This window comes from Streptomyces sp. NPDC058289, assembly GCF_042880975.1.
Lineage (GTDB): Bacteria > Actinomycetota > Actinomycetes > Streptomycetales > Streptomycetaceae > Streptomyces > Streptomyces stoeckheimensis.
This window is the reverse complement of record NZ_JBHVYI010000049.1, coordinates 1-56,527: the sequence shown is the minus strand read 5'-3', so window position 1 is coordinate 56,527 and position 56,527 is coordinate 1. Positions and strand designations below refer to the sequence as shown.

Below are 56,527 nucleotides of genomic sequence, written 5' to 3'. Positions count from 1 at the left end.
GCATGACCACGACGCCGACGATGTCCAGGCGGGAGAAGCCCACGAAGGGGCGGACCCAGATGGTGCGGGTCAGGTCGCCGCGCGAGGGGTCGACCTTGATCACCTCGCCGATCGGGACGCCGGGCACGAAGGGCTTGTTGCCGCGCGAGCCGAAGGTGACGAGCCGGTCGCCGGTGTTGATCTTGGCCTTGCCGTTGAGCATCTGCACGGAGAGCTCCCGGTCGCCCTGGCCGGTGGCGAAGCCGAGTTCGCCGGTCTTCTCCAAGCGGGTTCCGACGGTGAAGTCGGGGTCGTTGGCGAGGACCACGGTGGCGGTGTCGGGGCCGACGGTGGCGACGCGGCCGACGAGTCCGTCCCCGTTGAGGACGGTCATGTCGCGCTCGATGCCGTCCTTGCTGCCCGCGTCGATGGTCACGGTCCAGGAGAAGCCCTGGGCCGCTCCTATGGCGATGACCTCGGCGCCCTTGATGCCGTACTGGCCCGCGCCCGCCCGCTTGAGCATCTCGTCGAGCTCGCGGATCCGGCTGCGGGTCTGGTCGTCGCTGCCCAGCTTGGCCTTGAGCGCCGCGTTCTCGCGCTCCAGCGTCGCGATGCGGTTGTGCCGCTCGCCGGAGTCCCGTACCGCCCCTATGGCGTTGGCGACCGGGTCGACCCCTTTCGCCACGCCCTTCTCGACCGGCCCGAAGACCGCTGCGGCGGCCTGTCGGGCACCGTCGACCGGAGACTCCTCACCCGTTCTGATGTCCACCGTGATCAAAGCGAACGCGATGGCGATCAGAAGCACCAGGAGCAGCCGGCTCTCTCGTGTGTCCCTCACGTGCGGCGGCCGTGCCTTCCTCATAGATACCCGTGCGGCTGGGTCGTCTCTTTCGGATCTTGCCGGGCGTCGGCCGGGCAATACGCGAAAGAGACGGCCTGAGCCGCTCCGATGGAGCCGGGGCTCGCACCGGACCTTGCCTGTATATCAACGATCCGCCGCACGGGCCCGGTAGCACCCGTACGGCGGATCATTTGTGTTCCACCGCCACGCGGCGGGCCGGATCAGCGCCGCGGCTGGGCGTCCAGGACCTGCTGGAGCGCCTCGAACTCCTCCACGCACTTGCCGGATCCGAGCGCGACGGAGTCGAGCGGATCCTCGGCGATGTGGATCGGCATGCCCGTCTCGCGGCGCAGCCGCTCGTCGAGGCCGCGCAGCAGGGCGCCGCCTCCGGTCAGGACGATGCCGCGGTCCATGATGTCGCCGGAGAGCTCCGGCGGGCACTTGTCGAGGGTGGTCTTGACGGCGTCGACGATGGCGTTGACCGGCTCCTCGATCGCCTTGCGCACCTCGGCGGCCGAGATCACCACGGTCTTGGGCAGGCCCGAGACCAGGTCGCGGCCGCGGATCTCGGTGTGCTCGTCCTTGTCGAGGTCGTAGGCCGACCCGATGGTGATCTTGATCTGCTCGGCGGTGCGCTCACCGAGAAGGAGCGAGTACTCCTTCTTGATGTGCTGGATGATCGCGTTGTCGAGCTCGTCGCCGGCCACCCGGATGGACTGTGCCGTGACGATTCCGCCGAGGGAGATGACGGCCACCTCGGTGGTGCCGCCACCGATGTCCACGACCATGTTGCCGGTGGCCTCGTGGACGGGCAGGCCCGCGCCGATGGCGGCGGCCATCGGCTCTTCGATGATGTGCACCTGGCGGGCACCGGCCTGCGTGGACGCCTCGATGACGGCGCGGCGCTCCACTCCCGTGATGCCGGAGGGCACGCAGACCACCACGCGCGGGCGGGCCAGGTAACGGCGCTTGTGGATCTTGAGGATGAAGTACCGGAGCATCCGCTCGGTGATCTCGAAGTCGGCGATGACGCCGTCCTTGAGGGGCCGCACGGCGACGATGTTGCCGGGCGTGCGCCCGATCATCTTCTTGGCTTCGGAGCCGACCGCCAGGATGCCACCGGTGTTCGTGTTGATGGCGACCACGGACGGCTCGTTCAGGACGATTCCCCGGCCCCTCACGTACACCAGCGTGTTGGCGGTCCCGAGGTCGATCGCCATGTCACGGCCGATGAACGACATGTTGTTCCCCTTGTTCCCCATGAGGAGCGTCTGGCCTTCCAGTTGATAGCGGCTGCTGTCAGGTCGGCGAGGTGGGTGTGTGGGTGGAGGCCCCATCGTAGTGCCGCAAGTACGGCCACCGCGCGACGGGACTCCGGCAAGCCCGCCGGAACGGATACCCGCCCCCTTAGTGGTGACGTCGTGTCCTGTCCATGCGTTCCCGAATGTGCCCGGTAATACCGGAGGGCGACCGAAATTACTTCGGTCGCCCCAGGTCATGAGCGCTATTCGGCTGATGTTGCGTCAGAAAAGAGTGATCACAGCGCCGGGAAGAACAGCTTCAGCTCCCGCTCCGCGGACTCCTCGGAGTCCGAGGCGTGGATCAGGTTCTCCCGGGTGACGGTACCGAAGTCACCCCGGATGGAGCCGGGCGCGGCGGCAATCGGGTCAGTGGGTCCGGCCAACTGGCGGACACCCTCGATCACGCGCTCCCCTTCGACGACCAGGGCCACGACCGGGCCGCTGGCCATGAAGCCCATGAGGGGCTCGTAGAAGACCTTGCCCTTGTGCTCGCCGTAGTGCGCTTCCAGGGTCTCCTGGTCCAGCGTGCGCAGCTCCAGCGCGGGAATGGTCCAGCCGGCCTTCCGCTCGATGCGGCCGACGATCTCGCCGATCAGGCCGCGACGGACGGCGTCGGGCTTGAGGAGGACGAGCGTGCGCTGGGTCATATGGGTAACTCCTTGCGGCATACGGGTGCGGTCCGACGAGGCTACAGGGGCCCGGGCCCCCGCCGTACGGGGCCTTCCCGGGCCCCGCTCCGGCGCCTCGGCGGCTACGCCTCGGTCGGGGCGGCGGCCTGGGCTTCCGCCTGGGCGGCCCAGCGGGCCTTGATCACGTCGATGCGGCGGCCGTAGTGGATCGAGCACCACCACAGACCGGCGAACACCACGCCCAGGATGAACATCATCGGGACGACGAACCCGCTCAGCACGAGCCCGATCTGCAGGGCCCAGCCGATCTGGACGGCCCCGGGGCGCGAGAGCATCCCGCACAGCAGGACCGACACCAGCATCGAGATCCCGCAGACCGTCCAGACCGTGGCCTGGCTCAGATCGCCCTTCATCGCGACCAGCCCGGCGAAGCCGATCACGAAGAACTCGGCGATCAGCGTCGAAGCACACAGCGTGCGCATCCCTCAGCCCCTCTTCAGCAGCAGGCGGGCCTCGCCCACCGTGATGACGGACCCGGTCACCAGGACCCCGGCCCCTCCGTACTCCGCCTCTTCCTCCGCCAGCGTGATCGCCGCCTCCAGGGCGTCGTCCAGCCGCGGCTCCACCTGCACCCGGTCGGCGCCGAAGACCTCGACCGCGACGGCCGCCAGGTCGTCGGCGGAGCTCGCCCGGTGACTGGTGTTCTCCGTGATCACGACCTCGGCGAAGATCGGCTCGAAGGCTTCGAGGATCCCGCGCGCGTCCTTGCCCTCGCTCGCGCCCACGACCCCGACCAGCCGACTGAAGCCGAAGGCCTCGGTCACCGCCTCCGCCGTGACCCGCGCCCCGGCCGGGTTGTGCGCCGCGTCCAGGACCACCGTCGGGCTGCGCCGCACGACCTCCATGCGGCCGGGCGAGGTCACCGAGGCGAAGGCCTTCCGCACGGTCTCCACGTCCAGCGCCCGCGCGTGGTCGGCGCCGATCCCGAAGAAGGCCTCGACCGCCGCCAGCGCCACCGCCGCGTTGTGCGCCATGTGGGCGCCGTGCAGCGGCAGGAAGATCCCGTCGTACTCGCCGCCCAGCCCGCGCAGCGTCAGCTGCTGCCCGCCCACCGCGACCTCGCGGGTGACGACGCCGAACTCCATGCCCTCGCGGGCCACGGTCGCGTCGACCTCCACGGCCTTCTTCAGCAGCACCTGCGCCGCGTCCACCGGCTGCTGCGCCAGGATCACGGTGGCGCCCTTCTTGATGACGCCGCCCTTCTCCTGCGCGATCTCGCCGGTGGTGGAGCCGAGCCGGTCCGTGTGGTCCAGGCTGATCGGGGTGACCACGGCGACCGCGCCGTCGATCACGTTGGTGGCGTCCCAGGTGCCGCCCATGCCCACCTCGACCACGGCCGCGTCCACGGGAGCGTCCGCGAAGGCCGCGTAGGCCATGCCGGTGAGGACCTCGAAGAACGACAGCCGGATCTCCTCGGCCGCGTCCACCATGTCCACGTACGGCTTGATGTCGTGGTACGTCTCGACGAACCGCTCGGCGGTGATCGGCGCCCCGTCCAGGCTGATCCGTTCGGTGACCGACTGCACGTGCGGGCTGGTGTAGCGGCCCGTGCGCAGCTCGAAGGCGTTCAGCAGTGCCTCGATCATGCGGGAGGTGCTCGTCTTGCCGTTGGTGCCGGTGACGTGGATGGAGGGGTACGCGCGCTGCGGCTCGCCCAGGACGTCCATCAGCGCGGCGATCCGCGTGACGGACGGCTCCAGCTTGGTCTCGCCCCAGCGGCCGGCCAGCTCCTGCTCCACCTCCCGCAGCGCCTCGGCCACCTCGGGGTCGGCGGGCTCTTCGGGTACCGGGTCGCCCTGGGGCGGACCGGCCTGCGTACGCAGGGTGCGGCTGCCCGCCTCGATCACCGCCAGGTCGGGGTCGCGGTCGGACTCTTCCGCCACGATCTGGTCGAACGCGTCGAAGCTGTCATCGTGGCTCTCGGGCTGCTGCTCACTCACGGGACCCAGTCTACGGACGAGGACCCGGGGGACTTTCGGCCCGGTCGGATCGGGACCTTCGACGGCGAGGGCGACCGGATCGTTATGCAAGCCTTGCGGACAGGAGATTGGGGAGCAAATGCCGCAGGCCAGCACGAACAAGACAGGTTCCAGCCGCGACATAGGGATAGATCTGGGAACCGCCAACACCCTCGTCTACGCACGGGGGCACGGCATCGTCCTCAATGAGCCGTCCGTGGTGGCCGTCAAGGCGGGCACCACCACCGCACTGGCCGTGGGTGCCGAGGCCAAGGAGACCATCGGCCGCACACCCGGCTCCATCACCGCGATCCGCCCCCTCAAGGACGGTGTGATCTGCGACTACGAGGCCGCCGAGGAGATGATCCGGCACTTCGTCCGCAAGGCCGTCCCCGGCCGCCGGGTCCGCACCCGCATGGTGATCTGCGTACCGTCCGGGGTCACCCCGGTGGAACGGCGGGCCATCATCCACGCCTCCACCCGGGCCGGCGCCAGAACCGTGCACCTGATCGAGGAACCCATGGCCGCCGCGATCGGCGCCGGGCTCCCGGTGTCCGAACCGCGCGGCTCGATGGTCGTCGACATCGGCGGCGGCACCTCCGAGGTCGCGGTCATCTCGCTGGGCGGCATCGTCACCTCCCAGTCGCTGCGGGTCGGCGGCGACCGGCTGGACGCCGCGATCACCGACTGGGTCCGCAAGGAGCACTCGCTGCTCATCGGCGACCGCACCGCCGAGGACGCCAAGATCGCCATCGGCTCGGCGTGGCCGGTGCCGGACCGGCCGGAGCTGGAGACCGCCACCTTCACGGTGCGGGGCCGCGAGAAGGTGGGCGGCATGCCCCAGACGCTGCAGCTCGACGCGCGCGACGTACGGGCCGCGCTCGACGAGCCGATCGAAGCGATCATCGCGGCGGTCCGCACCACCCTGGAGGAGTGCCCGCCCGAGCTGTCCGGGGACGTCATGGAGCACGGCATCGTCCTGACCGGCGGCGGCGCGCTGCTCCCCGGCCTGGACCTGCGGATGGCCTCCTCGACGGGGATCCCCGTCTTCGTCGCGGACGACCCGCTGGACTGCGTGGCCCTGGGCTCTGGGCGCTGCGTGGAGGACATGGACGCGCTCAGCAGCCTGCTGGCGCCGGCGAGGGCCTAGGCAAGATCCGGAAGAGACGGCCTGGGCCGGACGGGCAAAGGTCGGCGGGCTCAGCCCTTCGGGAGCGTCGCGAGGACCTCGTACGCGTCCTGCGTGCGCGTCGCCGTCAGGGTTCCGCCCAGGCTGCGCACGCGCTCGGACATGCTCGCCGTGCCCGAGCCCGCCGAGACGGGGGCCCTGGTCGGATTGCGCTGCGCCAGCCCGTTGCGGACGGCGATCGTCAGCTGCAGCCCGTCCGCCGCGATGGACACCTCGATGGTCTCGCCGCGCGCGTGCTTGGCGGCGTTGGTCAGGCATTCCTGCACCACCCGGTAGACCGCCGCCTGGCGCAGCGGCGACAGCCCGTGCACGGCCGGATCCAGGGCCAGCCGTACGGGGGAACCCGCGCGCCCGCTCTCCTCCGCGAGCGCCGCCAGCCCTTCCACGCCCGGGGTGGCCGCCCGCTCCCCGCGCTGCACGATGATCTCGTTGAGCACCAGGTGGGCCCGGCGGGCGGTGTCGGCGAGCTCCTCGAAGTCCTTCGCGTACGCCGTCTCGCGCGAGCGCATCGACAGCACCTCGGAGCGCACCGTCAGCAGGGTCAGCTCGCGCCCGACGAAGTCGTGGACGTCGCGGGCGACGGAGGTCCGCTCCTGCTGGACGGCCTGCAGCACGGCGGACTCGGCGCGCCGGGTGTCGAGTTCGCGCACGAGGTCGTGGCGGTAGGCGGCGATGCCCACGGCCGAGGCGAGGACCCCGATGGGCACGACGAGGCTGAGGAAGGAGCTGAGGGTCTCGGCCCGGGCCAGCGGCCAGCCCGGCACGCAGCAGAACAGGCACAGCGCGAAGGCGACGTAGCCCAAGGTGGCGAGGACACCGGCCCGGCGCCCGCGGAAGCGGCCCACCGAGTACAGCGCGAACTGGATCAGGGTCAGCTCGTGCAGCCAGCCGATGAAGAGCAGCGCGGCGAGGTACGAGACCCAGGGCATCCGGCGCCGCACCAGCAGCGTGGAGCAGCCGACGGTCAGGACGACCGCCGCGGCGGGCCCGCTCAGGGAGTTGTCGGCGGCCGCCAGGCCCGGCAGGTCGAGCGCCATCAGGCCCAGACAGCTGAGAGCCGCGAGCACGTCCATCGCGCGCGGCGACCCGGCCCAGCCCTGCGCGAGCCGGCGGCCGAAGGCCAGGAGCCGGTGGGGCGCCGAGAGGGCGGGCTTGACGTGCATGCCCTCCATCATCCGTGTTCGGCACCCTCGGATCCGGGCCACCCGGACCCGAGAACGCGTGATTTAGGGCACTTCGGACATGCCGGAGGTCCTTCCGCCCGGAGGCCTTCCGCTCTATCCGCGGCCGCCGGCACGCTCGTAGCGTCGGGAGAATGACCACCCAAAGGGGAACGACCACCCATCGGGGAACGACCGCCCCTCGGGGCACCGCCCTGCTCCTGCTGATCGGCGGCCTCGTCGGCACCCTGGCCTCCGGCGTGCTCACCTACGACCGCATCCGCACCCTGGAGGACCCGCTCTTCACCCCGGGCTGCAACGTCGACGCGGTGCTGAGCTGCGGCGACGTGATGACCACCTGGCAGGGCAACCTCCTCGGCTTCCCCAACATGCTGCTCGGCCTCGCCGGCTTCGGGGCCCTCGCCGGACTGGGCACGGCCCTGGTCGCCGGGGCGCTGCTCCCCCGGTGGCTGTGGCGCGGGCTGTGGGCCGGGACCGCGGCCGGGTTCGCCTTCACGGTGTGGCTGATCAGCCAGTGCCTGTACGTGATCGGGGCACTGTGCCCGTGGTGCATGGTCGTCTGGGCGGTGATGATCCCGCTGTTCTGGTACGTCACCCGCCACCTGGCCCCGGCCGGCTCCCGGCTGCGGGCGATCCCCCACTGGCTGGTGCCGCTGGCCGCGTACGGCGTGGTCGCGGCGCTCGTCCTGACGAGGTTCGGCGCACAGCTGCTGTGATGCCGGGCCCCTCACGGGGAAGGGATAGCCCGAAGGCCCCCACGTCGACCGACGGCGTGGGGGCCTTCGCTTGCGTCCTACGGGCGCCGTCAGGCGGCGGGCAGCGTCTCCAGCTGGGCCTGCAGCCGGGCGATGTCCGCCTCGGCCTTGGACAGGCGGCCCTTGATCTTGTCCACGACGTTGTCGGGGGCCTTGGCGATGAACGCCTCGTTCCCGAGCTTCGCCTCGGCCTGCTGCTTCTCCTTCTCGGCGGCGGCCAGGTCCTTGCTCAGCCGCTTGCGCTCCGCCGGGATGTCGATGGTGCCCGACAGGTCGAGCGCGACGGTGGCGCCGGCGACCGGCAGGGTCGCGGTGGCGCTGAAGGCGTCGCCCTCCGGCTGGAGGCGCAGCACCTGGCGGATGGCGGCCTCGTGGGCGGCCAGCGTGGTGGCGGACAGGTCCAGGCGGGCCGGGACCTTCTGCTTGTCGTCGAGGCCCTGCTCCTTGCGGAACCGACGGACCTCGCGGACGAGGGTCTGGATGCCCTCGATCTCGGCCTCGGCAGCCGCATCGCGGAAGCCGCTGTCCTTGGGCCAGTCGGCGATCACGAGGGACTCGCCGCCGGTCAGCGTGGTCCACAGGGTCTCGGTGACGAAGGGGACCACCGGGTGCAGCAGGCGCAGCATGACGTCGAGGACCTCACCGAGGACCCGCGCGGAGGCCTTGGCCGGCTCGCCGCCCGCGAAGAAGGTCGTCTTCGACAGCTCGACGTACCAGTCGAAGACCTCGTCCCACGCGAAGTGGTAGAGCGCCTCGCTGAGCTTCGAGAACTGGTAGTCCTCGTAGAAGGCGTCGGCCTGCGCGACCGTCTCGTTCAGCCGGGACAGGATCCAGCGGTCGGTCGCCGACATCTCCTCGACCGACGGCAGGTCGCCCTCGATCGTGGCGCCGTTCATCATCGCGAAGCGGGTGGCGTTCCAGATCTTGTTGGCGAACTTGCTGGAGGCCTGGACCCAGTCCTCGCCGATCGGGACGTCGACACCCGGGTTGGCGCCGCGCGCCAGGGTGAAGCGGACCGCGTCGGAGCCGTACTTGTCCATCCAGTCCAGCGGGTTGACCGCGTTGCCGAAGGACTTCGACATCTTCTTGCCGCGCTCGTCACGGACCATGCCGTGCAGGGCGATGGTGTGGAACGGCGGGGTGCCGTCCATCGCGTACAGGCCGAACATCATCATCCGGGCGACCCAGAAGAAGAGGATGTCGTAGCCGGTGACCAGGACGGCGTTCGGGTAGAACTTCGCCAGGCTGTCGGTCTGCTGCGGCCAGCCGAGCGTGGAGAACGGCCACAGGCCGGAGGAGAACCAGGTGTCCAGGACGTCCGTGTCCTGGGTCCAGCCCTCGCCGCTCGGCGGCTGCTCGTCGGGGCCGACGCAGACGATCTCGCCGTTCGGGCCGTACCAGACGGGGATGCGGTGGCCCCACCACAGCTGGCGCGAGATGCACCAGTCGTGGAGGTTGTCGACCCAGTCGAAGTAGCGCTTCTCCATCTCCTGCGGGTGGATCTTGACCTGACCGTCGCGGACCGCGTCACCGGCGGCCTTGGCGAGCGGGCCGACCTTGACCCACCACTGGAGCGACAGGCGCGGCTCGATGGTGGTCTTGCAGCGCGAGCAGTGGCCGACGGAGTGCGTGTACGGACGCTTCTCCGCGACGATCCGGCCCTCGGCGCGCAGCGCGGCGACGATGGCGGAACGGGCCTCGAGCCGGTCCAGACCCAGGAAGGGGCCGTGGACGGTGATGACGGCGTGCTCGTCCATGACGGCGAGGTTGGGCAGGCCGTGGCGCTGACCGATCTCGAAGTCGTTCGGGTCGTGCGCCGGGGTCACCTTGACGGCGCCGGTGCCGAACTCGGGGTCGACGTGCTCGTCGGCGACGACCGGGATGCGGCGGCCGGTGAGCGGCAGCTCGATCTCGGTGCCGACCAGGTGCTTGTAGCGCTCGTCCTCGGGGTGGACGGCGACGGCCGTGTCACCCAGCATCGTCTCGGCGCGGGTCGTCGCGACGACGATGGAGGCGTCGCCCTCGCCGTAACGGATGGAGACGAGCTCGCCCTCGTCGTCCTGGTACTCGACCTCGATGTCGGAGATCGCGGTGAGGCAGCGGGGGCACCAGTTGATGATGCGCTCGGCGCGGTAGATCAGCTCGTCGTCGTAGAGCTTCTTGAAGATGGTCTGGACGGCCTCGGACAGGCCCTCGTCCATGGTGAAGCGCTCGCGCGACCAGTCGACGCCGTCGCCGAGCCGGCGCATCTGGCCGGAGATCTGGCCGCCGGACTCGCCCTTCCACTGCCAGACGCGCTCGACGAAGTCCTCGCGGCCCAGGTCGTGGCGGGACTTGCCCTCCTTGGCGAGCTCGCGCTCGACGACGTTCTGGGTGGCGATGCCCGCGTGGTCCATGCCGGGCTGCCACAGGGTCTCGTAGCCCTGCATGCGCTTGCGGCGGGTGATGGCGTCGATCAGCGTGTGCTCGAAGGCGTGCCCCAGGTGGAGGCTTCCGGTGACGTTCGGCGGCGGGATGACGATGGCGAAGGGAGGCTTGTCGCTCTTCTCGTCCGCCTCGAAGTACCCACGCTCTACCCAGCGCTCGTAGAGCTTCCCCTCTACATCGGCCGGCGCGTACGAAGTCGGCAGTTCGGAGTAGGGGCTGCTGGGTGTCTGCGTGTTCTCGGTCACGGGGCACAGTTTAGAGCGGTAACAGTCCAGTCATGAAACCGGCTTTCCCAGGACCCGGCGCCCTGAGCGCCTTCGGCTTCCGCCAGGATGTGTGGGACGCATAAACAACCTCATGGGGGGACGCGGGATGAGCTACAACCAGCCGGGACCGTACGGAGGCCAGCAGCCGCAGCAGCCGGGGCCCTACGGACAGCAGCCGCAGCAGCCGGGCCCGTACGGGCAGCAGCCGGGGCCCTACGGACAGCAGCCCGGGTACGGGTACCCGCAGCAGGCCCCCCAGGGAGTTCCGCAGCAGGGCTACCCGCAGCAGCAGCCCGGCTTCCCCCAGCAGCAGGCCCCGTACGGCGGCTACCAGCAGCAGCCTCCGTACGGCGGCGGCATGCCCCCGCAGCAGCCTCCGAAGAAGTCGAAGGCCGGCGTGATCATCGCCGTCGTCCTGGCGGTGGCCGTGATCGGCGGCGGTGCGTTCTATTTCCTGGGCTCGGGCGCCGGCAGCGGTGAGGTTTCGGCCTCCACCAAGGGCTACAAGATCGTCCCGCCGGCGGCGGTGAACGACTTCAAGAAGCCCGCCAAGGCCAGCCCCGAGAAGAAGATGGACGACAAGGAGAAGAAGGAACTCGAGGCGATCGGGATCAAGAACCCGGTCAAGGTCACCCAGGACTACGAGATCTCCGACAAGGCCAAGCCGCTGGAGAGCAAGCAGCTCAGCTTCTCGTCGTTCTCCGGCGAGATCGCGGACCCCGCGCAGACCCTCGACGCCTCGTTCGCGATGTTCAAGGCCTCCAGCACGGAGGAGAAGGACAAGGACGCCGACATCCAGTTCGTCGGGTCCCCCGAGACCTTCAAGCCGGCCGGGTTCAGCGGCGCGCTGATGAAGTGCCAGGAGATGAAGATCGTCTCCAAGAAGCCCTCCAGCAACCCGCTGGAGCCCAAGGAAATCACCTTCCCGGTGTGCATCTGGACCGACTACAGCACCATGGGCCTGACCACGACCATCGACATCGCCAAGATGATGACCGGCGGCAAGGGCTACACCCTGGCCCAGACCGCCGAGCTGGACGCCAAGCTCTACAACACGGCGCGCGTCAAGAACTAGCCGCCCGCGCCCACCACATGAGGAAGGGCGCCCCCGGTCCGGGGGCGCCCTTCCTCATGTCTGCTGCGTGCTACCGGTGCTACGCCGACTTCTCGTGCGGGCCCTGGTCCTTCGGGACGATCCGCGGGACCAGCGTCGGGTTGACGTTGGAGCGGACCACGTCCGAGGTGATGACCACGCGGGCCACGTCCTTGCGGGACGGGACCTCGTACATGACCGACATCAGGACCTCTTCCATGATGGCGCGCAGGCCGCGCGCGCCGGTCTGGCGGAGGATCGCCTGGTCGGCGATGGCCTCGAGGGCCTCGCGCTCGAAGTCCAGCTCGACGCCGTCGAGTTCGAACAGCCGCTGGTACTGCTTCACCAGGGCGTTGCGCGGCTCGATGAGGATCTGGAGCAGGGCCTCGCGGTCCAGGTTGTGCACCGAGGTGATGACGGGCAGACGGCCGATGAACTCGGGGATCATCCCGAACTTCACCAGGTCCTCCGGCATGACCTCCTGGAACTGGTTGCTCGCCTCGATCTCGCGCTTCGAGCGGATGGTCGCCCCGAAGCCGATGCCCTTGGCGCCGGCGCGGGATTCGATGATCCGCTCCAGGCCGGAGAAGGCGCCGCCCACGATGAACAGCACGTTCGTCGTGTCGATCTGGATGAATTCCTGGTGCGGGTGCTTGCGGCCGCCCTGCGGCGGTACGGAAGCGGTGGTGCCTTCCAGGATCTTCAGGAGGGCCTGCTGCACGCCCTCGCCGCTCACGTCGCGCGTGATCGACGGGTTCTCGCTCTTGCGGGCGACCTTGTCGATCTCGTCGATGTAGATGATCCCGGTTTCGGCCTTCTTGACGTCGTAGTCGGCCGCCTGGATCAGCTTGAGCAGGATGTTCTCGACGTCCTCGCCGACGTACCCGGCCTCCGTGAGCGCCGTCGCGTCCGCGATGGCGAACGGAACGTTGAGCATCCGCGCGAGCGTCTGGGCCAGCAGCGTCTTGCCCGAGCCCGTGGGGCCGAGCAGGAGGATGTTGGACTTCGCGAGCTCGATCGCGTCGTCACGGCCCGTCCCGCCGCCGTTCTCGCCGGCCTGGACGCGCTTGTAGTGGTTGTACACCGCGACGGAGAGCGCCTTCTTCGCCGGCTCCTGGCCGACGACGTAGCTCTCCAGGAACTCGTAGATCTCACGGGGCTTGGGAAGTTCTTCCCAGCGAACCTCGGAGGTCTCCGCGAGTTCCTCTTCGATGATCTCGTTGCAGAGGTCGATGCACTCGTCGCAGATGTACACACCGGGTCCCGCGATGAGCTTCTTCACCTGCTTCTGGCTCTTTCCGCAGAACGAGCACTTGAGCAGGTCGCCGCCGTCACCGATGCGTGCCACGAGGTGCTTCCCCTTCGCCTGGGAGACGCCTGGTTCAGCGCTCCTGGTGCCTCATATCCGACGGTACCTTGCCGGGGGCCCCGTGCGGGGCCCCCTTGACGTGGTTCACATCGCCCAATCCGGCGAGGTGCCCGCGCCAACTGGCGGCAAGGATCAGTTCGAAGTCTTGCGGGTCGCGACGACCTGGTCGATCAGGCCGTACGCCAGCGCGTCCTGGGCCGTGAGGATCTTGTCGCGCTCGATGTCGTCGCGGATCTTCTCGATCGGCGTCGAGGAGTGCGTGGCCAGCATGTTCTCCAGCTGGTCGCGCATGCGCAGGATCTCGTTGGCCGCGATCTCCAGGTCGGAGAGCTGCTCACGGCCGGTGCCGCCCGAGGGCTGGTGGATCAGCACGCGGGCGTTCGGCAGCGCCATGCGCTTGCCGGGCGCGCCGGCGGCGAGCAGGACCGCGGCGGCGGAGGCCGCCTGGCCCATGCAGACCGTCGAGATGTCCGGCTTCACGAACTGCATCGTGTCGTAGATCGCCGTCAGCGCGGTGAAGGAGCCGCCGGGGCTGTTGATGTACAGGTAGATGTCGCGGTCCGGGTCCATCGACTCCAGGCACAGGAGCTGCGCCATGACGTCGTTGGCGGAGGCGTCGTCGATCTGCACGCCGAGGAAGATGATGCGCTCCTCGAAGAGCTTCGCGTACGGGTCGTACTCGCGGACGCCCTGCGAAGTGCGCTCGACGAAGCGCGGGATGACGTAGCGGTTGTCCACCGGTGCGCCGGTGTAGAGGCCGCTCGCGGGAGAAAGGTTGTTCATGTGCATCTGAGTGTTCACCGTCCTGGTGGCGTTCTGCGGGCTGAGGCTTGCCTGGTGCGGGCGGGCGTACGGGTCCCCGTACGGGATCCCGTACGCCGGGGCCGGGATCAGGCCCCGGTGCCGCCGCCGCCCGGAACCAGCGACGCGGCGGAGATGATCTCGTCGATGAGGCCGTAGGCCTTGGCCTCTTCCGCCGTGTACCAGCGGTCGCGGTCGCCGTCGCGGATGATCGTCTCCACGGTCTGGCCGGAGTGGTGCGCGGTGATCTCAGCCATGCGCTGCTTCGTGCGCAGCAGGTACTGGGCCTGGATCTTGATGTCCGAGGCGGTGCCGCCGATGCCGGCGGAGCCCTGGTGCATCAGGATGTCGGTGTTCGGGAGCGCGAAGCGCTTGCCCGGGGTGCCGCCGGTGAGCAGGAACTGGCCCATGGAGGCCGCCATGCCCATGCCGATGGTGACCACGTCGTTCGGGATGTACTGCATGGTGTCGTAGACGGCCATGCCGGCCGTCACCGAGCCACCGGGGCTGTTGATGTACAGGTAGATGTCCTTCTCCGGCTCGGCGGCCAGGAGCAGGAGCTGCGCAGTGATCTTGTTGGCGATGTCATCGTCGACCTGCTGGCCGAGGAAGATGATGCGCTCGCCGAGCAGCCGGTTGTAGACATGGTCGCCGAGGCCGCCACCGATGGACGGCTCACCCGCGGCGTAAGGCTTCAGATTCGTCACGTATCCACCTGCTCGTCTCCGACGGCCATGTGCCGTCTCAGCGTCTCGTTCTGGGGCGCGGACCTGCCGTGCGGACGATGTCCGCCGGCGTCGGGTACTCCCGTGCCCTCGTATTCATGGACCCTAACGCGCAGCTACGACAACGCCATCCCGCTTCCCGAACTGTTCGCTCGGAGCGCAAGGTCAGAGGCCCCTCACGGAGGGTCTCGAGGAGGGTCTCCGGGAGGGCGTCCCGCGGGAAGGCCGAAGGGCCCGGACGCGATGGCGTACGGGCCCTCCGGGCCGTGCTCAGGTGCTGCTCAGCGGGGGTGACCCCGGGTGTTACTTGGCCTCGTCGGCGGCGATGTCGCCGTCGGCCTCGACCGCGTTCTCGACGGTCTCGGCGGCCTGCTCGAGCTCGTCCTCGTCGTCGGAGAGGTCGACGACCTCACCGTTGGTGTCGGTGACCTTGGCGGCCTCGACGACGGCCGCGAGGGCCTTGCCGCGGGCGACCTCGCCGACGAGCATCGGAACCTGGCCACCCTCGACGACGGCCTGGGCGAACTGGTCGGGGGACATGCCGGAGGAGGCGGCGCGACGCATGAGGTGCTCGGTGAGCTCCTCCTGGTTCACGTTCAGCTTCTCCTTGTTGACCAGCTCGTCGAGGACGAACTGGGTCTTGATGCCCTTGATCGCCTGCTCGGCGGTCTCGGCGTCGAACTCCTCGACCGTCTTGCCCTGGATCTCCAGGTACTTCTCGATGGTGAGGCCCATCTGGCCGAGCTGGTGGTGCTCGAGGTTGTGCTTGCGGGTCTGGACCTCGTCCGCGAGGAGCTTCTCGGGGATCGGGACCTCGACGAGCTCCAGCAGCTTCTCCAGGACGCGCTCCTGGGCCTGCGTGGCCTGGTCGTACTGCTTCATGTTCTCGAGGCGCTTGCGGCTGTCGGCCTTGAGCTCGTCGAGGGTGTCGAACTCGCTCGCCATGCCGGCGAACTCGTCGTCCAGCTCCGGCAGCTCACGGGCGGAAACCTTGGTGACCTTGACGGTGACCTCGGCGTCCTTGCCCTCGGCGGAGCCGCCCTTCAGCTGGGAGGTGAAGGTGGCCTCGCCACCGGCCTCCAGGCCCTTGACGGCCTCGTCGATGCCTTCGAGAAGCTCACCAGAGCCGATGGTGTAGGAGACGTCCTGGGCGACACCGTCCTCCAGCACCTCGCCGTCGACCTTGGCCTCGAGGTCGATGGTGACGACGTCGCCGTCCTCCGCCGCGCGCTCGACGTCCTTGGTGGACGCGAAGCGGCCGCGCAGCTGCTCGACCGACTTCTCGACGTCCTCGTCCGAGACCTCGACGGCGTCCACGGTGACCTCGATGCCGGAGTAGTCCGGGATCTCGATCGCGGGACGGATGTCGACCTCGGCGGTGAAGGCGAGCAGTTCGCCGTCCTTCAGCTCCGTGATGTCGACGTCGGGCTGGCCCAGCGGGTTCAGGTCGGCCTCGTTGACGGCCTCGGTGTAGAACTTCGGGAGGGCGTCGTTGACGGCCTCCTCCAGCACCGCACCGCGGCCGAAGCGCTGGTCGATGACGCGGGCCGGGATCTTGCCCTTGCGGAAGCCCTTCACCGTGACCTGCTGGTTGATCTTCTTGTAGGCCGCGTCGAGGCTGTCCTTGAGCTCCTCGAAGGGCACCTCAACAGTGAGCCGAACCCGAGTCGGGTTCAGGGTCTCCACGGCGCTCTTCACGGTTCGGTCTCCTTGTGGCTGACTGCTGGGGGTCTCTGCTCATCGCCGCGGTCTAGCGGTTCTCAGCGGATCGGGCCCGGTACATCAGACACACGGGCACGCAGCTTGCATAGTAGCCGCAAGCGGCAATCAGCCCACAACGCGATCATCGACGCGGTCTCGTAGAGGGGGATCGCGCGATCCTCCTGCTGGTCGGGGTGGCCGGATTCGAACCGACGACCTTCCGCTCCCAAAGCGGACGCGCTACCAAGCTGCGCCACACCCCGTCGGTGCGACACGTAGGGTACATGCCCGAAGACCCTCCGCCGTGCGGAGTTTCGGCGAAAGACCCACCCGACCACCGCCGCAGCCACACGCGGGCGCGAAATGCGGTGTGCGATCCCCCGCAGGAACCCGCTAGGATGCTGTTCGTGCCGCGGTCCCCGGACCTGCGTCGCACGTGCTGCGGGTGTAGCTCAATGGTAGAGCACTAGTCTTCCAAACTAGCTACGCGGGTTCGATTCCCGTCACCCGCTCAGAGACGCAAAGGGCCAGGTCAGAGGATGCTTCCTCAGCCTGGCCCTTCGTCGTTCCCGGGGCTTCTATCAGCCCGCCGTGCCCCCTGTGTGCCCCTTCCGCTGCGGATCTTCCTTCGTGCCCTTGGCGGCCGCCTTCCGTCCCTTCTTGACGAGCCCGCTCAGCGCGTCGGCGATCAGCCGATCCCCGCCTCCTGGACGCCCTGGACGACGCGGGCCCCCACGTCCGCAGCCACGACGGCCGCCAGCTCGTCACCTCATGACCCACGACGAGGCCGTGCGCCTGGTCCAGCAACTCATGGACGGCGACATAGCCACCGAGGACGAGGGCAGCACGATCATCGAAGCCCTGGAACTGGGCCTACGGTGCCCGCACGTCAGCGACTACATCCTCTACCCGGGCCCCGGACAGCAGCCTTCCGCCGAACAGGTCATCGAACGAGCCTTGGCCTACCGTCCGATCGCTCTCTGATCCCGAGGCTATGCGGTAAGAGTTTCCCTACTTCATCAAGGGCGCTTCCGCCGCCAAGGCGGCGTCGCGCGCCCGTCGCCCCGGGCCTGCGCTCCTGTCTACGCCCCGCTCCAGCCCGGGACGCCGGCCGCGCGCCAATGACTAAGGACTTGATGGGCTGGGTGAGCCCGGCCTGATCGGTGGGCTGCCCGTCAGGACTGATGCCTCCGGCGGGGGCGCTCTGACTCTGGGATGGCGAAGCGCCGTACGCGGCTGCCGGTGCGTTGTGGTGAGCGTTGGGGGCTCCCATCCCGCCTGCCATCGACCCAGGCAAGCCGAGCAGACACGGGCCCTGGCGTCCAGGTCGTTCGTACAGTGGCGCGCTCCACCTGGACGCCAGGGCCCGCGCCCGCTCCACATACGTGTGGGTCGACGGCAGACGGGATGGGAGCCAGGCTGAGTGGAGGCTGCAGGCGGGGCGAGACACCCGTTGCAGGGAAAGTCCTGTCTTCACGCCACGCGCTGTTCCCAACAGGCGTGTTCGGCTACATGATGAGCAGTTGTGAATGAGTTGGCGATTGCACTCGTGGCAGCCGTATTCGGCCTAGCTGGCACCATGGTGGGGGCCGTTCTTTCAGCTCGAGCGGCGCGAGCCGGCGCCGACACGAACGCTGAGACCGTGAAACAGCAGGTCCAAGACCAAGCTGCGGCCGAACACTCCCATTGGTTGCGGCAGCAACGTCTAGAGGCCTACGAAGGCTTTCTAGAAGCCTGGGATGAGTGCCTGCGTCTCACGCATCACCCTAGCGATCTCCACGATCCGGGCCCATCAAGCTTCGATGCACTAAGGATGGCGGCAGGCCGTATGGCGGAGCGTGCAAGGCGCATCGCCTTGCTGGGACCCCTGGAGGTGACTCAGGCGGCTGAGAACCTCACTGAGACAATTCAGCAGGACGTCGATGCCACTGCAGAGTTCGTTCGGACGGCAGACGCGGGGCTCGCAAGCATCAGCGCCCAACCCGACCGCGCCAGTTCCCTTGAAGCAGCCACACAAGACCTTGAAGAACGCACCGGACAACTACAGGAGATCTGGACCAATGGCGTCGATCCAGAAGGAGACATCGATAGTCAACGTCTCATGGCAGAGGTAATGGAAAGCTCCGAGCGCATACAAGCGACCTCCAGCGAAGCGGTCGGGGAACTGCGATCAAACGTCGATCTGCTGTCCACAATCACGGACCAGGCAGCCGCGATGGTTGAGCTACTCACACGCAACCAGGCAGCACGCGAACGCAGCCGCGCGCAGTTCACGAGTGCGGCAGGCCGAGCACTCGGTAGCTCGCCTTTGCCTCAGGCATCGGACCCTAGGCCACCCACATTGAGTGTCTAGCCGAGTGACAAAGGTGGCGCACACTCGCGGACTGCCCCGAACGATCGCAAACCGTCATCGCAGGTGAGCGGCCCGATTCAGGCAGGCTTCAATCGTTCGCCTATTGCTTCAGAACGAAGAGGTCGCGGGTTCAAATCCCGCCACCCGGACGCTGTAGTATGAGGTCAGAGCCGGTTACCTTCAGGGGTAACCGGCCTTGCTTCGTTGTGCCGTGGCTGAGCGGGTGCCCGGTCGAGGTACGACGAGACTCGATTTCCCGTAACCCCCACATGCCTGTCGGTTGGTTTGGCTAGGGTCTGATCATGGACAAATTCGCCGCCGTCTTCATCGACTGGGTCGAGCGCTTCGGGCTGGAGAGTGCGCGTCAGCAGTTCGGCGGAATGTGCACCAGCGAGCAGATTGACGGATGGGTCTCGGAGTACGAGCGCCTTGTCGAGGGCGTCAAGATCGGCTACCCGCCGAAGATGCTCTCGGCCCCCGGGCTCAAGCCCTGGTACCCGGGGCCCATGCCACACCACAAGCGCTGGCCGGCCTTCCGTGACTCGCTGGACCGCCTGACTCCGGATGCGGTGGAGAAGCTGGACCAGTCGACGTCGAAGATCCTCGCTCACACCCACGGGCCCGACACGCCGAAATACCTAACCAAGGGTCTCGTCGTCGGCTACGTCCAGTCGGGAAAGACCACCAGCTTCACCGGCGTCGCGGCGAAGGCGGCCGACGTCGGCTACAAACTGGTCATCGTACTGTCGGGCATCCACAACGGTCTCCGTCGACAGACGCAGGACCGGCTTCAGGCCCAGCTCATCGACACTGCGGGCGACGGAGCCTGGTTCCCCCTGACCAACAGCACCAAGGACTTCCACACGCCCACGGCGACCTTCGCCGCGCACCAAGGGGGCGACCGCACGATCCTGATCGTGGCGAAGAAGCAGAAGGACGTCCTCACTAGGCTCCTGAGCTGGCTGACCTCTGCGGCGCTGGTCAATGTCCCGGCCCTGATCATCGACGACGAGGCCGACCAGGCGAGTGTCTCGACGCCGAGGATCAACCCTCAAATACGGGCCCTGCTCAAGTTGTTCCCGCGCTGCAGCTACATCGGCTACACGGCGACCCCGTTCGCCAACGTCCTCATCGACCCGGCTGTCCCGGACGAGCTGTATCCGGAGACGTTCATCCTCAATCTTCCCGAACCGGAGGGGTATTTCGGCGCGGAGAAGATCTTCGGGCGGCACGCCGTCGAGGGCGAGTACGCCGGTCCCCAGCTGGACGGCTACGACATGGTGCGCATCGTGCCGGACAAAACCGTTGCGCAGATCCGGCCCGTGGGCCGCGGGTCGGAGAACGGTTTCGTACCGACAATCACCGACGAGCTGGCTGCATCGCTCGCCTACTTCGTCCTCGCGACCGCGGCACGACGACACCGCGGCGACGACAGCCACTCCACCATGCTCGTTCACACCGGTATGAAGACGGTCATCCACAACGCCTACCGGGCTCCTCTGAACCGTTTCCTCAAGAACCTCGGCGCCGCGGTCGTCCGGCAGGACCAGGACACGCTCTCCCGGCTGCGGCTGCTGTGGGACGAGGAGACCGGGCGGGTTCCGGCCTCGCTGTTCGCCGGCCTGGGCCCCGTCTCCTTCGACGAACTGATGGTGCACCTCCCCTCGGTCCTCACCGAGGTGAAGGTGGTCGTCGACAACTTCCGCAGCCGCGACCGGCTGGACTACCGGGGCACGAAACCGGTGGTTGCGGTCGCGGTCGGCGGCAATACACTCTCCCGTGGCCTCACCCTGGAAGGTCTGGTCGTGAGCTTCTTCGTCCGCTCGGCCAACACGTACGACACCCTGCTCCAGATGGGCCGCTGGTTCGGCTTCCGGGACGGCTACGAGGACCTTCCACGGATCTGGATGACCTCCGGTCTCAAGGCGGACTTCCGACACCTGGCAACCGTCGAGGCGGAGATCCGTCTCGACATCGGCCGTTACGAGGAGCAGAACCTCTCGCCGCGCGAGGTGGGAGTGCGGATCAGGACCCACCCCGTACTCAATATCACCGCGAAGATGGGCGCTGCACGCATTTCCTATGCCTCGTACGGTGGCCGACGGGTACAGACCCGGTATTTCCGCGAGAACGACCGCGATTGGCTCCGCACCAACCTCGAGGCAGCAGCCGGGCTGGTGACCGCAGCCGTCGACGAGGGCGTCAAGGTCGACGACCGAGGGGACGGCACGGTGATCCTTCGCGACGTAGATGTCGCCGAGGTCCTCACGTTCCTCGACACCTACAAGGTTCACGAGGAGTCGCCCGATCTGGACCCGCGCCTCGTGACCGCGTACATCGGCAAGGAGAACCGGCGCTCCAGCCCCTCGCTGCTGACGTGGAACGTCGCGCTGATGGGAGCACCTCCCGGCGACGACACCCACGTCGTCGACTTCGGCGGCGGGATCCGGCTCGGCACGGTGAACCGCTCCCTCATCAAGGACACGGGCGGCGACAGGGCCGACATCAAGACGCTCATGTCCAAGGACCACCGGGTCGTGGACATGGACATCAGCGCGTCGGCGGCACGCGGAAAGTCCGAAGGCGCACTGGTGGACCTGCGCAACGCGAGCGTTGAACACGCCACGACAGGACTGCTCCTGCTGTATCCCATCGCACGGGATTCCGAGCCCGAGCCGGCCAACGCCGACTCGCGCGTGCCGTTCAACGCCGCCGACCACGTGATCGGCATGGCGCTGGTCTTCCCCGGCAACGCGGACGACAAGGTGAGCAACAAGTACGTGCAGGTGGACACCAGTGGCGTGGACACCTCCGAATACGACGAGGAGAACAACGCCCTCGACGACCCGGACCCGGAGACGCCATGACGACGAGCACCCACGCCTGGCAGTATCGACTTCGGACACACTGGGCCGTACTGAGAACACGCCGCGATCCCGCGGGCATGGCCACCAGCGCCCTGGGCATCACCGTCGGAAACGGCGCCCAGATCCTGGTCGGTGTCGACTCGGGCGGAGATCACCACCTACTCGTGCCCATCGACGACAACGTGATTTCCGAGGACTCGCAGGCCGCGTACATCACCATTCGGCGCCGTGAACTCCGCATCCACGGCACGACCCGGGCCTACGCCGACGTCACCTGTCACCGTGCCGACCTGGCCGAGCTGTTCGACGACGTACTCGCCGCCATGATCGACCAACTCGAGTCCAACACGGGCGAGCGGCCCGATGCCGTGTGCAAGCGAGTCCTGAACGAGTGGCGGGAACTCCTTCGCCGTCGCCACGGGCTGCTCGGCGAGGAGGCTTTGCGGGGTCTGTTCGGAGAGCTCGTCGTCCTCGAGAAGATCCTGGACTCGGCCCGCGCGCACACCCTTTCGGTGTGGTGCGGGCCGAACCGGGATCCCCACGACTTTCGCCTGTCGGGCGGCGACCTGGAAGTCAAAACCCTGGGTATGACCGGGTCGACGGTCCGGATCCATGGTGTCGGGCAACTCCAACCACCCGTGAACGGCGACCTGCACCTCGTCGTGGTCCGGCTCTCCTCCGACCCCGACGGCCTCAGCCTGCCCGACCTCGTGGACCGGATCACACCGAAGACCGATGGTCGCCGGGCGTTCGACGACGCCCTTGCCCGAGCCGGCTACGTCGGGATCGATGCCGAGCACTACCGTGACCGCCGTTTCGTGGTCCCGCAGATCGTCGCCCTGCCGGTCACCGACGGCTTTCCACGGGTGGTGCCCTCGTCGCTGGTCGCGGCGCTGCCGGTCGAGATCAGCGCCCTCTCATACACGTTGGATCTGTCGTTGTTGCTGGCCACGTCACTCACCGGACCCGAGGTCGCGGTGCTGTTCGAGAACGGGACCCTGTCGTGAGGCCGCAGCCCCGTTGGTGGTCCGAGCCGGTCGCCGCGACGGGGTCGGCCAAGGCCGACGGAGTGCGCAAGCAGCTCGGGACCCCTCGGATGGATCCCCTGACGGTCCTGGTTCGCGAGAGCGCCCAGAACAGCTGGGACGCTGCTGTCCCCAACGGGGGCGTCGTCCGGTACGGCATCGACCTGTCGCGGCCGGGACCCGAGCAGCTGTTGCGCTGGCGGTCCCTGTTGTGCCCGGAACCGGAAGGCACCGACCTCGGTGTCGACGCGCTCTTCGGTTCGGGCCACCCCGTCATGGCAGTGATCAGTGACCGCGGCACCCAGGGACTGGGCGGTCCGCTGCGAGCCGACGTGGCCCTCGCGCCGGGAGCCGATTTCGTCAACCTCCTGCGCAACATCGGTGAGCCCCGCGATCGACCAGTCACTGGCGGCACCTACGGATTCGGCAAGGGCGTCCTGTTCACGAGCAGTGGCATAGGAACCATTCTGGTCCGCACCCGGTGCCGGTGGGAGGACGGTCTGCAGACCCGGCTGATCGCCGCCACGCTGGGAACCAGGTTCCAGCGTGACGGACGCGCCTACACCGGCCGGCATTGGTGGGGCGAGGTCCTCGATGGGGTCCCCGACCCGTTGCTGGACGCCGAAGCCGACGGCGTGGCCGACTTCCTCGGTCTGCCGCCGATGCACCCGGGCGAGACGGGCACCGACATCGTCATCGTCGGTGCCGCTCTCGGATCGATCGTCGGGGACGGTGACGATGACGAGGAGCGGCCCCGTACCGTCCGACAGGCCGCCGAACACCTCGCCTCGGCCATGATGTGGCACTTGTGGCCGCTCATGCTGACCGACGACACCGGGGTGGCACGCCTTCAGTGCCGGGTCACCGCCGATGGCGTGGACGTCCCCGTGCCCGATCCCGTGGACGAGCCGTGCATCAGGCCCTTCGTCGACGCCTACCGTGCACTGGACACCGCGCCGACCATCGTCCGGCGCAGACGCCCCGCGACCGTATTGGGCCGCCTTGCCATCCGTCCCGGCATCGCCCCCATCCACCTGACCACCGCATCCCTGGCCGCTCCGTTCACGGGTCCGGCCCACCACTGCGCCCGGATGCGTGGGCCTCGGTTGATCGTCGACTACCTCGAGGGCGCCCGGCCGGCGAACGACGCGGTGCAGTACGGCGCAGTGTTCCTCGCCGACCCCGAGCACGACCGGGTCTTCGCCGACGCGGAGCCTCCGACCCACGACGCCTGGGTGCCCGACAAGCTCGTCGGCGAGGCACGAAGCATCGTCCGCCGAGCCGAGGCGGAACTCCGCACCGAGCTCACGGCCTACGTCGACCGACACGGCGACACCACGCTCGGCGGCGGAAGCCAGCCACCGCTCGGCGCGCTCTCCCATCGCTTGGCCGGACTGATTCCCACTGCGAGCGGCCCCGGCGCCGACGGGGGAACGGGGGTGCCCCGACCGAGTGGCTCCGGCGGTCCCGCAGCGGCGTGGATCACCCGCGCGCCCCGCATGGTCCGTCTGGACGGCGTGGCGCGCATCGTCACTCACTTCCAGGTACGCGCCGCCTCACGGCCGGTGACGGTACGAGTCGTCACGTCCGTCGCCCTAGACGTCGGCAGCGAGAGCACTCCGCCGGTCGGCGCCGCCGTCCCGGCAGTGTTGGAACTGCGTGACGAGGACGGCCGAACGGTTCCCGGCGACACCGTCACGGTGGGTCCGGGGGACGGTCGGGCCTGGACCGCGATCATCCGCCCCGCCGGCGGAACAGCGGCCAGGGTTCGGCTGTTCCACACCGAGGAGGGTGACGAGTGAGCCGGGCAGTTCCTCCCTTCCTGATACCCGAAGCAGATGTGATCACCGCTCGTCCGTGGCTGCTCCACCAGGACAACGGGACGGTCGCGTTGCCGCCGTTCCTCCCCGACTGGGACTACAACACCGATCTACACCTGACGCGCGAAGTCTGTGTCGACACGGCCCGTGCCCGACGGGACGCCTCACTGCCCGCCGACGCGCCGCTGCTCCTCGTCGTGGAATGGACAGCAGTCGCGGCACAGACCTCCGACCGCGCCTGCCGCCTTCCGGTGCCCCACGGCGGTGGGGTCACGCTTGCCGTGGACATCCGCGGGGCGCTCCTCGGCGGTGCGCTGATCCTCACCACCCGCCTCGTTCTCGGCCAGGACGTCCCGACCTCCGATCCCTTCCTCGCCCAACGCGCGGGCGACGTCCTGTACGAGGACGTCTCCCGGACCGAGTTGCAGGGTTCGGCGGGCAGGCTGCCCACCTACGTCGTGGACTTCGCGGAGGCCGGGTTCGACCCCGACGCGCGCTGGCACGTCGAACTGCCCACGAGCCTGACCGAACCGGCGGCGGCCGCCGTACGGCTCTACCTGAACGGCACCGACAAGGAGGTCGTCAACGCCGCGAAGAAGGCCGCCACACCGACACCCATACAACAGCGGATCCTCGCGTGGATGGAGACGGACCTGGCCGGCCACCTGGTCGAGTCGGCACTGCGATCCGAGTGGCGCGAGACACTCCACGACTACTCCGACGAGGTCGACAGCATCGGCGCAAGCTTCGCCATTCTGCTGACCACCCTGTTCCCCCACGAATCCCCGGCCGCGCTCGCAGCGATGCGTGACAGCGACCCCGGCCGATTCCGCTCCCGCCTCCAGGGTGCGCTGAGACGGATGCGAGCACACCGCGATGACCACGCTGTACCCCCGGCTGTCTGATGTCGAGGGCCGGATGCGGCTCGACCTGATCCGGACCCTGGACGTTCACGCGCTTGCCGGCGAATCGCGCCTGGACCACCCGAAGGTCTACGCGCCGACGGGCGGAATACCCGCCAGCCGCGCACACCTGGAGGACGTTGCCGCCGCGATCCGGCGGTGCGCCAAGGGCTTCGGCTACCCCGACGGCATCGGATCCACCACACGCGGCTTCGACCGGGCCCTCGCCGCAGTCGTGTTCGAGGACACGGACATGGCCCCTGCCGAGGCCGCCGCACCCGAGGTATGGACGTACATGGCGACCCTGCTGGTCCCCGACGTCGTCATGTGGCGCTGGCAGCCGAAAAACAACGACGAACGATGGATCGGCCGAGGCCTCGTCAGGCACACCTTCGGCCGTCTGTGGTGGCAGGCCTACGCGCTCGGCGTCCCTGACGGTGACGGACGTGACTACGCGCTGCTGGACACCCTGTCCGAGACGGACCTCAACCAGATCTTCGAACGTCGCAGCATTGGAGGGACACCGCCGCTGGCACGTGCCCTCGTGTCGGCACTCGCCGACGCACGTGTCGCCGGGTCGGGGGTTCCACGCCGCGAGGTCGTTCGTGACGTGACCAAACGGGTCTGTCGACTCGTCCCGTTCACTTCGTTCCTCAGCCTCGACGAACCACAGATCCGGGGGCGCATGCACGACGTCGTCACCGAGTCCTTGGAGGCCCTGACTCCGAAGGGCTGACGCCCCCGGCAGGGGCCCGCCGTCGGCGCTCGGAGTCGTCCCTCAGACTGGACCCGTGGATGACCAGAAGCACGAGGATGCATACGACCGCTGGCGAGCTGCGTTGCACGCACTGGTTTCGGATGCGCACGGCCTCGAAGGTTGGCAGGACCAACGGTTTCGTTTCGCCCACGGGCTCGGGAGGTTGCTAACCGAGTCCCCACCGGGCCTGACAGCCGTCACGGGTCCGGCCCTGTACGGCGTCTTCACCTCGGGGGTTGGCCTCTGTTATGTGGGTCAAACGCTGGAGGCACAGCGCCGGTTGAGGGATCTCCCCGTGGGAGAGAGTCACCACCTGGCCAACACCCTGCCTCCCGAGGTCTGGGAGCGGGTTGTCGTGGTGCGCTGGCCGGAGCTCGTCGCCAGGGCCCCTGCCGCCGACCGTGCGGCCGTGGCCCAGCTGGGTCCGGCCGTGTGCGGGCTTGTCCTGGAGCACCGGCTCCAACTGGCCACGTCACCACCGCTCAACAGCCGGCGCAGGCAGGCCGACGGGGCTTGGCGCCTGCGGAACCAGGCGGCGAGCCGATCGCGGGGGGCTGTCCACGCCGACGCCTTGACCGGTCTGTGGCAGGTCACGTGGGAGGTGTGGCAGGAGCTGGCCGCCACCGCGGCCCCTGAGGAAAGCCCTGTCGGTCCCCTCACCGACGTGGCCCGGGTGGTCTTTCCGGCCGTTCTGTCCCGTTACCCCACCGTTGGATAGGAGCGTCCGCGCTCGCTCTGCGGGGCGACCCACAGGGCCGGCCGGGTGGGGGCAGGTCTTTGGCGGGTAAGAGCGCGAACCGGGGTCCGGGGCCGTCACCTCGGAGCTCCAGGCCACCCTGTTCGTGCTGGACAGACGCCCGGTACGGGGCTGAGCCCGCCTGACCAGATGCGACCTCAGCCAGCCCGATCTGGGGAACATGGACCGGGCGAACACCTGGCTCCCGGAGCCGATCTGACCGACTCGATCCTCACGAAGGCCGTGTTCAGCGGGGCCAATCTGCGCGGGGCGGGCCTCGACCGCGCCGCGATCTCCGGTGTCCGGCTGTGGGGGGGGACCTGCGCGGCACCGACCAGCGCAGGGCCGAGGGGTACTACAAGGGTGGACATCGGTGTGTAGCGCAGCTTGACAGCGTGCTTCGTTCGGGACGAAGTGGTGGTGGGTTCAATCACGCCACCCCGAGTCGTAGGATCAGGTCAAGGGCTTGATCTGCATCGCAGGTCAGGCCCTCCCTGTGACTCTGTAGGCGGCTCTCCGGAGCCGATCGTGTGGTCGCCCACGCAGCGGCGTCCCGTGCCTGACGGCTGTCGCTGACGGCAACGTGGGCGTACATCAACGGGTCCGTGCTGACTGAGCAGGCCTTCCGCTGTAGCGGGAGCCGACTGGTTGCCTGGCCCCATGCGTAGCTGGGCGAACTTACAAAGCAGCTGCCGTCGAACACGGTTTGCCAGTGAGGCCCCCAGCAATCCGCAGGGGCCTCACTGGCGTCAAAGTGTGTCCACTAGCCAAAGGCTCCTGGCCGGCAAGGAGCTTCGATGCCCTCCTGACGCGTGGGGGGTGGTGGTATCGCCAGGCGGTGGCCGCGGCTTGTGGCTACGCGGAGCGTGTCCCTCAGGGTTCCAGTCAGGTCGGCTGCCAGGAGCCGGAGTTCGTCTGAATCCGCCTTCTCGTCTGCGAGGACTTCAAGGGCATGGTCTAGGAGCTCGGAGGCCAAGCCGAGTTGCACTGCCTCGGTGTTGTCAGCGAGGCGGGACAGGCAGCCGGCGTTGCCGTCGGCGCTCAGGAAGCAGGGTTTACCGTCGGGGCCCGACCATGGCAAGAGTCGCAGCTCGTTGTGGGGTGTCATCGTTCCCCCCTCCTGGCTTCGGCCGTGTGGCGAGTGGTGAAGACGGCATCGGCGCGGTCGCCGGGGAGTGCCAGGAGGGCCGCCTCGACCGGTGGTGTCAGTCGCCACGCGTGTGATCGAGAGGATGGCCAGGGTCGAGCTGATGCGAAGGGTCGTCGCTTCGGCCGGAGTTGGGAGGCGGGTGCTTACCGTTTCCCGGACCATGGACAGTCGTGGGCGCTGGTCTGGTACTCGTGCGGTTAGGAGTCCTTCCGGGACGTTGGCCGGCGCCAGGTCTCGGGGGGCGTAGATGCAAGCCAGGCTGTGCGGTGTCTTCCCCTCGTGGCTGTGAGGCAGAGGAACTCCGTCAGGGGGCTGCGGGGCGAGACCTTGAGGAGGGCGCTCAGATGGCCGTGCGCTCGGAGATTGGTGGCGCGGACCGTGGTGTGGAGCGCCTCCTCGGTCGGGGCCGGTGCGCTCGGCGTGTGTCCGCCGCCGATGTGTGTGGTCTTGCGGAGTGGGTGGCGGACGAAGTTGCCGCTGCCGTGGATCTTCTCTACTAGGCCTTCGGCTTGGAGGAGGGCGAGGGCGTTCCGGAGGGTGGGGGTGCTGACTGCGTAATGGGCGGCCAGGCGGGCTTCTGAGGGGAGGCGTTCACCGGCCTTCAAGTGGCCCTTCGAGATCTGGGCCCGGAGGTCGTCGGCGATGGCGTGGCGTCGGGACGGTGCGGGTTGGGTCACCAGTTCCTCCGCATTCGGAGGGCGACGAGGCGGGTTCGGGCGTGCATGGTCAGGAGTTCGCCCGACTCGAAGCAGAGTCGTTTCGCGCTGGCGGGGAGCTGGATCAAGTCGATGACGCGGCATGGCTGGCCGCCGATCTGGATTACGTCGCCGCGTTGGACGGTGGTTGAAGTGATCTCCACGTTCGTGGCAAGGGCTCCGCTTGGGGTCCATCCGTTCACTGGGCCACCTGCCGCGGTTCGGGACGGTCGTTGGGGGTGTGGCAGGGGCAGTCGCAGGCCTCGTAGATCACGGGGACGCCTACCGGAGCCGTGGCGGGGGACGACTGTGCGCACTCGTGGTGAGTGCCGATCGGGCACGGGCTCGATCGGTAGGGGGTGGGGTCCGTGGCGGGCGGTAATGCCGGCCGGAGGGGGCGCCCCCTGGTGCGGGCGGTGGTGGGGACCATACGGTTCAACATGCTGATCAGCTCCTACTGCTGTCGGCCAGGTCCCCGGACGTCGCCCGCCGCGGGGACCGCTTTGCGTACGGCGGCCCATAGGGTGCTGCCGGTCAAGCTGCTGGCTAGGAGCCCGAATCTGTCGGCCTCCGCCACCACTTCCAGGACCGCCCGCCATGCGGAGGCGGCCAGCGTTTCGGCACCTCCGCTTCGATCGACGTGTAGTGGGCGCGCTCCTCCACTCGCGTGGTCAGGCCCAGGGCGGACAGTCGGGCGGCGATGCTCTCGGCTCTTGATTCCGAAGCGGGCACCGAGGGCCTCCGTCGCCGAGTGAACACGTTGAGTGAATCTAGTTAACTAGATTAGAGCTAGTGGACTAGATTTTCTACATGCCTGAGCAGCCGCCTTATCTCCGTATCGCCGACGTACTGCGGCAGCGGATCGCGGAGCATGACTGGAACGTTGGGGACCGGCTCCCCTCGCGGACGCAGATCGCCGAGGAGTGTGGTGTCGGCGAGAACGTCGTTCGTCGCGCGCAGGAGCTCTTGATCTCCCAGGGTGTGCTGGAGGGGCGAGCGGGCTCGGGTACGTACGTCGCGGAGCCACGGCAGCGGGTGCGGGTTGTTCGGTCGTCCGCTCGTGAGCAGCCCGGCGGTTCTCCCTTCCGTGCGGACATGCAGGCCTTGGGCAGGCAGGGGAACTGGGAGAGTCGGACCGAGGCGAAGGTTCCCGCGCCGGTCGAGATCGCCGCGCGTCTCGGGATCTCGGTTGGGGAGCTGTGCGTGCGCACGGTGTACGAGTTCCTTGCCGATGGCAAGCCGGTGCAGTTGTCGACGAGTTGGGAGCCGTACGAGCTCACCGCCGGCACACTCGTGATCCTGCCCGAGGGTGGGCCGCATGCCGGTGCTGGCGTCGTGAACCGGATGGCCGTCATTGGGATCACGGTCAGCCATGCCGTGGAGCAGCCGGAGCCGCGGCAGGCGACCGCCGAGGAGGCATCGCTTCTCGGGATTCAGAAGGCTGCCCTGGTGACCCATATCCGGCGGACCTACTACAGCGACCAGGGGCGCCCCGTGGAGACAGCCGACATCGTCATTCCCGTCGCACTGTGCGAGGTCGTGTACGAGATTCCGATCAGGAGCTAAGGGCTGCCAGGTGGAGGGTCGGCGTCTGGGTCCAGCCCCAGGAGTCAGACCCGGACGGCATGATGTCCTCCGTGACGAACAGCGCAGACCTGCATCCTGACCGGATACCGGGGTACGACGGCGGCCCCCTCACGCACGAGGCCGGGTTCCTGGACGAGCCGTTGTTCTGGCTTGGACACCTCGGCTCGTGCGTCCATTCCGAGGGAGCCGCGGAGCTGCTCTTCGGCGCTGACTACGACGCGGCAGGCGAGTTCCAACGGCGGTTGTGGGAGCAGGCCAAGTGGCCGACGTTCACCATCCCCCTTGCCGGTGATCACCGTCTCCACGTCGTCTATCGCACCCTCACGGGCGAGGCCGGCACCGACTATCTCCTCCACCACCCCGACTGGGAGGAGGCCGAACACCTGGCCCAGGACGACGGGCATTTCATGGGGCCGGGCCTGTCCTGGCCCGAGCTGGTGGCTGCCGCGGACAACGCACTGCCCGGCGGGAGTACCACCGACCCGCATGCTCGGCTGCTACTCCTGCTTCCCGCGTTGGGTGACGACGAACTACCCGACGATGCTGTGGACCGCCTAGCGGCCGCGCTGCGCGCTTGTACGGGCGTGGAGGACCCCGAGGCACTCGGAACCATCCTGCTAGACGCTCAGGGGGCGCCAGGCCCCGCGCGCTGGACAACAGACGGCCGCGGTTGCGCCGTCAACGACGGCGAGTACTCCTCTCGCAACCCCGCCAACCACTTTGCCCTGCCAGCCGATCGGCTGTCCCGAGTGGCCGGCGCGCTCGCCCCTTGACCCGTGTACGCCCTCCCGACATGGTGTCCCGGCGCGTGTCTCCCGTATGCCCGACCGGCGGGGACCCTTGGGGGCACAGTGGGAACAGCGGCGAGAGGGCAGGAAACCGGCTAGTCGGCGTCTCGGCTGGTCAGGCCAGGGGCGGGTACGCGATCTTCTTCAGCAGCATTCCGCGCACCTGGTGAAGGCGAGAGAGGGCAACCCACTGTGGGCGCGGAGCGCAAGGCTCGGATAGCCGACCTGGCCGTGACGGCGCAGCCTGTCTGGGACGAGAGCCGGAACGGTGGGGTTCTACAGGCTTTCCTGAAGGAGATCGGCTGTCACGGCGTGGACGCGGTCATGGTGACCAGGCAGGTGGTCGGGTGCAGCCTCGCCGAGGCTCAGACGATCTTCATCACCGCCCCTGCCGGGCCGCAGAGCTCGCCTTCCACAACTCCTTCATGGAAGGCCTTGAGAGGTCTCAGGACGACGTCTAGCCCCGCCGCTCCACGCTCCCCCCTGGGGTAGGTGCCCGTCGGGCCGCCAGGCGCCCGCTGAGGCCGCCAGCCACACTGTCGGCTTCCGTGAGGAACAGTGTCTCGCCGACCCCACGGAGAGTGGCAAACCTTAGATCTCCGGGCTACTCGCGCCTTAGGGTCCCGGTGGGAGGTCAAATGGCAGGCAAGAACGACTGGCGGAACCACCCGCGTTGGATCCTGGTGATCTTGGCACCAGTGCTGATCTTCTTGATTACAGAGGAAGACCCCGTCATGCGCGGCTTCCTGGCCGTAGGAATCCTCATGTGGGCGGTTCGCTACGGCCGCGAGTCGGAGAAGTGGCGGGCAGACAGAAGCCAGGCACAGTCAGCAACGCAGCCACCGCCACAGCGGACCGAGGGCTATCTGTAGCGGAGCGGCCCTCGCGCCGGGCTTCGGAGCCGTGTCTCCTGCGTGTCTGAAGGCGGAGTGATGCGCGGGGAGTCGCGGGGAACGACGGTGTGGGGGCTGGGAAGTTGCTGGTCAGTCCCTTGGCCGGTCAGCCCAGGGGCGGGTACGCGATCTTCCAAACTAGCTACGCGGGTTCGATTCCCGTCACCCGCTCAGAGACGCAAAGGGCCAGGTCAGAGGACGTTTCCTCGACCTGGCCCTTCGTCGTTCCCGGGGCCGTGATCAGCTCCGCGTGCCCCCCGTTGACGCGGCCGGCGCGTTGCCCGGATACCGAAGGGGTGGGAACTGCAGTCCGTTGCTCCCCCTCTTCCCGAACCGCCCTGGGCCAGGGCCGGTTGAAGTTGGCATCGCGGTCAGTCGCGCCGTGGAGCAGCCGAAGCCTCTCGGCGGGCGGCCGCCGGGGAGGCGGACGTACTACAGCGATTCATGGAGAGCCTTGAGCGGTCTCGGACCGACCTGGCCCTTCGTCGCCGCCGGGGGACGCGCCCCTCTTGCCGGGCTCGCGCTTCCCGCTGAGATCAATGAGCATCGCCCGCACGCCGACGGCGAACGAACTGGGTCGGCTTCTGCGAATTCGAAGAATAGGGTCGCGCGTCAGCACACGCCGCCTGGTTGAGGTTAGGCGTTATTGTAGTAGGAATAGCACGTGTAGGCCTGGCCGATGGTGTCCGACCTAGCGTTGGAAGTCAGCCCCGCCCTCACCCAGCCGCTCGCATAGTCGATGTTCACGACCCGCACCGAAGACATGTGCTGGACATTCGCCATGTAATTCGAATAGCACTGCTTCTTGGAGCCCGAAAACTCCCATCCGTAGCACCACTGGCCGTGAGAGACCTGCTGACAGCTGCCTCCCAGCGGCCGGACAGAGACTCCCGCCTTGGGGATTTCAATCTTCACCACACCCCACTCGGAGGGGTTGCCCAGCTCCGCCGGCGGCTTCACGCCGTCTCCACGCTTGTGCATGACGGGCTGCCCGGCCTTGAGAGTGGTGAGGTCGACAACGCGGGCGCTGCCGCTAGCGGTGCCCGCCCGAGAGCCGTCTGCAGCTGCTGGCGCGACAGAGCTAATGGCCGCGAGTGCCACGCTCACGAAACCCAAGGTTATCGCTCGACCGAATTTCCTCATGAAAAAACTTCCCCCTTTTCGACTCCCATGTGGAGTTCTCAAAAGGGATTTTCCATGAAGAAATTATGACGGTCAATCCAGTTAAACACCGACGAAGGGTCATTTGGCCGATTTGCGCGCCCGCTTCAGTGCAGATTGTCCGCGTTTACGCGCATCGCCAGCGACCCTTATCGCCCGACTTGCGGCCTGTCCGACTATCGGACAGATGGCTTGATTCCCTCAATGCGGGGGGAAGCGCTTGAACAGCGAGAACGCCGGACGGCCCTGCTCGGCGTGACTGATGTGCCGCGCATGTGCCGGGGCCGTCGAAGGCGGGTCGCGAGGGGTCCCCCCTCACGCCTCGCCCTCGACGTGAAGCCGGACCCGGATCAGAGCTTGATGCCCGCGATGGTGTCCGCGAGGGAGTTCAGGAAGCGGTTGACGTCCGGGGCGATGGAGCTGGACGCGAGGAAGAAGCCGAAGAGGACCGCGACGATCGCGGGGCCGGCCTTGAGGTGGCCTCCGCGGACGAGCACCACCAGGATGATCGCCAACAGAACCACTACTGACAGCGAAATGGCCACTTCTGATCACACCTTCGGTCGTCCCCTGGTCGGCCCGGGGCGCGGCCGTGCGCACCCCCACATGGTCCATCCTCCCACCAACGCGCCCCGGCTATCCGTCTCGTGACGAAGAGACAGTGATGCTTTTGCGTCAGGGGGCGCTGAGGCCGAGAAGGGAGCGGACATAGGCGTACTTCCCGGACAGCCTGTCGCGGGTGGGGGCGTCGAGGACCGCGAGGCGGGCGGGGTCCGCGTTGTGGGCCAGGTCGGCTTCCTTGACCAGGAGGGCGCCGGGGGTGGCGAGGATGCGGGCCGTGTACGCCTCGACCGGTTCGCCGGGGCGTTTGGTGACGGCCAGGACCATGTCCTTCACGGACTGCGGGAGTCCAGCCGAGTCCAGCCAGGCCGGGGTGAGGGCTTCGTCCTCGATCGCGTCGTGGAGCCAGGCCGCCGCCTGCTGTTCGGCGGTGCCGCCGCGGGCGCGGACGCCCTCGGCGACGGCGGCCAGGTGTTCGGCGTACGGGCGGCCGGCCTTGTCGGTCTGGCCCTCGTGCGCGGCGCGGGCGAGGGCCTCCACCTCGATGAGGGTGAGCGGGTCGCTGGTCATCCGAGCTCCTTCGCCGCCGTGTGGAGGGCCTGCGCGGCCCGGCGTACGTCTGCTTGTGTGGTGCGCCAGTTGGAGAACGCGGCGCGCAGGGCGGGGGTTCCCCCGTACGTCGTGGGGGTGACGAACACCTCCGGTCCCGCCGCTTCGCGCAGGGTTGTCAGGCGGGCCGGGGTGGGGGTGTTGGTGAGGGTGAAGCAGACCACGTTCAGGCGGACCGGGGCCAGGACGGTGAAGTACGGGTCCGCGGTGAGGGATTCGCCGAGGGCGCGGGCGCAGGCGATGTCCCGTTCCACGATCTCGCGGTGGCCCTCGCGGCCGTAGGCGCGCAGCGTGAACCAGGCGGCGAGGGCGCGCAGCCGGTGGGAGTTCTCCGGGGTGAGGTGCACCAGGTCGGGCTCGTCGCCGAGCGGGCCGAGGTAGGCGGCGGCGTTCTGGAATACGCGGGCCTGGAGGTCGCGGCGGCGGGTGAACTGGACGGCGCTGTCGTAGGGGACGTTGAGCCATTTGTGCAGGTCGACGCAGACGGAGTCGGAGGCGTCGAGGCCGTCGGTGAGGTGGGCGTGCTCCGGGGAGAGCGCGGCGAACGCGCCGAAGGCGGCGTCCGTGTGCAGCCAGAAGTCGTGGCGTTCGCGGAGGGCGGCGATGGCGCGGAGGTCGTCGAAGTCCACGGTGTTGACGGTGCCGGCGTTGGCGACGACCACGGCGGGCCGGCCGTGCGTGTCGGCGAGGGCGCGGTCCAGTGCGGCCGGGTCGACGGCCTCGCGGCCGGGCAGGGTCGGTACGGGGACCAGGGCGGCGCGGCCGAGTCCGAGGACGGAGAGGGCCTTGGCGATGGAGGAGTGCGGGGCGCCGGAAAGGACGCGGACCGGGCCGAGCGCGGCCGCGCCGTCCTCGGCCGGGGAGACGCCGAGGCGTTCGCCGAGCCATTCGCGGGCGATGGCCAGGCCGGTGGTGTTGGACATCGTCGCGCCGCTGACGAAGGTGCCGGTGTGGGCTGCGGAGAGGTGGAAGAGGTCACGGAGCCAGGTAATGGTCTCGCGTTCGAGGTCCTGGCCTCCGCCGTCCAGGGCGGAGTTGGAGTTCTGGTCGTGGGCCGCGGTGAGCCAGTCGCCCGCGAGGGCGGCGGGGGTGGCGCCGCCGGTGACGAAGCCGAGGTAGCGGGGGCCGGCGGAGGCCGACAGGCGCGGCGCCCAGCGCTCCGCGAAGGCCGCTAGGGCGGCCTCGGTGCCGGAGCCGTGCTCGGGAAGTGGTGGGGTCGGCTCCGCCGGGTGGGGTGGCGGTGCCGGTACGACGGGACGCGCGTCCAGTGCTGCGAGGGTTGCGGCGGCGGCGTCGCGGGTGGCGGCGAGGAGCTCGGGGAGGCGGGCCAGGTCGGCGGCGAGGGTGCGGTCCATGGGGGCACGGTAGGGAGCGCCGGGCCGCTGCGGACCGGCCAATCGGGAGGGAGTGGTCGGTGTCGTTGGCGGGCCGCGGGGCCGCTGTGCGGGCGGGGTCGGGTGCATGGTGTGTTGCCCCGGCCGGGCCGCTGGCCGGGGTGCTGGCCGGGGTGCTGCCTGGGCGGGCCGCTGCCTGGGGCAGACCAGAGCAGCGTGATGCCTCGCGGGCCGGAACAGCTACACGCCGTCGCTGTGCGTGGGGCGGCCCTGCGGGGCTTGTCCCCTACCCGCCCTTCCACCGTTCCCTGGGGCTCCGACCCAGACCCCGCTCCTCAAACGCCGGAGGGGCTGGATTTGGCTGCGCGTCGGCGAGGGGGGATGGGGCTGTGCCGGAATGTGAGGTGTGGGGGGCTCGGGGCCGGGGCCGTAGGGTCGGGGCGTGAGGAAGGGCGGTTCGTGGACGGGGGTGCAGGGTGATCGTGTGGCAGACCGCGTACGCCCTGCACCGGCGGGTGCCGGGGAGTGTGGTGTGCGATCCGGAGCACGTCGGGTTCGGGCTGCACCGGATGATGCCGCCCGCGCTGCGCGGGGACTTCCAGGATCTTCCGGCGTGGCGGCAGGGCGTGTTCGAGGTGCTGGATCTGGCCGCTCGGGAGCATCCCGGTGTGGTGATCGTGCCGATGACCGTCACTGATGCCGGGTACTTCGCCGAGACCGTGGGGCGGCTGCGCGAACGGGGGCACGACGTACGCCACTTCGCGCTGCTGGCCGAGCGCGGGACCGTACTGCGGCGGCTGCGCGAGCGGGGACTGGGGCGCGGGCTGAAGCGGGAGAGCTTCGCGGTGGCGCGGCTGGACGGGTGTCTGGAGGCGTTGCGGGAAGAGGAGTTCGCGGAGCACCTGGACACCGACCGGATCGGGGTCGCCGAGGTGGCCGAGCGGGTTGCTGCCTCCGCCGGGCTGGCGTTGGCGCCGGACACCGACGGCGCGCTCCGGGGGCGGATCCGGCGCGCGCTGGTCGGCGTACGGCACATCAGGTTCGACTGAGGCGCAGGGCGCGGCGGGCCGGGAGGGCCGTGGCCGCCAGGGTCAGGGCGATGGCGGCCGCCACGAAGGAGCCGTAGACGAGGGGCGGGACGTACGGGGCGCTGCCCGTCACCGCCTTCGTCAGGGGGGTCAGCGTGGCCAGGGCTATCGCCGAGCCCAGGGCGATGCCCGTGCCGCTGACCAGGAGGGCTTCCCAGTAGAGCATCCGCAGGACCTGGCGGCGGGTGGAGCCGATCAGGCGGAGCATGTGGAGTTCGCGTCGGCGGTCCAGGACGGTCATGACCAGGGTGTTGGCGGCGGCGACGGCCGCGAAGCCGCCGAGGACGGCCGCCATGGTGGTGTTGGCCCAGGCGTTGAGCTGCCGGTCCACGCTCTGCTCGGAGGTCCAGGCGGCGGCCGACAGCACCGGGCCGAGGCCTTCCGGGGCCGGGCCGCGGACCAGGAGTTCGGTGGGGCGTCCGGCGGTGGTGCGGCCGGCCAGGTCGGCGGCCGGGAGGGTGACCTCTCCGAGGCCGAGGCCGCGGGAGTAGACGGCCACGATCTCGGGGGTGACGGGGGTCCCGTCGGGCAGCCGCAAGGGGATCCGGTCGCCGGTTCCGGTGTGGGTGGCCTCGGCCAGGGTGCGGTCGATGGCGACCGTGCCGGGAGCGAGCCGGGAGAGGTCCCCGGAACGTACGCCCAGGTCCTGGACCTTGGCGAGGTCCCCGGTGACGCCCTGTGCGGAGGCGGTGTGGAAGGTGCGGTCGCCTCCGGAGCCGACGACGGTGAGGACGGAGGTACGGGTGAGGGCGACGGCCCCGGCCGCGACCGCCCGGTCGACGGCCGTCCGGTCCGTGCCGCCGTGCGGGTCGGTGATGACGTGGTCGGCCAGCAGTCCGGCCTCCTGCTGCTGCCGTACCGCCCGGTCCTCGCTGGTGTGGAGGAAGACCAGAGTGGAGGAGAAGGCCATGGCGAGCACGATCGGGGTGATGGCGGAGGCGAGACGGCGGGCGTGCGTACGGGAGTTGGCGGCGGCCAGCCCGGCGGGCGCACCTCCCGCACGCAGCGGGAGCCCGAAGAGGGCGGCGCAGGCGCGGGCGACCAGCGGGCCGAGCAGGGCGACGGCGAGCATGAAGAGCATGACGACGCCGAGGGCGGCGTTGGCGGCGTCCGGGCCGCTGCTGGTGGCGGCCAGGGTCGCGCAGGCGGTTCCGCCGGCCAGGGCGGCGAGGCCGAGCGGGGTACGGATCCACCCGGGCCGCAGCCGCTCCACGGCGGCCGAGGCGAGTGCCAGGCCGGGACGGATGCGGGCGGGGCGGCGGGATGCGGCCCAGCCGGCGATCAGTGCGGTGACCAGTGCGATGCCGACCGCGGTGACCAGCGGGATCCAGGAGACGACGAGGTCGACTTCGGCCGGGACGGCGCCCTTCGCCTTGAGCTGCCCGAACCACCAGGATGCGAGGGCGATGCCGGGTACGCAGCCCAGCGCGCCCGCGACCGGCGCGACGAGCAGGGCTTCGGTGGCGACCGTACGGCGGATCTGGCGCGGGGTGGCTCCGACGGCGCGCAGCAGGGCGAACTCGCGGGAGCGCTGCCCGACGGAGAGGGCGACGGTGCCCGCGGCGGTGAAGACGGCGACGAGCGTGGCGATCCCGCCGAAGGAGCCGCCGAGGCCGGTCAGCACCTCCTGGGCACCCGCGAGCCGCGCGTCGAGGGCGCGGGCGTCTCCGGTCAGCACCTGGGCGCGGCCGTCGACGACGGCCCGGGCCCGCGCCGCGTCGGCCACGAACAGCACGATGGCGTCGAGCGCGTCGGGGTGTCCGGACAGGCTGCGCGCCTCGGTGTCGGCGAACCAGGCTCCGGGCCGGTCGGCGCGGCCCACGACGCGGAACTCCCGGGGCCCGGCGGGGGTGCCCAGCGTCACCCGGTCCGGGCCGTCGGCCCCGCCCAGGACGACTTCGCCCGGGCCGGCCGGGGCGCGGCCCGCGCGGAGCTCCGTAGGACTGAAGGCGGTGGAGCCCCAGCCGGAGGCCTCGAGCGTGCGGCCCGCTGCGTCCCGTACGGGGAACACCACGTCGGGCACCGCCCGCCCCAGCGGAGCCAGTCGCTCCAGCAGGGCGGCGTCCACCCGCGCCCGGTCCGGGAGCGGCGCGGAGACCTCGTAGGCGCCGTCGCCGCGGCCCATCTGCAGGTGGGCCTGCTGATCGGCGGCGACGACGACGGGGGCTTCGGCGTAGCGCGTCGGCGAGGTGCTCGCGCGGGCCCCGGTCTCCAGCAGGATCCCGCAGGCGGAGACGATGGCGACGGCCAGGAACAGGGCGACGAAGGTGCCGGCGAAGGCGGCGGGCCGGAACCGGAGGACGGCGCGGGCCAGGCCGTTGGAACGGGGGCGGAGCGACATCAGGCGGCCGCTCCTGCGTACCGGGGCGCGGCGGGCGCGGTCGGTGCCGACGGCGCCGACGGCACAGGCAGCGCCGTCATGCGGGTGGCGATCGCGGCGGCCGGGCTGCGCGGGAGCCGGTCGGCGATGAGGCCGTCGGCGAGGAAGAGCACCTGGTCGGCGTGGGCGGCGGCGGCCGGGTCGTGGGTGACCATGACGACGGTGGCGCCGAGCGTGTCCACGGCGCTGCGGAGCAGGCCGAGGACCTCGGCGGCGGTGGTGGTGTCGAGGGCGCCGGTGGGCTCGTCGGCGAAGACCACGTCGGGGCGGGTGACCAGGGCGCGGGCGATGGCCACGCGCTGCTGCTGGCCGCCGGAGAGTTCGGCGGGGCGGCGGCTGCCCTTGCCTTCCAGGCCGACCCGGGCGAGCAGGTCGGCGGCGCGGGCCTGGCCCTGGGCGGCGGTGCGGCCGCGGCTGCCGGCCAGCCGCATGGGGAGCAGGACGTTCTGCTCGACGGTGAGGGAGGGGAGGAGGTTGAACGCCTGGAAGACGAAGCCGAGGCGGCTGCGGCGCAGTTCGGTGAGCTCGTTCTCGTTCATGCCGGTGATCTCGGTACCGCCGAGGCGGACGGAGCCCTCGGTGGGGAGGTCGAGCCCGGCGGCGCACTGGAGGAAGGTGGACTTTCCGGAGCCGGAGGGGCCCATCACCGCGGTGAAGCTGCCGCGGGGGAGGGTGAGGTCGATGCCGCGGAGGGCGTGCACGGCGGTGCGGCCGCGGCCGTACTGACGCCGGACCGAGCGCAGCTCGACGGCGGCGGTGGCGCCGTGGGGCGCTTGCGCGTGGCCCGGGTGGCCCGGGTGGCCCGCGTGGCCCGCGTGGCCGGGGTGGCCCGCGTGGCCGGGGTGGCCGGGGTGGCCGGGGTGGCCGGGGTGGCCCGCGTGGCCGGGGTGGCCCGGCTGACCCGAGTAGTCCGGCTGACCCGACTGGCCCGGGTGGCCCGGCTGACCCGGGTGGCCCGGCTGACCGGGGTGGCCCGGCTGACCCGAGTAGTCCGGGTGGCCCGCGTGGCCCGGGTGACCCGGCTGGCCCGGCTGGCCCGGCTGGCCCGGCTGGCCCGAGTAGTCCGGCTGACCCGACTGGCCCGGGTGGCCCGGCTGACCCGAGTAGTCCGGCTGACCCGACTGGCCCGGGTGGCCCGGCTGACCCGGGTAGTCCGGCTGACCCGACTGACCCGAGTAGCCCGAGTGGCCCGAGTAGCCCGGCTGCCCCGGCTGCTCCAGCTGACCCGCGTGCCCTGGGTGCCCCGGCTGCCCGGCCTGCTGCGTCTGCTGCTCGGCCTGCCGCTTGCTGCGCCGGAGCCCCATGGTGTGCCGCCTTCCGTGCCGGTCGACCACCCGGTGGTGATCGTGTCTCCGACGTTACGGAGGGCGGGGTGGTCGGGACCATGACGGGAGCTGGCGGACCGGTGGTGGGGGTAACCCGACCATCGGCCCGGCAATCGGGCGGGCCGAGCGGGGATCCGGGCGGCCCGGAGATGCGCGGCCCGGCCACGGCTTCGGGCGGTGCCCTGCGGAGCTGTCCCCTACCCGCCCTTCGCCCGTTCCCCGGGCTCTGCCCGGACCCCGGTCCTCAAGCGCCGGACCGGCTGGAAGGGGTGCCGGGCTCCGCCCACCCGGCCCTCAAACCCCCGCGACGCTGGTGGATGACCCGGGCCCCGCCCGGACCCGGCCCTCAAACCCCGGACCGGCTGGAAGGGCCCCGGGCTCCGCCCGGACCCCCCTGGGGCTCCGCCCCAGACCCCGGTCCTCAAACGCCGGACGGCTGAAAAGACCCCCCGGGCCCCGGCAGCGGGTCTGGGGCGCAGCTCCGGGGAACGGGCGAAGGGTGGGTAGGGGAATCCGCCCCGCAGGGCCAACCCAGCCGCACCCGCCCACCAGCCCACCAGCCCCGCACCGTCCCGCAGTGGCAGGCACCCCGACCGGGCCCCCGCCGACGGAGTCCGGCGCAGCGACGCGAAGCCCGCGCAGCGGTGCGAACGGCGCGTCGAAAAGGTGCCCGGCGCACCGACGCGAAGCCCGCACAGCGGTGCGAACGGCGCGTCGAAAAGGTGCCCGGCGCAGCGACGCGAAGCCCGCACAGCGGTGCGAGCGGCGCGTCGAAAAGGTGCGCGGCGCGTCGAAAAGGTGCCCGGCGCGTTTAAAAGGGTGCGCGGCGGATGAGGAGGAGGGCTCGGTCGTCGTTGACGTCCTTGGCCACCTTTTCGATCAGGTGCCAGGTCGCGCCCTCCCAGCCCGCGCCGACGTAGCGGTCGGCCTCGCCGGTGAGGCGGTCGATGCCCTCGCTGATGTCGCGGTCGGCCGTTTCGACCAGGCCGTCGGTGAAGAGCATCAAGACGTCGCCGGGGCGGAGGTTGCCGCGGGCCGGAGTGAACTCGGCTCCGTCGTAGACGCCGAGGAGCGGGCCCTCGCCGGTCTTCTCCTGCCAGCGGCCGGTGCCGGCGCAGAGCTGGAGGGCGGGCAGGTGGCCGGCGGAGAGGAGTTCGTAGTCGCCGGTCTCCAGGTCCAGGACGAGGTGGATGGAGGTGGCGAAGCCCTCGTCCCAGTCCTGGCGGAGCAGGTAGCCGTTGGCGGCGGGCAGGAAGCCGTGTGGGGGCAGGGCTCCCAGGAGGCCGCCGAAGGCGCCCGAGAGGAGGAGGGCGCGGGAGCCCGCTTCCATGCCCTTGCCGGAGACGTCGGTGAGGACGATCTCCAGGGTGCGGCCGCCGTTGGTGCGGGCGGCGACGACGAAGTCGCCGGAGAAGGACTGGCCGCCGGCCGGGCGCAGGGCCATCTCCCGGTGCCAGCCCCGCGGCAGGGCGGGCAGCTTGCTCTGGACCCGGATGCGTTCGCGCAGGTCGAAGAGCATGGTGCCGCCGCGTCGCCAGGGCACGCCGACGCGGCTGCGGAACTGGGCGATGACCAGGCCGAAGAATCCGCAGGCGGCCACGACGAGGACGGTGCCGGGGGTGACCCGCGCCGGGCCCTGGGTGTAGGGGCCGAGGACGAGGGCCTCGACGATGAGCGCGGCCGCGGAGGCCGCGTACAGGGCGAGCAGGCTGGCGGGGCGCAGCAGCAGCCCGCCGGCGACGATCGGCAGGACGAGCGCGGCGGGCGAGAACCACACGGGCAGCATCAGCGTGCCGCAGGCGATGGCCGGGATGGTCAGGAGCAGGCCGCCGAAGGCCAGCCAGTCGGAGGCGTCGCCGCGGAAGTAGTCGACGGCGGATTTGCGCAGCGCGGTGCGCGCCCGGTGCCACATCATGCGGGACCGGGCCAGGAGGGACTCCACGTGTGCTCCGGCCATTGCTTCGGGACCTTATCCATCCTGGCTGTGCGCGCGCAGGGGTACCCCCTGAGATGGGCCCATCGGCGACCGAAAAGAGATCGACCGGGACGGATTGCCCTGATAGGGATGGCCGTATGGCTCTTGAGACGCGCGTATTGCAGGCTGATGAGTGGGATGTCTGGTACGACCAGCTGGAACTGGCGTTCGGTGGAGTGCCCGAGTCCTCCGAAGAGCGGGAGCTCTACAGGTCGCTGACGGAGACGGAGCGCTCCCTCGGCGTCTGGGACGGCGGGACCTGCGTGGCCACGGCGGGGGCCTTCTCCTTCCGGCTCTCCGTGCCGGGCGGGGCGCTCGTCCCGGCCGCCGGGGTCACGATGGTGGGCGTCTCCCCCACCCATCGCAGGCAGGGTCTGCTCACCTCCTTGATGCGGCGCCAATTGAACGACGTCCGGGCGGGTGGTGAACCGATCGCCGTGCTGACGGCCTCGGATCCGGCGATCTACGGGCGCTTCGGCTACGGCACCGCCGCGTACTCGATGTCCGTGGAGATCGACAAGACCCGCGTACGGCTCTCCGTGCCGCCGGGGACCGATGACGTACGGCTGCGACTGGTCGATCCGCGCAAGGCCCTCGCCGACTGCGAGCGGATCTACGCGGCGCTGCTCGCGGGCCGCCCCGGGATGCCGGCCCGGCAGCCCGGCTGGGAGCTGCAGGCGCTGCTCGACCCGGAGGCGACGAGGAACGGCGCGTCGCCGATGAAGTGCGTGGTCGCGGAGCGGGCGGACGGCGAGGTGGTCGGGTACGCCCGCTACCGGGTCAAGCCCGAGTGGGACCTGACCGGCTCGGACGGCCGGGTGGACGTGGCGGACCTCGACGCGCTCGACCCGGCGGCGTACGCGGCGCTGTGGCGTTACGTGTTCTCCATCGACCTGACCTGGACCGTACGGGCCTTCAAGCGGCCGGCGGACGATGCGCTGCTGCACCTGGTCACCGATGTCCGGCGGACGCAGGTGCGGCTGCGCGACTCGATGCACGTACGGCTCGTGGACCTGCCGGCGGCGCTGGCCGCGCGGGCCTACGGTGCTCCGCTGGACGTGGTGCTGGAGGTCGAGGACGCCTTCTGCCCCTGGAACGCGGGCCGCTGGCGGCTGGTCGTCGGAGCGGACGGGTCCGCGGCCTGTACCCGGACGGCGGATCCGGCCGACCTGGAGCTGTCGGTACGGGAGCTCGGCGCGACCTATCTGGGCGGGGTCACCCTGACTTCGCTGGCCTCGGCCGGCCTGGTGCGCGAGCTCCGCGCGGGAACCCTGTCCCCCGCTTCGCGCGCCTTCGCCGGCGACGTGGCCCCCTGGCTGCCGCACGGGTTCTAGCCGGGTCAGGGGCTTCCAGCCGGGGCGCCCGGCCGGCGGGCCCGGCCAGTGCCCGCGGTCCCGGCCGGCGGCCCCGGCTAGCGGGCCTGGCACCCCGGGCACCAGAAGAGGTTGCGGGCGGCGAGACCGGCGGTGCGGATCTCGCCCCCGCAGATGTGGCAGGGCATGTTGGCCCTGCGGTAGACGTACACCTCGCCGCCGTGGTCGTCCACCCTCGGCGGGCGACCCATGGCCTCGGGCAGGTGTTCGTCGCGGACGGTGTCGATGCGGTTGTTCCGCACGCCCTCGCGCATCAGCAGGACGAGGTCGGCCCAGATCGCGTCCCACTCGCGGCGGGTCAGGTCCTTGCCGGCGCGGTAGGGGTCGATGCCGTGGCGGAAGAGGACCTCGGCCCGGTAGACGTTGCCGACGCCCGAGACGATCTTCTGGTCCATCAGCAGGGCGGCCACCGTGGTGCGGGAGCGGGAGATCCGGGCCCAGGCGCGGTCGGGGTCGTCGGCGGGGCGCAGCGGGTCCGGGCCGAGCCGGTCGTGTATCGCCTTCTTCTCGCCCTCGCCGATGAGCGCGCACGCGGTGGGGCCGCGCAGGTCGGCGTAGTGGTCCTCGTTCAGCAGCCGGAGCCGGACCGTTTCCGTGGCGGGCGGGGCCGGGGCGGGGCCGAAGCCGAGCTTCCCGAAGAGGCCGAGGTGGATGTGGATCCAGGCGTCGCCGAGTTCGAGGAACAGGTGCTTGCCGTGCGCCTCGGCGGATTCCAGCTCGCGGCCGTCGAGCAGGGCCGCGCTCTCGGCGAACCGGCCCTGCGGGCTGCTCACCCGGACCGGCCGGGCGGCGAAGCGCGCGGTGTGGTCCTCGGCGAGGCGGTGGATCGTATGCCCCTCGGGCACGGCAGTACTCCTCGCAAACGAAAAACCGGGACATGAAAAACCGGCCGCGCCGCCCCGAGGGCGCCGCGGCCGGAAGCGGGATCAGCCCTGCGGGTGGTGCGCCGGGATCGGGGGGAGCTCGCCGGTGGTCTCGTAGGCGGAGAGCATGTCGATGCGGCGGGTGTGGCGCTCCTCGTCGGAGTACGGCGTCTTCAGGAACGCGTCGATGAAGCTGACGACCTCGTCCTGGGTGTGCATCCGGCCGCCGACGGAGATGACGTTGGCGTTGTTGTGCTCACGGCCGAGCTCGGCGGTCTGGACGCTCCACGCGAGGATGGCGCGGATGCCCTTGACCTTGTTCGCGGCGATCTGCTCGCCGTTGCCGGAGCCGCCGATCACGATGCCGAGGGAGCCGGCGTCCGCGGCGGTCTTCTCCGCGGCGCGGAGGCAGAACGGCGGGTAGTCGTCCACCGCGTCGTAGATGTGGGGCCCGCAGTCGACGGGCTCGTGGCCGTTGTTCTTGAGCCAGTCCACCAGGTGGTTCTTGAGCTCAAAGCCGGCATGGTCGGATCCGAGGTACACGCGCATGGTCCGAGTGTGGCACGGGCCGGACCGGGGACCCGCCGCGGGGTGTCGCGTAAGTCACTTCTAAAGCTCAAGTAAACCCAAAGAACGCAGATGGGACACCACAGGACCAAGGTCCTGGACGTTCGTCCCGACGCAACGATCCGGATTGGGGTCTTCCGCCCTGCGTTCATCTCGGGTTTGAATGCCGGGGCTCGCCACCCGAGAACCTAAGGATCCGTTCATGAGCTCCACGACGACCCTTCAGAAGGAAGGCTCCCCCACCGGCAATCCCGGTGAAGGCCAGCCCTCCGACGGCCTGAAGGCCGGTCTCAAGAACCGCCACCTGTCCATGATCGCCATCGGTGGTGTCATCGGCGCCGGACTCTTCGTCGGCTCCGGCGGCGGTATCGCCAAGGCCGGCCCCGCCATCCTGATCTCCTACGCGCTGGTCGGCGCGATGGTCGTCTTCGTCATGCGGATGCTGGGCGAGATGGCCGCCGCCAGCCCGAACTCCGGCTCCTTCTCCGCGTACGCCGACCGGGCGCTCGGCCGCTGGGCCGGTTTCTCCATCGGCTGGCTGTACTGGTTCTTCTGGGTCGTCGTCCTGGCCGTGGAGGCCACCGCCGGCGCCGTCATCCTCGAAAGCTGGGTCCCGGCCGTCCCGCAGTGGGCCTGGGCGCTGATCGTGATGGCCGTGCTGACGGTCACCAACCTCGGCTCGGTCGCCTCGTACGGCGAGTTCGAGTTCTGGTTCGCCGGCATCAAGGTGGTCGCCATCGGCGGCTTCGTGATCATCGGCATGCTGGCCGTCTTCGGCGTGCTGCCGGGCTCGGACAACCCGGGTGCGGGCTTCGCCCACCTCACCGACACGGGCGGCTTCATGCCGAACGGCTGGGGCTCGGTCCTCACCGGCGTGCTGATGGTCGTCTTCTCCTTCATGGGCAGCGAGATCGTCACGCTGGCCGCCGGCGAGTCCGAGGACCCGCGGCGCGCGGTCACCAAGGCCACCAACTCGGTGATCTGGCGCATCGGCGTCTTCTACTTGGGCTCGATCTTCATCGTGCTGACCCTGCTGCCGTGGAACGACGCGTCGATCGTGGAGAAGGGCTCGTACGTCGCCGCCCTGGACTCGATCGGCATCGCGCACGCCGGCCAGATCATGAACGTGATCGTCCTGACGGCCGTGCTGTCCTGCCTGAACTCGGGCCTGTACACCGCCTCCCGCATGGCCTTCTCGCTGGGCGAGCGCGGTGACGCCCCGAAGGCCTTCGCCAAGGTGAACAAGCGGGGCGTGCCGGTGGCCGCGATCCTCGGGTCGGTCGTGTTCGGCTTCGTCGCCGTCTACTTCAACTACGCCTTCAAGGACACGGTCTTCAGCTTCCTGCTGAACGCCTCGGGCGCGATCGCGCTGTTCGTGTGGCTGGTGATCTGTCTGACCCAGCTGCGGATGCGCGGGATCCTGATGCGCGAGGCCCCGGAGAAGGTGACGGTGAAGATGTGGTTCTTCCCGTACCTGACCTGGGCCACCGCCGCGATGATCACCTTCGTCCTCGGCTACATGGTCTACGACAAGGACAACCGCGAGACCGTCCTGCTGTCCCTGCTGGTCGCGGCCGTGGTGATCGCGATCGGCGTGGCACGCCAGCTCCGCCGCAAGGCCGCCCTGAAGGCTTCCGCGTAGCACCTCCTCATACGACGGAAGCCCCGGACCGCCAGTCGCGGTCCGGGGCTTCCGTGTGGAGTACGAGCGCTCACGCGCGGCCGAGGAGCTTCCAGGCGGCCGGCAGCAGGCCCATCGCCAGCGCGGCCTTGAGCGCGTCGCCGATCAGGAAGGGCGTCAGGCCGCCCGCGACGGCCGCGCCGAGGGACATCCCGGTGGACAGCGCGAGGTAGGGGACGCCGACGGCGTAGATGACCGCGGAGCCCAGCACCATCGCGCCCGCCGTACGCAGCACCGAGCGGTCGGCGCCGCGCCGCGCGAGGGCGCCGACGACGGTGGAGGCCAGCAGCATGCCGAGGACGTACCCGAAGGTCGCGCCGCCCGCGCCGGAGGCGCCGCCCGCGAACCACGGCACGCCGGCCATGCCGACCAGGGTGTAGAGGGCCAGCGAGAGGAAGCCGCGGCCGGCGCCCAGCGCGGTACCCACGAGCAGCGCGGCGAAGGTCTGCCCGGTGATCGGGGCGGCCAGGCCGTCGACGTGGACGGCGATCTGCGCGGCCAGACCGGTGAGCGCGGCTCCGCCGACCACGAGCGCGATATCGCGGACGCGGCTCGCGGGCAGCAGGTCGGCGAGGACGGCGCCGGGCCGGAAGGAGACGGAAGCAGTGCTCATCGAGGACTCCGCAGGGGGTGGGGGCGGCAGGGACGATCACCGACGTTAGTGCCGGGTCCGGGGCCGCAGCAGGGTGGCCCGGGACAAAGCCGTACTCCCCGGTTTGGTGGGGAGTACACAAAGACCCCGTCCAGCGCCCCAGTTGGAGTGATCCGCATCACGGGCAATGACGGCTGACACGTCCGTTTTGCGCGGATGGGCGCTCTCCGGAGAGACTGTAGGGTCCCTCCAACTGTCGCGGAGCCCCCACCGCCGCCAGGCCATTAGAGAGTACGAGCACCCCTCATGCGCGACCTCCCGTCCGCCCCTCCCGGCACCACGGACGAGCTCCCACCGGAGCCCCTGAGCCACAGCCTCAAACAGCGCCACCTGACCATGCTGGGCCTCGGCGGCGTGATCGGCGCCGGGCTGTTCGTCGGCTCCGGCGCCGGCATCACCATCGCCGGTCCCGCGATCATCTGCTCGTACCTGCTCGCGGGCATCCTGGCGATGCTGGTGATGCGGGCACTCGGCGAGATGTCGGCGGCAATGCCCGCCTCCGGCTCCTTCTCCGTCTATGCGGAGAAGGCGCTCGGCCGCTGGGCCGGCTTCTCGGCCGGCTGGCTGTACTGGTTCCTGCTTGTCGTGGTGCTGGCCGTGGAGGCGACCGCCGCCGCGAAGATCGCGAACGGCTGGCTGCCCTCGGTGGACCAGTGGGTCTGGGTGCTCCTCTTCATGGTGGTCTTCACCGTGAGCAACCTGGCCGCCGTGCGGAACTTCGGCGAGTTCGAGTTCTGGTTCGCGGCCCTCAAGGTCGGCGCGATCGTGCTGTTCCTGATCCTCGGCACGCTCGCCGTCTTCGGCCTGCTCCCCGATACGGACCCGATCGGCATGGCCAACCTGACCGGCCAGGGCGGCTTCTTCCCGAACGGCGCGAGCGGCGTTGTCGCCGGCATGCTGGCCGTCGTCTTCGCCTTCGGCGGCCTGGAGGTCGTCACCATTGCGGCCGCCGAGTCGGACGACCCGGCCCGGTCGGTGTCCCGCGCCGTGCGCAGCGCCGTCTGGCGCATCCTCTTCTTCTACGTCGGCTCGATGCTGGTCATCGTGACCCTGCTGCCGTGGGACTCGCTGACGCCGGGCCAGAGCCCGTACGTGGCCGTCCTCGACTCGATCGGCATCGCGCACGCCGGCCAGATCATGGACGTCGTGATCTTCGTGGCCCTGCTGTCGGCGCTCAACGCCAACCTGTACGGGTCCTCCCGCATGGTGTTCTCGCTGGCGGAGCGGGGCGAGGCGCCGAAGGCGCTGCTGAAGGTGTCGGACGGCGGGGTGCCGCGCCGGGCGGTCTTCGCGTCGGTGGCCTTCGGCTTCTTCTCGGTGGTGCTGAACCTGCTGTGGCCGGACACGATCTTCCTCTACATGCTCAACGCGGTCGGCGCCGTGCTGCTCTTCGTGTGGGTGCTGATCGCGGTCTCGCAGCTCAAGCTGCGCAGGAAGATCGAGCGGGACATGCCGGAGCGGCTGACGCTGCCGATGTGGCTGTTCCCGTACGCGACGTGGGCGGCGCTGATCGGGATGGCCACGGTGCTGGTCCTGATGCTGTTCGACGATTCGGCGCGGCCGCAGCTGCTGTGGTCCACGGGGGCCGCGGCCGCGGTGCTGCTGGTGGCGTGGATCCGGGAGCTGCGGGCCAAGAGGGCCTGACCCCGCCGGTCCCCGTGAAGGCCCCCGCGCACACCGCGCGGGGGCCTTCCGGCGTCAGGTGCGCAGGTACGAGGCCCCGTTGACGTCGAGGACCGCACCCGAGCTCCAGCGTGCCGCCGGCGAGGCCAGGTGGAGCACCGCGGCGGCGATCTCCTGCGGGGTACCCACGCGACCGAAGGGGCTCTGCGCCCGGATCCGCTCGCCCTCCTCCCCGTCGAGCCGGTCGGCGACCCGTTCGGTGGCCACGAAGCCGGGTGCGACGGAGGCCACCGCGATGCCGTGCGGGGCGAGGGATACGGCGAGCGACTGGCCGAGCGCGTGCAGCGCCGCCTTGGTGGCGCCGTAGGCGGGGTGGTCGGGCTCGCCCCGGAAGGCTCCGCGCGAGCCGATGTTGACGATCCGCCCTTCGCGGCCGCCGTCGATCATGCGGCGGGCCACGCAGTAGGCCAGGTTGGCCGTACCGAACAGGTTGACCGCGGCCGTGTGCTGCCAGGCGGCCTGCCAGTCGGCGTAGGAGGTGGTGGGCAGCGGGTGCGCGACCATCACGGCGGCGTTGTTCACGAGCACGTCGATCCCGCCGAGCGCCTCCTCGGCCTCGGCGGCGAGGGCTTCCACGCACGCCGGGTCGGCGAGGTCGCCGGCGACGAGGACATGGCCCTCGCCCGGCAGGTCCGCGAGGGTCCGCTCGGCGCCGGGCCCGCCGACCGTGCTGTGCACCGCGACCCGGTCGCCCTGCTCGGCGAACGCGGTGGCGATCGCCCGTCCGATGCCCTGGGAGGCTCCGGTGACCAGCACCCCCCGGCCCGCCGCGGTCAATTCCCGTATGCCGTGGTCCATTCGAGCCTCCGTCGTACGTTCGGGTCCGGTTCGCCAGCGTACGGGGATGATCACGGCCGGTCATCCGACCGTCCGAATAACGGACGCCCAATGTCCGACAATCGGACACGGTCAAGACTGGGGCAGTCCATCCCGTCCCCCCGCACAACGGACAGGCACCACCCATGAGCCACACGACCGCCGCCCCCCGCGAACTGGACGCGCCGCCCGCCGGCGGCGCCGGATCGCCCCTCGGCAACGGACTCAAGCAGCGCCACCTCTCGATGATCGCCCTCGGCGGGGTCATCGGCGCGGGCCTCTTCGTCGGCTCCGGCGCCGGCATCGCGGCCGCCGGCCCCTCGATCGTGCTCGCGTACGCCGCTTCCGGGCTGCTCGTGATGTTCGTGATGCGGATGCTCGGCGAGATGTCCGCCGCGAACCCCGCCTCCGGCTCCTTCTCGGTGCACGCGGAGCGGGCCATCGGCCCGTGGGCCGGTTTCACCGCCGGCTGGATGTTCTGGACCCTGCTGTGCGTGGGCGTGGCCATCGAAGCCATCGGCGCGGCGCACATCATGACGGGCTGGTTCCCGGGCACCCCCTCGTGGATGTGGGTGCTGGTGTTCATGGCGATGTTCTGCGGCTCCAACCTGGCCGCCGTCTCCAACTTCGGCGAGTTCGAGTTCTGGTTCGCCGCCCTGAAGATCGGCGCGATCGCCCTCTTCCTGGGCCTGGGCGTGCTGGCCGTCCTGGGCGTGCTGCCCGGCACCGGCTCCCCCGGCGCCGCCAACCTGCTCCACGACGGCGGCTTCCTGCCCAACGGCGTGGACGGGCTGCTGGTCGGCCTGCTCGCCTCCGTGGTCGCGTACGGCGGGCTGGAGACGGTGACCATCGCGGCCGCCGAGTCCGACAACCCGGTCCGGGGCGTCGCCAAGGCCGTGAAGACCACCATGTGGCGGATCGCGATCGTCTACGTCGGCTCGATGCTGGTCATCGTCACGCTGCTGCCGTGGAACGACCCGGCCGTCTTCACCGAGGGCCCGTACGCGGCCACCTTGGACCACCTGGGCATCCCGCACGCCGGCCAGGTCATGAACGTGGTCATCCTGATCGCCCTGCTGTCCGCGATGAACGCGAACATCTACGGCTCCTCCCGCATGGCCTACTCCCTGGTCTCCCGCGGCCAGGGCCCCAAGGCGCTGGGCAAGCTCTCCGGCCGGGTGCCGCGTCGGGCGGTGCTGGCCTCCTCCGGCTTCGGCTTCGTCACCGTGCTGCTGTCGTACTGGTACCCGGACACCCTCTTCGCCTGGCTGCTGAACATGGTCGGCGGCGTCATCCTCGTCGTCTGGGGCTTCATCTGCGTCTCGCAGTTCGTGCTGCGGCGCCGCACGGAGCGCGAGGCCCCCGAGAAGCTGGTCGTGAAGATGTGGGGCTTCCCCTATCTGACCTGGGTCGCGCTGGCCGGACTCGCCGGAGTCCTGGTCCTGATGGCCATGGGCGACGACACCCGGATCCAGCTCGTCTTCACCGGCGGCCTGACCGTGGCCCTGGCCGCCACCGGCTACGTCATCCAGCGCCGGGCGGCGACCAAGGCCTGACCGACCCGCCCCGAGGACCACAGGCGCGTCCCGTGCGAAGGCACGGGGCGCGCCTTCGCCGTACCCGGGACCCCTTGCCCACATTCTTGATCAGGTGCTGCTAGCGTGCAGTTGCGCATTGATTGCAATAAGCAGTTGGCACGCCGAGGGGACCGATACACGCATGGCCATTTACACGCTTCCTGAGCTTCCTTACGACTACGCGGCTCTCGAGCCGGTGATCAACCCGCAGATCATCGAGCTGCACCACGACAAGCACCACGCGGCCTACGTCACGGGCGCCAACACCACGCTGGAGCAGCTGGAGGAGGCGCGCGACAAGGAGAACTGGGGCGCGCTGAACGGCCTGGAGAAGAACCTCGCCTTCCACCTCTCCGGCCACATCCTGCACAGCATCTACTGGCACAACATGGCCAGCCCGAAGACCGGCGAGGGCGGCGGCGAGCCCACCGCGGCCGACGGTCTGGGCGAGCTGGCCGACGCGATCACCGCTTCCTTCGGCTCCTTCGCGAAGTTCAAGAAGCAGCTGACCTTCGCGTCCTCCGCGACCCAGGGCTCCGGCTGGGGCGTGCTCGCGTACGAGCCCGTCAGCGGCCGCCTGATCGTCGAGCAGATCTACGACCACCAGGGCAACGTCGGCGTGGCCAGCACCCCGGTCCTCGTGTTCGACGCCTGGGAGCACGCCTTCTACCTTCAGTACAAGAACCAGAAGGTGGACTTCATCGAGGCGATGTGGAACGTCGTCAACTGGCAGGACGTGGCCAAGCGCTACGCCGACGCCAAGGCGAACACCCCGCTGCTGATCCCCGTCAAGGGCTGATCCGCGCCGCCAAGCCCGTCCGCCTCGTGATCGTCTTCTCAACCTTCACTTGCGGGCGTGTCCACCAGAAGGCCCCCGCGAGGACGTGACTCGCGGGGGTCTTCTGCGCTTCCCGCACCGGCCGCCTGGTCGACCAGTCCGTCCACCTCGCCGACCACCGTGAACTCCTGCGCCAGCCCGGTCTCGTGGAGCCGCGCGAACGGGGTGAAGGGGACGCCGAACTCCGACTCGCCCCGGTCGAAGTTCCAGCTCTTGTGCACCTGGAAGCGGTAGTCGCTCACCACGGAGCCGTCCTCGTGGACCCGTACCGTGCCGCTGATCCGGTACTGGGCCCCGCGCAGCGCCAGCCACCAGTCCGCGCTGCCTCCCTCGCGGGCGCGCCGGGTGATCAGCACCCCGCGCCAGCCGCTGTCCGCCGCGTACGCGCCGGGCTCGCCGAGCGCCCGCGCGGCGTCCCGCCACTCGGCCAGGCGCCGGTCCACGTCCGCCCGTACGGCGGGCACGGCGAGCAGCGCCCGCGCGTCGACCCGGTACGGGCGGCCCGTGCCCCGGAGGTAGTGGCGCAGGGTGCCGGCGGCCTGGCGGACCCCGAGGGCCGTCCACAGCGGGGGCACCGCAACGCAAGCTGCCCGCAGCACCCGGTCTCGGGGGCGTGCGGGCAGGCTGGCGTGCGCGGCGTTGTCGTTCGGTATCGCGGGCTCCGCCCGGCCGCCGCTGCGGCCGAGCGGTTCCTCCCGTGTCGGACTAGTCCCCATAGGGGGACGTTAAGGGAGGAACCGGACCTCTGCTAGTCGAACTAGTCGAAGATGGGGCCCTGGGTACGGGTGCGCTTGATCTCGTAGAAGCCGGGGGTGGAGGCGACGAGCAGGGTGCCGTCCCAGAGGCGGGCCGCGGCCTCGCCGCGCGGGGCGGGAGTGACGACCGGACCGAAGAAGGCGACCTCTTCGCCGTCGGCGCCGGGCACGGAGATGACCGGGGTGCCGACCTCCTGGCCGACGCGGTTGATGCCGTCGTTGTGGGAGTCGCGCAGGACCTCGTCGTACTCGTCGGAGTCCGCGTAGTGGAGCAGCTCGGCGGGCAGGCCCACCTCGTTCAGGGCCTCGGCGATGGCCTCGCGGGTCGGGCCCGTTCCCTCGTTGTGGAAGCGGGTGCCCAGCGCGGTGTAGAGCTTGCCGGTGACCTCGTCGCCGAACTTCTGCTGGGCGGCGACGACCACGCGCACGGGAGCCCAGCCCTTGGGGCCGAGCAGCTCGCGGTACTGCTCGGGCAGTTCGTCGAGCTTGTTCTCGTTGAGGACCGCGAGGCTCATCACGTGCCAGCGGACCTCTACGTCACGGACCTTCTCGACCTCCAGCATCCAGCGGGACGTCATCCAGGCCCAGGGGCAGAGCGGGTCGAACCAGAAGTCGACAGCGGTCTTCTCGCGCACCTGGGTATCAGCCATGTCTCTCCTCAGATCGGAACGTTCCTCCCTGCCCAACCGCTCCGACCGCACACGCATTCCCCCGTGGGAGTATTCGGTCAGGTATCGCGATCACGCACGAAGGAGTGCACGTGCCCGGAGAGAATCTGTCCCGTGACGAGGCCCGCGAGCGGGCCGAACTGCTGTCCGTCGACGGGTACGAGGTGGTCCTCGACTTGAGGTCCGCGGTGGACGAGGCCGAACCGGCCGACGGACCCAGGACCTTCCGCTCGGTGACCACCGTCCGCTTCCGCGCCGCCGCTCCGGGAGCATCGAGCTTCGCGGACCTCATCGCGCCCTCGGTGAACAGCGTGACCCTCAACGGGCGCGACCTGGACCCGGCCGTCGTCTTCGACGGCGCGCGGATCGCCCTGGACGGACTGGCCTCCGAGAACGTGCTCGTGGTCGACGCCGACTGCGCGTACAGCCGGACCGGCGAGGGCATGCACCGCTTCGTGGACCCGGAGGACGGCGAGGTCTACCTCTACACCCAGTACGAGCCGGCCGACGCCCGGCGGGTGTACGCGAACTTCGAGCAGCCCGACCTCAAGGCCCCGTACCGCTTCGAGGTGACCGCGCCCGAGGGCTGGCAGGTCTGGAGCAACGGCGTCGAGGAGTCCCTCGAGGGGCAGACCCGGCGCTTCGCGGAGACCGCACCGATCTCCACGTACATCACGTGCGTGGTGGCGGGGCCGTACCACTACGTCACGGACTCCTACACGCGCGGGGACCTGACGATCCCGCTCGGCGCCATCTGCCGCAAGGGGCTGGCCAAGCACTTCGACGCGGACGACGTGTTCCTCGTCACGAAGCAGGGCTTCGACCTCTTCCACGAGATCTTCGACTACCCGTACCCCTTCGGGAAGTACGACCAGGCCTTCGTGCCGGAGTACAACCTGGGCGCCATGGAGAACCCGGGGATGGTGACCTTCAAGGAGGAGTACATCTTCCGCGGCAAGGTCACGCAGGCCTCGTACGAGCGGCGCTCGAACACGATCCTGCACGAGATGGCGCACATGTGGTTCGGCGACCTCGTCACCATGAAGTGGTGGGACGACCTGTGGCTGAAGGAGTCCTTCGCGGACTTCATGGGCTCCTTCGCGCTGGTCGAGGCCACCCGCTTCGACCAGGCCTGGGTCACCTTCGCCAACAGCCGCAAGGCGTGGGCCTACCGGGCCGACCAGCTGCCGTCCACGCATCCGATCACGGCCGACATCCGTGACCTGGAGGACGCGAAGCTGAACTTCGACGGCATCACGTACGCCAAGGGCGCGGCGGTGCTCAAGCAGCTCGTGGCCTACGTGGGCCGGGACGCCTTCCTGGAAGGCGCACGGCGCTACTTCAAGGCGAACGCCTACGGGAACACCACCCTGGACGACCTGCTGTCGGTGCTCGCGGAGGTGTCCGGGCGGGACATGGCCGAATGGTCGCGGGCCTGGCTGCAGACGGCCGGCGTGAACACGCTGACCCCGGTGGTGACCTGCGACGCGGGCGGCCGGGTGACCGAGCTGGCGGTGGTCCAGGACGGCACCGCCGTGCCCGATCAGCCGACTTCGTCGGCGGGGCGCCCGCACCGGGTCGCGGTGGGCCTGTACCGGCTGGACCCGGACGGCGCTCTGGTCCGCTACGCGCGGGCCGAGGCGGACGTCGCGGGGGTGCGGACGGTCGTCGGCGAGCTGACCGGGCAGGAGAAGCCCGCGCTGGTGCTCGTCAACGACGAGGACCTGACGTACTGCAAGATCCGCTTCGACGAGGCGTCGCTGGCCACGCTGCGCTCGCACCTGGGCTCGGTGACGGACCCGCTGAGCCGCGCACTGTGCTGGTCGGCGCTGTGGAACCTGACGCGTGACGGGCTGATGCCGGCGCGGGACTTCGTCTCCCTCGTACTGGCCCACGCGGGCCGGGAAACGGACGTCGGCGTCCTCCAGATGCTGCACGCGCAGGCGCAGACCGCGGTCACCCACTACGCGGCGCCCGACTGGCGGGAGCAGGGCGGCAAGGTGCTGGCGGCGTGCGCGCTGCAGGAACTGCGGTTCGCGGAGCCGGGTTCGGAGCACCAGCTCACCTGGGCCCGCTTCTTCGCGGCGGGCGCGGCGACCGAGGGCGACTTCCAGCTGCTGCTGGGGCTGCTGGAGGGATCGGCGCGGATCGACGGGCTGGAGGTGGACCAGGAGCTGCGCTGGGACTTCCTGCTGCCGCTGGCCGCGCACGGGGCGATCGGCGAGGACGTCCTCGCGGCCGAACTGGCGCGGGACGACACGGCGTCGGGCAAGCGGCACCAGGTCCGGTGCCTGGCGGCGCGGCCGTCGGCGGCGGTCAAGGACCAGGCGTGGGCCGCGGTGGTGGAGTCGGACGCGCTGTCGAACGCGCTGGCCGAGGCGACGATCGCGGGGATGCAGCAGTCTTCGCAGCGGGGGCTGTTGGCGCCGTACACCGACCGCTACTTCGACGTCATCGAGCGGATCTGGGCCGACCGGTCGATCCAGATCGGCATGGATGTGGTGCGGGGGCTGTACCCGTCGCTCCAGGACTCCCAGGAGACCCTGGACACGACCGACGCGTGGCTGGCGGCGCACGAGTCGGCTGCGCCGGCGCTGCGCCGCCTGGTCCTGGAGTCCCGCGACGACCTGGCCCGAGCGCTGCGCGCGCAGGCCTGCGACGTGGCGGCGGGCTGACCCTGCGGGGCTCTCCCCCACCCCGCCCCTTCCCGAAACCGGGCTCTGCCCGGACCCGCGCTTCAAACGTCGGCGGGGCTGGTTTTCCCAGCCCCGCC

50 protein-coding genes, 3 tRNA genes and 1 pseudogene (1 of these 54 cut by a window edge) are annotated in these 56,527 nt (G+C 70.0%); 25 read left to right on the top strand and 29 right to left on the bottom strand.

What is annotated here, in order from left to right; translation table 11 throughout:
• The 5 genes from mreC to ACFVX6_RS24210 all read right to left on the bottom strand — a co-directional run.
• On the bottom strand, window positions 1-817 hold the 5' portion of the coding sequence (mreC, locus tag ACFVX6_RS24230; protein ID WP_327252739.1) for a rod shape-determining protein MreC. It extends 131 nt beyond the left edge of the window; 817 of the gene's 948 nt are visible here — the first part of the coding sequence; the start codon lies at window positions 815-817; its stop codon lies beyond the left edge, outside the window.
• Window positions 818-1,041: 224 nt separating this feature from the next.
• Window positions 1,042-2,061 (bottom strand): rod shape-determining protein, encoded by a 1,020-nt coding sequence (locus tag ACFVX6_RS24225; protein ID WP_069923827.1) that lies wholly within the window; start codon window positions 2,059-2,061, stop codon window positions 1,042-1,044.
• Between the two features lie 296 nt (window positions 2,062-2,357).
• A complete protein-coding gene (gene ndk / locus ACFVX6_RS24220) occupies window positions 2,358-2,768 on the bottom strand; it encodes a nucleoside-diphosphate kinase (RefSeq protein WP_214950910.1) in 411 nt (136 codons plus the stop codon).
• A gap of 104 nt (window positions 2,769-2,872) precedes the next feature.
• Window positions 2,873-3,232 carry a DUF4233 domain-containing protein gene (locus ACFVX6_RS24215; protein ID WP_389694666.1) on the bottom strand — a complete coding sequence of 120 codons (360 nt, stop codon included), beginning with the start codon at window positions 3,230-3,232 and terminating at the stop codon, window positions 2,873-2,875.
• A 3-nt stretch (window positions 3,233-3,235) separates the two neighbouring features.
• Window positions 3,236-4,750, bottom strand: a complete 1,515-nt coding sequence (locus ACFVX6_RS24210) for a bifunctional folylpolyglutamate synthase/dihydrofolate synthase (RefSeq protein WP_389694664.1) — start codon at window positions 4,748-4,750, stop codon at window positions 3,236-3,238.
• A gap of 118 nt (window positions 4,751-4,868) precedes the next feature.
• On the opposite strand from ACFVX6_RS24210, the gene ACFVX6_RS24205 reads away from it, so the two are divergent.
• On the top strand, window positions 4,869-5,918 hold the full coding sequence (locus tag ACFVX6_RS24205; RefSeq protein ID WP_389694662.1) for a rod shape-determining protein: 1,050 nt from the start codon (window positions 4,869-4,871) through the stop codon (window positions 5,916-5,918).
• A gap of 50 nt (window positions 5,919-5,968) precedes the next feature.
• Here ACFVX6_RS24205 and ACFVX6_RS24200 read toward each other — a convergent pair whose 3' ends face one another.
• The gene (locus ACFVX6_RS24200; RefSeq protein ID WP_389694660.1) at window positions 5,969-7,120 is read right to left on the bottom strand and encodes a sensor histidine kinase; all 1,152 of its coding nucleotides are present in this window, start codon (window positions 7,118-7,120) and stop codon (window positions 5,969-5,971) included.
• A 152-nt stretch (window positions 7,121-7,272) separates the two neighbouring features.
• Here ACFVX6_RS24200 and ACFVX6_RS24195 point away from each other — a divergent pair, with 152 nt between their 5' ends.
• Window positions 7,273-7,854, top strand: coding sequence for a vitamin K epoxide reductase family protein (locus ACFVX6_RS24195; RefSeq protein ID WP_389694658.1), 582 nt, complete (start codon window positions 7,273-7,275; stop codon window positions 7,852-7,854).
• An 89-nt stretch (window positions 7,855-7,943) separates the two neighbouring features.
• Here ACFVX6_RS24195 and ACFVX6_RS24190 read toward each other — a convergent pair whose 3' ends face one another.
• Complete coding sequence (locus ACFVX6_RS24190) at window positions 7,944-10,565, bottom strand: valine--tRNA ligase (protein ID WP_389694656.1); 2,622 nt, start codon at window positions 10,563-10,565, stop codon at window positions 7,944-7,946.
• Between the two features lie 127 nt (window positions 10,566-10,692).
• Here ACFVX6_RS24190 and ACFVX6_RS24185 point away from each other — a divergent pair, with 127 nt between their 5' ends.
• Window positions 10,693-11,661, top strand: a complete 969-nt coding sequence (locus tag ACFVX6_RS24185; protein WP_389694654.1) for a hypothetical protein — start codon at window positions 10,693-10,695, stop codon at window positions 11,659-11,661.
• 79 nt (window positions 11,662-11,740) lie between these two features.
• On the opposite strand, the gene clpX is transcribed toward ACFVX6_RS24185, so the two are convergent.
• From clpX to ACFVX6_RS24160, 5 genes are all read right to left on the bottom strand, one after another.
• A complete protein-coding gene (gene clpX / locus ACFVX6_RS24180) occupies window positions 11,741-13,027 on the bottom strand; it encodes an ATP-dependent Clp protease ATP-binding subunit ClpX (protein WP_250739478.1) in 1,287 nt (428 codons plus the stop codon).
• 153 nt (window positions 13,028-13,180) lie between these two features.
• Window positions 13,181-13,831, bottom strand: a complete 651-nt coding sequence (locus ACFVX6_RS24175) for an ATP-dependent Clp protease proteolytic subunit (protein WP_327252748.1) — start codon at window positions 13,829-13,831, stop codon at window positions 13,181-13,183.
• Between the two features lie 107 nt (window positions 13,832-13,938).
• Complete coding sequence (locus ACFVX6_RS24170; protein ID WP_250739480.1) at window positions 13,939-14,556, bottom strand: ATP-dependent Clp protease proteolytic subunit; 618 nt, start codon at window positions 14,554-14,556, stop codon at window positions 13,939-13,941.
• A gap of 321 nt (window positions 14,557-14,877) precedes the next feature.
• Window positions 14,878-16,272 carry a trigger factor gene (tig, locus tag ACFVX6_RS24165; protein WP_389694651.1) on the bottom strand — a complete coding sequence of 465 codons (1,395 nt, stop codon included), beginning with the start codon at window positions 16,270-16,272 and terminating at the stop codon, window positions 14,878-14,880.
• Window positions 16,273-16,461: 189 nt separating this feature from the next.
• Window positions 16,462-16,538, bottom strand: a tRNA-Pro gene (locus tag ACFVX6_RS24160).
• 178 nt (window positions 16,539-16,716) lie between these two features.
• On the opposite strand from ACFVX6_RS24160, the gene ACFVX6_RS24155 reads away from it, so the two are divergent.
• The 11 genes from ACFVX6_RS24155 to ACFVX6_RS24105 all read left to right on the top strand — a co-directional run bounded on the left by ACFVX6_RS24155 (window position 16,717) and on the right by ACFVX6_RS24105 (window position 27,179).
• Window positions 16,717-16,787: transfer RNA gene (locus ACFVX6_RS24155), tRNA-Gly, on the top strand.
• 259 nt (window positions 16,788-17,046) lie between these two features.
• Window positions 17,047-17,259 (top strand): e9imm peptide, encoded by a 213-nt coding sequence (locus ACFVX6_RS24150; protein WP_389694649.1) that lies wholly within the window; start codon window positions 17,047-17,049, stop codon window positions 17,257-17,259.
• Between the two features lie 658 nt (window positions 17,260-17,917).
• Entirely contained in the window at window positions 17,918-18,628 is a 711-nt protein-coding gene (locus tag ACFVX6_RS24145; protein WP_389694647.1) for a hypothetical protein, read from the top strand.
• 302 nt (window positions 18,629-18,930) lie between these two features.
• Window positions 18,931-21,495: a Z1 domain-containing protein gene (locus ACFVX6_RS24140; RefSeq protein ID WP_389694645.1), complete on the top strand. Its 2,565-nt coding sequence runs from the start codon at window positions 18,931-18,933 to the stop codon at window positions 21,493-21,495.
• Window positions 21,492-22,502, top strand: coding sequence for a PD-(D/E)XK motif protein (locus tag ACFVX6_RS24135; RefSeq protein WP_389694643.1), 1,011 nt, complete (start codon window positions 21,492-21,494; stop codon window positions 22,500-22,502). The genes ACFVX6_RS24140 and ACFVX6_RS24135 overlap by 4 nt, the downstream gene beginning before the upstream one ends.
• On the top strand, window positions 22,499-24,322 hold the full coding sequence (locus ACFVX6_RS24130) for a hypothetical protein (protein WP_389694641.1): 1,824 nt from the start codon (window positions 22,499-22,501) through the stop codon (window positions 24,320-24,322). The genes ACFVX6_RS24135 and ACFVX6_RS24130 overlap by 4 nt, the downstream gene beginning before the upstream one ends.
• Window positions 24,319-25,245 carry a hypothetical protein gene (locus ACFVX6_RS24125; protein ID WP_389694639.1) on the top strand — a complete coding sequence of 309 codons (927 nt, stop codon included), beginning with the start codon at window positions 24,319-24,321 and terminating at the stop codon, window positions 25,243-25,245. Before ACFVX6_RS24130 ends, ACFVX6_RS24125 begins: the two co-directional genes overlap by 4 nt.
• Window positions 25,217-25,978 (top strand): DUF6339 family protein, encoded by a 762-nt coding sequence (locus ACFVX6_RS24120; RefSeq protein WP_389694637.1) that lies wholly within the window; start codon window positions 25,217-25,219, stop codon window positions 25,976-25,978. The genes ACFVX6_RS24125 and ACFVX6_RS24120 overlap by 29 nt, the downstream gene beginning before the upstream one ends.
• A gap of 316 nt (window positions 25,979-26,294) precedes the next feature.
• Window positions 26,295-26,717: a hypothetical protein gene (locus tag ACFVX6_RS24115; RefSeq protein WP_389694635.1), complete on the top strand. Its 423-nt coding sequence runs from the start codon at window positions 26,295-26,297 to the stop codon at window positions 26,715-26,717.
• Between the two features lie 168 nt (window positions 26,718-26,885).
• Complete coding sequence (locus ACFVX6_RS24110) at window positions 26,886-27,116, top strand: pentapeptide repeat-containing protein (protein ID WP_389694633.1); 231 nt, start codon at window positions 26,886-26,888, stop codon at window positions 27,114-27,116.
• Window positions 27,107-27,179: transfer RNA gene (locus ACFVX6_RS24105), tRNA-Pro, on the top strand. Before ACFVX6_RS24110 ends, ACFVX6_RS24105 begins: the two co-directional genes overlap by 10 nt.
• A gap of 319 nt (window positions 27,180-27,498) precedes the next feature.
• Here ACFVX6_RS24105 and ACFVX6_RS24100 read toward each other — a convergent pair.
• From ACFVX6_RS24100 to ACFVX6_RS24085, 4 genes and pseudogenes are all read right to left on the bottom strand, one after another.
• Entirely contained in the window at window positions 27,499-27,843 is a 345-nt protein-coding gene (locus tag ACFVX6_RS24100; RefSeq protein WP_389694631.1) for a hypothetical protein, read from the bottom strand.
• Window positions 27,844-28,082: 239 nt separating this feature from the next.
• Entirely contained in the window at window positions 28,083-28,562 is a 480-nt protein-coding gene (locus ACFVX6_RS24095; RefSeq protein WP_389694629.1) for a winged helix-turn-helix domain-containing protein, read from the bottom strand.
• Window positions 28,559-28,783, bottom strand: a complete 225-nt coding sequence (locus ACFVX6_RS24090) for a hypothetical protein (protein WP_389694627.1) — start codon at window positions 28,781-28,783, stop codon at window positions 28,559-28,561. The genes ACFVX6_RS24095 and ACFVX6_RS24090 overlap by 4 nt, the downstream gene beginning before the upstream one ends.
• Window positions 28,784-29,034: 251 nt before the next feature.
• Window positions 29,035-29,312, bottom strand: a pseudogene (locus ACFVX6_RS24085) (hypothetical protein).
• Window positions 29,313-29,390: 78 nt separating this feature from the next.
• Here ACFVX6_RS24085 and ACFVX6_RS24080 point away from each other — a divergent pair.
• The 3 genes from ACFVX6_RS24080 (at window position 29,391) to ACFVX6_RS24070 (ending at window position 31,827) form a co-directional block, all read left to right on the top strand.
• Window positions 29,391-30,146 carry a GntR family transcriptional regulator gene (locus ACFVX6_RS24080; protein WP_389694625.1) on the top strand — a complete coding sequence of 252 codons (756 nt, stop codon included), beginning with the start codon at window positions 29,391-29,393 and terminating at the stop codon, window positions 30,144-30,146.
• 71 nt (window positions 30,147-30,217) lie between these two features.
• Window positions 30,218-30,940 (top strand): hypothetical protein, encoded by a 723-nt coding sequence (locus ACFVX6_RS24075; protein ID WP_389694623.1) that lies wholly within the window; start codon window positions 30,218-30,220, stop codon window positions 30,938-30,940.
• 653 nt (window positions 30,941-31,593) lie between these two features.
• The gene (locus ACFVX6_RS24070; protein WP_389694621.1) at window positions 31,594-31,827 is read left to right on the top strand and encodes a hypothetical protein; all 234 of its coding nucleotides are present in this window, start codon (window positions 31,594-31,596) and stop codon (window positions 31,825-31,827) included.
• A gap of 657 nt (window positions 31,828-32,484) precedes the next feature.
• Here the strand turns inward: ACFVX6_RS24070 and ACFVX6_RS24065 are convergent.
• From ACFVX6_RS24065 to ACFVX6_RS24050, 4 genes are all read right to left on the bottom strand, one after another.
• Window positions 32,485-32,955 carry a hypothetical protein gene (locus tag ACFVX6_RS24065; RefSeq protein ID WP_389694619.1) on the bottom strand — a complete coding sequence of 157 codons (471 nt, stop codon included), beginning with the start codon at window positions 32,953-32,955 and terminating at the stop codon, window positions 32,485-32,487.
• 404 nt (window positions 32,956-33,359) lie between these two features.
• Window positions 33,360-33,554: a hypothetical protein gene (locus ACFVX6_RS24060; RefSeq protein WP_250739483.1), complete on the bottom strand. Its 195-nt coding sequence runs from the start codon at window positions 33,552-33,554 to the stop codon at window positions 33,360-33,362.
• A 130-nt stretch (window positions 33,555-33,684) separates the two neighbouring features.
• A complete protein-coding gene (locus ACFVX6_RS24055; RefSeq protein WP_389694617.1) occupies window positions 33,685-34,140 on the bottom strand; it encodes an HD domain-containing protein in 456 nt (151 codons plus the stop codon).
• Window positions 34,137-35,534 (bottom strand): pyridoxal phosphate-dependent decarboxylase family protein, encoded by a 1,398-nt coding sequence (locus tag ACFVX6_RS24050; RefSeq protein ID WP_389694615.1) that lies wholly within the window; start codon window positions 35,532-35,534, stop codon window positions 34,137-34,139. Before ACFVX6_RS24050 ends, ACFVX6_RS24055 begins: the two co-directional genes overlap by 4 nt.
• Window positions 35,535-35,989: 455 nt before the next feature.
• On the opposite strand from ACFVX6_RS24050, the gene ACFVX6_RS24045 reads away from it, so the two are divergent.
• A complete protein-coding gene (locus ACFVX6_RS24045) occupies window positions 35,990-36,562 on the top strand; it encodes an ATP-binding protein (RefSeq protein WP_389694613.1) in 573 nt (190 codons plus the stop codon).
• Here ACFVX6_RS24045 and ACFVX6_RS24040 read toward each other — a convergent pair.
• Window positions 36,549-38,942 carry an ABC transporter permease gene (locus ACFVX6_RS24040; RefSeq protein WP_389694611.1) on the bottom strand — a complete coding sequence of 798 codons (2,394 nt, stop codon included), beginning with the start codon at window positions 38,940-38,942 and terminating at the stop codon, window positions 36,549-36,551. The genes ACFVX6_RS24045 and ACFVX6_RS24040 overlap by 14 nt on opposite strands.
• Entirely contained in the window at window positions 38,942-39,724 is a 783-nt protein-coding gene (locus tag ACFVX6_RS24035; RefSeq protein ID WP_389694683.1) for an ABC transporter ATP-binding protein, read from the bottom strand. Before ACFVX6_RS24035 ends, ACFVX6_RS24040 begins: the two co-directional genes overlap by 1 nt.
• Between ACFVX6_RS24035 and ACFVX6_RS24030 the strand changes: the two genes are divergently transcribed.
• Window positions 39,677-40,369, top strand: coding sequence for a hypothetical protein (locus tag ACFVX6_RS24030; RefSeq protein WP_389694685.1), 693 nt, complete (start codon window positions 39,677-39,679; stop codon window positions 40,367-40,369). The genes ACFVX6_RS24035 and ACFVX6_RS24030 overlap by 48 nt on opposite strands.
• A gap of 748 nt (window positions 40,370-41,117) precedes the next feature.
• On the opposite strand, the gene ACFVX6_RS24025 is transcribed toward ACFVX6_RS24030, so the two are convergent.
• Window positions 41,118-42,263, bottom strand: coding sequence for a PP2C family protein-serine/threonine phosphatase (locus ACFVX6_RS24025; RefSeq protein ID WP_389694609.1), 1,146 nt, complete (start codon window positions 42,261-42,263; stop codon window positions 41,118-41,120).
• Between the two features lie 116 nt (window positions 42,264-42,379).
• On the opposite strand from ACFVX6_RS24025, the gene ACFVX6_RS24020 reads away from it, so the two are divergent.
• The gene (locus ACFVX6_RS24020) at window positions 42,380-43,615 is read left to right on the top strand and encodes a GNAT family N-acetyltransferase (protein WP_389694607.1); all 1,236 of its coding nucleotides are present in this window, start codon (window positions 42,380-42,382) and stop codon (window positions 43,613-43,615) included.
• Window positions 43,616-43,692: 77 nt separating this feature from the next.
• Here ACFVX6_RS24020 and ACFVX6_RS24015 read toward each other — a convergent pair whose 3' ends face one another.
• Entirely contained in the window at window positions 43,693-44,499 is an 807-nt protein-coding gene (locus tag ACFVX6_RS24015; RefSeq protein WP_389694605.1) for an Fpg/Nei family DNA glycosylase, read from the bottom strand.
• Between the two features lie 81 nt (window positions 44,500-44,580).
• Complete coding sequence (locus ACFVX6_RS24010) at window positions 44,581-45,066, bottom strand: ribose-5-phosphate isomerase (protein WP_250739491.1); 486 nt, start codon at window positions 45,064-45,066, stop codon at window positions 44,581-44,583.
• 220 nt (window positions 45,067-45,286) lie between these two features.
• Between ACFVX6_RS24010 and ACFVX6_RS24005 the strand changes: the two genes are divergently transcribed.
• Window positions 45,287-46,726, top strand: a complete 1,440-nt coding sequence (locus tag ACFVX6_RS24005) for an amino acid permease (protein WP_389694603.1) — start codon at window positions 45,287-45,289, stop codon at window positions 46,724-46,726.
• Window positions 46,727-46,796: 70 nt separating this feature from the next.
• On the opposite strand, the gene ACFVX6_RS24000 is transcribed toward ACFVX6_RS24005, so the two are convergent.
• Window positions 46,797-47,378, bottom strand: a complete 582-nt coding sequence (locus ACFVX6_RS24000) for a biotin transporter BioY (RefSeq protein ID WP_389694601.1) — start codon at window positions 47,376-47,378, stop codon at window positions 46,797-46,799.
• A gap of 285 nt (window positions 47,379-47,663) precedes the next feature.
• Here ACFVX6_RS24000 and ACFVX6_RS23995 point away from each other — a divergent pair, with 285 nt between their 5' ends.
• On the top strand, window positions 47,664-49,061 hold the full coding sequence (locus tag ACFVX6_RS23995; protein ID WP_389694599.1) for an amino acid permease: 1,398 nt from the start codon (window positions 47,664-47,666) through the stop codon (window positions 49,059-49,061).
• 54 nt (window positions 49,062-49,115) lie between these two features.
• Here ACFVX6_RS23995 and ACFVX6_RS23990 read toward each other — a convergent pair whose 3' ends face one another.
• Window positions 49,116-49,898 (bottom strand): SDR family NAD(P)-dependent oxidoreductase, encoded by a 783-nt coding sequence (locus tag ACFVX6_RS23990; RefSeq protein ID WP_389694597.1) that lies wholly within the window; start codon window positions 49,896-49,898, stop codon window positions 49,116-49,118.
• 164 nt (window positions 49,899-50,062) lie between these two features.
• Here ACFVX6_RS23990 and ACFVX6_RS23985 point away from each other — a divergent pair, with 164 nt between their 5' ends.
• Together ACFVX6_RS23985 and ACFVX6_RS23980 are read left to right on the top strand one after the other, a co-directional pair.
• A complete protein-coding gene (locus ACFVX6_RS23985; RefSeq protein ID WP_389694595.1) occupies window positions 50,063-51,472 on the top strand; it encodes an amino acid permease in 1,410 nt (469 codons plus the stop codon).
• 163 nt (window positions 51,473-51,635) lie between these two features.
• Entirely contained in the window at window positions 51,636-52,292 is a 657-nt protein-coding gene (locus ACFVX6_RS23980) for a superoxide dismutase (protein ID WP_389694593.1), read from the top strand.
• A gap of 38 nt (window positions 52,293-52,330) precedes the next feature.
• Here ACFVX6_RS23980 and ACFVX6_RS23975 read toward each other — a convergent pair whose 3' ends face one another.
• Both ACFVX6_RS23975 and ACFVX6_RS23970 read right to left on the bottom strand, forming a co-directional pair.
• Window positions 52,331-53,047, bottom strand: a complete 717-nt coding sequence (locus ACFVX6_RS23975; protein WP_389694591.1) for a hypothetical protein — start codon at window positions 53,045-53,047, stop codon at window positions 52,331-52,333.
• Window positions 53,048-53,088: 41 nt separating this feature from the next.
• Complete coding sequence (locus ACFVX6_RS23970; RefSeq protein WP_389694589.1) at window positions 53,089-53,736, bottom strand: DsbA family protein; 648 nt, start codon at window positions 53,734-53,736, stop codon at window positions 53,089-53,091.
• Between the two features lie 110 nt (window positions 53,737-53,846).
• Between ACFVX6_RS23970 and pepN the strand changes: the two genes are divergently transcribed.
• Entirely contained in the window at window positions 53,847-56,429 is a 2,583-nt protein-coding gene (gene pepN, locus ACFVX6_RS23965; RefSeq protein ID WP_389694587.1) for an aminopeptidase N, read from the top strand.
• Window positions 56,430-56,527: the final 98 nt, after the last annotated feature.

What these genes read in the sequence shown, in the direction of transcription:
- ACFVX6_RS24225 (WP_069923827.1), bottom strand. Translation starts at nt 2,061, where the DNA reads ATGTCGTTCATCGGCCGTGACATGGCGATCGACCTCGGGACCGCCAAC.
- ndk (WP_214950910.1), bottom strand. Translation starts at nt 2,768, where the DNA reads ATGACCCAGCGCACGCTCGTCCTCCTCAAGCCCGACGCCGTCCGTCGC.
- ACFVX6_RS24215 (WP_389694666.1), bottom strand. Translation starts at nt 3,232, where the DNA reads ATGCGCACGCTGTGTGCTTCGACGCTGATCGCCGAGTTCTTCGTGATC.
- ACFVX6_RS24205 (WP_389694662.1), top strand. Translation starts at nt 4,869, where the DNA reads ATGCCGCAGGCCAGCACGAACAAGACAGGTTCCAGCCGCGACATAGGG.
- ACFVX6_RS24200 (WP_389694660.1), bottom strand. Translation starts at nt 7,120, where the DNA reads ATGCACGTCAAGCCCGCCCTCTCGGCGCCCCACCGGCTCCTGGCCTTC.
- ACFVX6_RS24195 (WP_389694658.1), top strand. Translation starts at nt 7,273, where the DNA reads ATGACCACCCAAAGGGGAACGACCACCCATCGGGGAACGACCGCCCCT.
- ACFVX6_RS24185 (WP_389694654.1), top strand. Translation starts at nt 10,693, where the DNA reads ATGAGCTACAACCAGCCGGGACCGTACGGAGGCCAGCAGCCGCAGCAG.
- ACFVX6_RS24175 (WP_327252748.1), bottom strand. Translation starts at nt 13,831, where the DNA reads ATGAACAACCTTTCTCCCGCGAGCGGCCTCTACACCGGCGCACCGGTG.
- ACFVX6_RS24150 (WP_389694649.1), top strand. Translation starts at nt 17,047, where the DNA reads ATGACCCACGACGAGGCCGTGCGCCTGGTCCAGCAACTCATGGACGGC.
- ACFVX6_RS24140 (WP_389694645.1), top strand. Translation starts at nt 18,931, where the DNA reads ATGGACAAATTCGCCGCCGTCTTCATCGACTGGGTCGAGCGCTTCGGG.
- ACFVX6_RS24135 (WP_389694643.1), top strand. Translation starts at nt 21,492, where the DNA reads ATGACGACGAGCACCCACGCCTGGCAGTATCGACTTCGGACACACTGG.
- ACFVX6_RS24120 (WP_389694637.1), top strand. Translation starts at nt 25,217, where the DNA reads ATGACCACGCTGTACCCCCGGCTGTCTGATGTCGAGGGCCGGATGCGG.
- ACFVX6_RS24110 (WP_389694633.1), top strand. Translation starts at nt 26,886, where the DNA reads ATGCGACCTCAGCCAGCCCGATCTGGGGAACATGGACCGGGCGAACAC.
- ACFVX6_RS24100 (WP_389694631.1), bottom strand. Translation starts at nt 27,843, where the DNA reads ATGACACCCCACAACGAGCTGCGACTCTTGCCATGGTCGGGCCCCGAC.
- ACFVX6_RS24080 (WP_389694625.1), top strand. Translation starts at nt 29,391, where the DNA reads ATGCCTGAGCAGCCGCCTTATCTCCGTATCGCCGACGTACTGCGGCAG.
- ACFVX6_RS24070 (WP_389694621.1), top strand. Translation starts at nt 31,594, where the DNA reads ATGGCAGGCAAGAACGACTGGCGGAACCACCCGCGTTGGATCCTGGTG.
- ACFVX6_RS24055 (WP_389694617.1), bottom strand. Translation starts at nt 34,140, where the DNA reads ATGACCAGCGACCCGCTCACCCTCATCGAGGTGGAGGCCCTCGCCCGC.
- ACFVX6_RS24050 (WP_389694615.1), bottom strand. Translation starts at nt 35,534, where the DNA reads ATGGACCGCACCCTCGCCGCCGACCTGGCCCGCCTCCCCGAGCTCCTC.
- ACFVX6_RS24040 (WP_389694611.1), bottom strand. Translation starts at nt 38,942, where the DNA reads ATGTCGCTCCGCCCCCGTTCCAACGGCCTGGCCCGCGCCGTCCTCCGG.
- ACFVX6_RS24025 (WP_389694609.1), bottom strand. Translation starts at nt 42,263, where the DNA reads ATGGCCGGAGCACACGTGGAGTCCCTCCTGGCCCGGTCCCGCATGATG.
- ACFVX6_RS24020 (WP_389694607.1), top strand. Translation starts at nt 42,380, where the DNA reads ATGGCTCTTGAGACGCGCGTATTGCAGGCTGATGAGTGGGATGTCTGG.
- ACFVX6_RS24010 (WP_250739491.1), bottom strand. Translation starts at nt 45,066, where the DNA reads ATGCGCGTGTACCTCGGATCCGACCATGCCGGCTTTGAGCTCAAGAAC.
- ACFVX6_RS24005 (WP_389694603.1), top strand. Translation starts at nt 45,287, where the DNA reads ATGAGCTCCACGACGACCCTTCAGAAGGAAGGCTCCCCCACCGGCAAT.
- ACFVX6_RS24000 (WP_389694601.1), bottom strand. Translation starts at nt 47,378, where the DNA reads ATGAGCACTGCTTCCGTCTCCTTCCGGCCCGGCGCCGTCCTCGCCGAC.
- ACFVX6_RS23995 (WP_389694599.1), top strand. Translation starts at nt 47,664, where the DNA reads ATGCGCGACCTCCCGTCCGCCCCTCCCGGCACCACGGACGAGCTCCCA.
- ACFVX6_RS23990 (WP_389694597.1), bottom strand. Translation starts at nt 49,898, where the DNA reads ATGGACCACGGCATACGGGAATTGACCGCGGCGGGCCGGGGGGTGCTG.
- ACFVX6_RS23985 (WP_389694595.1), top strand. Translation starts at nt 50,063, where the DNA reads ATGAGCCACACGACCGCCGCCCCCCGCGAACTGGACGCGCCGCCCGCC.
- ACFVX6_RS23980 (WP_389694593.1), top strand. Translation starts at nt 51,636, where the DNA reads ATGGCCATTTACACGCTTCCTGAGCTTCCTTACGACTACGCGGCTCTC.
- ACFVX6_RS23975 (WP_389694591.1), bottom strand. Translation starts at nt 53,047, where the DNA reads ATGGGGACTAGTCCGACACGGGAGGAACCGCTCGGCCGCAGCGGCGGC.
- ACFVX6_RS23970 (WP_389694589.1), bottom strand. Translation starts at nt 53,736, where the DNA reads ATGGCTGATACCCAGGTGCGCGAGAAGACCGCTGTCGACTTCTGGTTC.